The sequence below is a fragment of the Paraburkholderia lycopersici genome (assembly GCF_900096975.1).
Classification (GTDB): Bacteria; Pseudomonadota; Gammaproteobacteria; order Burkholderiales; family Burkholderiaceae; genus Paraburkholderia; species Paraburkholderia lycopersici.
Genome location: NZ_FMYQ01000029.1, coordinates 1 through 57,361, shown reverse-complemented (window position 1 = coordinate 57,361; position 57,361 = coordinate 1). Strand labels below are relative to the sequence as shown.

The following is a 57,361-nucleotide window of genomic DNA, read 5'->3' as shown; positions in this document are numbered from 1 at the left end:
TCCGGTGTGCTCACCCGAGATACGAGAGCGAGCAGGATACATGGCTGTGCAGGTACGCGGTCATCTTCCGACTCCTTGTACAGCGCGAGCGCCGAGGTAAGCGCATGCCGGTATTCTGGCGTCGGTCCAGCGACGCCGAGTGCGCAAATCTGCTCTTGGCGTACGCCAACTACATGGGACACCAGCACAGCAAACTCGTACTCTTTGCTCACTACTTTCCTCCGTTGATTTTGTAAACGCGCTCAGCGAGCGCAATCGCGTCTTCTGGTGACATTGGCAGCGGCCCCTCCGGTGCTACGCGTTCTACCCAGTAACGCAGGGCGATAAGAAGCTTCGCATCCGCGAAGTTGAGGTCGAGTGTTTCGAGAACCCGCTCCAGCGATTCCGCTGGTTTGCAACACGAATAGACGGCATTAAGTGCAGCGCGTAAGCGCGTTGACTGCATCAGCTCCCTGTTGCGGGCGTCGCGTATCAGGTCATCGTATTGCACACGGTGCTCCAGCATCGGTTGTCGTCACCAGATGCTAGCATAAGACGGATAAAAGATTCGGACTACAGACTTTGTTGCAGCGTGCAACTAAGGTGGGAGACGCACATGAAAGTGCAAGACTTACTAGCCTTATTAGCGCAGGTAGACCCGCAAGCGGAAGTGCTTTTCTTAGGTCAGTACGCTGACGCCGACGAGGCAGACGCTGTGCGTCTTGTTGACATCCGTCGAGAGGCCTGGACGCATGAGCGCGGGAGGTATGGCAACAATGAGCCCTACGAGGCTTATTACTCCGGTAAGCCGTGCGAACGTGACAGCAGTTATCGCGACGTTGTTACCAAGAGCGTTAGGGTCGTCATGCTGTCAGCGGGGCCTACCAACCTTCTCGAGACCAGCGTATGAAGGTGCGACGCCAACACCGCTTCAAGCGCCACTTCGTATCGCCTGCGGCGATGCACTTGATTGAGCAGATTGCGCGCGCTGTCGTTACTGGTAACGCTCCTGACATTGCTCGCAAGCTTCAGCGCCTTAGCAACCGTCACATCGGTGAAGTCGTGAAGGCGGCATTGCGCCCACGAGAGTAGGCTGTTTTACAGGCGTCTCTATATGAACTAGACCAACAACAAGCAACACCACATGACACCAGCAGCGCTTGCAATCAATGGATGGCGGGGTAGTTTGTGGGAGCGCTGGCGTCAAAAACCCGGAGCGATTTTGACGTCAAAACTTGCTTTGGAACGGCAATGACGCGGTACTCGAGTTACTCATAAAGATGCTAACGGAACAGCCCTCGACGTTAAATTCTTTGTTTATGTATGCAATTCGTAGGTTTTATCTATTTGTATGCCAAAGACTCCTAAAGCCTTGTACATGCTGCCACCGGCAACCATGGCAGCCATCGAAAGCCTCGGGGCTGACTTGGCAGTTGCTCGCTTGCGCCGCAAGGAATCACTCAAGACTTGGGCCGGACGCATGGGTATCTCTGTCCCGACGCTGCTTCGCATGGAATCAGGGGACCCGGGCGTAAGCATGGGCATTTATGCCACGGCGCTTTGGCTTATTCAGCGCGACGGCGCGCTTCGAGAGTTGGCTTCGCCCGAGAACGACCGAGGCGCGCTTGAGCGCGACGTGCGAGCGGCAATGGACCTAGGCAAAGCGCGGGCAAATGCATCAGCGGAAGCACGACTAAAGCGCGGACAGAAGCGCGGCACTGAAACCGAAGACTAGGACGGCGCTGACTAAACTGCGCGACTAGACCAAGGCCGAAATACACCGAGCCGAGTCTCATGCCGCGCAAACCCGCCCAACCTGGCGCGAAGCGCCAAATGGCATGTCCGAAATTGGGTCGTCGCTTGCCGACGTTGGTGGCAACTTGACCACGCTCGCCCAAGTGCGCCCTTTTCTGCAAAGCTACAGCGCGGAGTGACACACCGATTTTGACGTCAAAATTGTCGAGCCCGCTGCACCGGCGGCGGACTTTGGTCGCACGTTCGGTGTCGATTTCGACGTCAAAATTCATGACGAGCGGGGCAGGCGCGGTGCTTAATGCCGTTAAGCAATTTTGACGTCAAAAGTGATGCGACTCGGTGTGCTGCTCGTGAAACATTGCCCGCGATTTGCCTTGAAAATAGGCGCTACGCCTTACGTGGCGTGCGATTGGCATGTTCCGGAATCGCTCGCGAAATCGCGTGAAACAATCAGTGCTCAGATGCTGTCGTTACGCATCGTTAAGTTATGACGCTCAGTCGCGTGCGATTTTGACGTCAAAATTTGTGCGACCGTGGGGATAAACTGGCGAAATACACGAGGTGTCACAATCACACGACGCCTCCTTTGCCAACATCTCTCGTCGCTTCCATCCGCTCCGCTGTGTCCAGCAGCTCTGCAGAACCCGTCTTTGTCGGCAGCGTGCCCATCCTCGACATTGACCGCAAGCGCGCAGCGCATGGCCGCGGACCGACCGCTCTTTAATGAAGAATCAGACGACCCTTGGGGGCGTCGAGAGGACCAGCACTGCCGCTTGGCGATGCTCGACGAAAGCGTCTATACGAATCTCAGAGGTAACAGGGTAACGTCAGTAACAACAATGGGAGCTCGTCGTTGCTACGTCTCGTGGGTGGCATGGCACCCAAGCTGACGAGACGACTTGCCTTATTTAAAACCGTAGCCCTACAGGTGGAGTCGGAGGAGAGGGCTCAATACCCCGCGGCCGATTTTTGCGCCAAGCGGGTAGCTCATGGGCGAAACCTGGGAGTAAGCAGCCAGAGGGTGAGCGGCGGGACGCGCATGTCTCGAATAGTCTGGCTGTGCTGCGGCGGAACCGCCTGACCGCAGTGCCCCTTGCGACGGGTCGGCTCCGCAGTCCGATACCAAGTGGGGTAAAGCTCGCTTCTCGGCTTCCGCCGGGTAAGGGGGGAGCTTTGCCCCAAACTCAAGGTACTCACCACAGTCCGTTAGAGAAAAGCTTCCCTACGGAAATACGGAGCTTCTTTTGAAAACCGTATGTGCAGGCGTCTTGTGCTCGTTGCGCTCTACGGAAACTGGGCGACGGGCCACACTGTCCGGTGCGCGAATAAACGCTGTCGCTAAACGACGGACCAGAACATCAACGAGACCTCTCACATGTTTTCTCTGGAGCTTTCTTCTGATTTTGCCGATGACATCGGCGCCCATGCCGTTCAACGGCTACTGGAGGTTTGTCGCCATGAAGGAGGCGGGACACGACCCATAGCTGATTTTCTCGTCAGCCTACACAACAGTTCCTATGCCACTGTCGACGCGTATCAGCTATGCCGTCGACTCGACGATGAACATTTCCTGGACGTCGTCACTGTACTTCGCTGGTTTCGTGACGCGCCCTACAGATGCGATTTGCAGGATATTTTCGTCGACGGGCCGCGAATCATGGCGGACTTGATGGAGCGCTTCGACTTGAACAGGCATCGGGGCTAGTAGAGGAAAGTCAATTGCCTTGGTATTGTCGCCTCGCTGGTTGCACGTGGCACGGGTCACGATTGCGCAATTCTCTGGTGAGGCGCAGTGCGCTTGATGTGAGCCGCCGAACAGGTGGTTTAGAAATGTGCAATATGCAAGATGAGCGATTGTGCTTCCCGTTGCCGCCGGACAGGCGGTGTACGACGGTGTTGAAGAAATAGCCCGCCTTCCGGCGGGCTATTCTTGCCCGTTGTTTTCGCGAGCCCTGATTTTCAGGAAGGAAACCGGCGGCGGAAAGCCGCCGGTCGTCCGAATGAAAAATCAAGGGCAGGGCGCGAAGGCCCTTCGCTCATAAGAGCATTTCCCTCGCCTTCACTGATGGTTCGTCCGAGGTACCATCCCCGGCATCCATCCCATGGTGCACCTGTCATCCCCGCCTTGGTGCCACCCTAAGCGGGGTATCCAGACAGGACCATGGTCGGTGGGCGTCTTGTCATCAACGCCCGTTCCTCTTGAACCCGGTGCCACCCGGGCTCTCGTTCATCACTGAGTCTCGTCACGACTCTTCCGACTCGACCACTGTGATAACAGTGGCCGGCCGCTCAACCGCACGCTCCAGTTTTCATCCCGGGACTGCTCCGCCATTGCTGGCGGCCCGGCCTTCATTGCGAGCAGTTGTCTCATAGGCGTTGGTTTCCGGGGGAGCCACTTTCCCCGGACCGCCGCCCATTTCGTGTTCGTTAAATTTGTCGAGCTTGTCGAGCAGACCACCAGTCCCTCGCGAACCGTTTTGCTTTCGGGCGCATCTCCCGATTTCGCACCCCCGAACCCATTAAGCGGGGTGCTACTCATCGCAACGTTCTCGGTTCACTTCCAGGAATTCCAGGCACTGCAGGCCCTAGCTGGTTCTTACTCTCCCCATGCCCTCGCGGGCACTTACACGCTTTTGCTCTCAGCGAGGCGAAGCACTTCCAGGCGCGACCCTGGTCATCCTTCGCTCCCGTGCCAGACTCCTCCACCGATTCTCGCTCGGTTTCATGTCCGGCCCAGCAGGCTTCGACCCATCAGCAATGCTGACCGGCCTCGCGCTGCCCTGCCTGTCTACGTGGGGGCCTTTCGTCGTGCATCTGCGCCTTTCCAGGGGCAACAGGTAGCACGCCGACGGCGGGCTTCGACATCGTGAATCACGATGCCATACCGCATTCGACAAATCAGGCGCTTGCACCGGATGATGAGTCCGGTGGTCACAGGCTATCGCCCCAGTTGCACTAATGCGCAGTCTGGCCGTTTCCGAATCGCACGGGTTTCCAGGTCTCTCCCCATGAAGTAGAGGCGGAGGATTACTCCCAACCCAAAGGTTGGGGATTACTCTCCGCCCCCCTTCCGGCACGTGACGGGCGCCCTTTTTAGACGCATCACGCGCTGCGGCATCGGTGGCAAACCGATGAACGCCGGAAGAAATGACGAGAATGTGAGCAAGGTCGGTTGGCGGCCGACGTTTGCTCACTGCTGACGATGAACGTTTTGCAATGGCTGGCGTTGGCGGCGCCGCTGACCCTGTGCGAAGTGTTGGCACATCTCGCAAGAAATCCTGCACCGTATAGCGCCTGAAAACCGATGGCCCTCGTCGGCAGCGGATGCGCTACGGAGCGATAGACAGCACGTAATTGCCTGTCGACAACCGAGTCTCTGCTGTCTGGACAGGCGGGAATTTGCTGTCTGACGGACAGCAAATTGCGATTCTCGCGAATCGCGAAAATTCTTTCGACCGTGCTCGGCGACGCCGAGTTCGTTCGAAAAAATTTTTATGGGTTCATTGTCTGGTTCCGTACGCCATGTCTCCAGACGGTACGTAGCGCAGAAAGGTGTCTATACGGGACATGTCTGAGCACAAAACCCTTAATGGAGCCTCAATGTCCCGAATAACACCCCCCCTGGAACTGCCTGTACCACGAAACGCGACCGCCTTGATGCAGCAGCTTCAGCTACTAGTCGGAAAAAACAAGCACCGTTTTTGGTGTGGTGGAGTCATAGACAGCCACAAACTTCCTGCTTTCGTGGAAAAGATGGCGTCGCGTTATCCCATTACACGAAACAAGCGGCAACGCGACTATGACATGCAACGGGGTCGCGCTGTAACCCACTTCATTGCCTTTGCGTCGGACGGAAAGGTTCATTGGTGGCTCCTCTCACGTCCTGGAGCGGGCGGCCTGGCGGACCCATCATCCCCAGACGCGCGAGTCGCACGAGACGCCATGTCCGCTGACGGTCATATCACTTTCGGTGACTACGTCCTCATGTATGCGACGAAAACGGTTCTTCACAAGGTCGACGACAAGAAGACCGGCAAGCCGAAGACGATTCTTTCCGATAGCTCAACGTGGACCTGGAAGATGCGGTCCCAGGTCGTCCGCGAGATTCGAGCGAGCATCACGCAGTGCTGCAAGCATATCGAGTACGGCGCGGAGGGGAACGACATCCGTCCGGGATGGGGGCTGCGCGGTCTGCTCTGGGCGACACGCCAGCGACCGCAATTCGCGGGTGTGCGTAACGAGACAATTGAGCTTCACCGAGAGGCACTTGATAGCTGGGCGCCACAGCAGACGCTCTGGCGGAGCAGGCACCCCGACCTCGTCGCTCGTTTCGGCGAACGAGCGGGCGCCCTGCTGTCAATGAAAGAGCTACGTGAGGTGCTTCCCAAGTTTGGTCGAATCGTCGTCTATGGACCAGGCTCTCAAGTGCTGCGAGACCTTGGTGCCGACGAAGGGCTGCGCGGGCATTGAAGAAATGAGCAGAAAAACAGTGCGAATCAAGAAGGGCAGGGGAAACACACGGGCTATTGTGCGCCATGTTTACAGCAAAATCCACGGGCGAACACCTCCCGTAAACATCGCGAGCATCAGGATAGATGCTGACCCAGACGACTTCCAAGCGTCGATTCGGATGACTCGGCCTACGAAGGCCACTGCTTGGGTGGACCCCGCTCTACGGAAGCTGTATCAAGATGACCTCGATTGCATACGGGCGTGGTTGATTCAGAACGGGGACCCGAAGGCCGCGGCGCGACGTCAGGCCCGCTTTGAAAGCATCGCGCGTCAAGCGCGGAAGCGGGTTGAAGACGCGTCAGCCGCCGATGGTAACGTGTTGGTGCGACTGCCGGGATTGTTGAAAGAGGCCGGAGTTTTCCTCTCCGACCGGCATAAGGAGTATGCGGAGAGGGAAAGAGACTTTTGGGCTGACCACCGCTCTCTCTTTCGCTGCATCGTCGAAGCATACGAAGCCTTTCATGAGAGCGCGAAGGTCGTTGGTCTGGTCAAGGGAAGCAGGGCGCGGGGTTAAACGGCGATACGACCAACGGCCTTGGTCACGCTAAATAATCCGGCTACGCTGCCGAAAACCAGTTATGCCCGGCTTGCCGCCGTCGCCGACTAGCTCTCTTGAATTGCTAGTCTGCGCAATTGATAGACTGTTTTATCGTCGCGGTGGCCCGGTCTCGAACACGACGTTACGCAACGGACTCCGCGAATGGCGACGGCACCGAAGTACCTGCAAGGCCAAGACCTTGAATCGACCGTACGAAAACTCATCGACGGTCACGAAGAACTGTACTGGGCCGTGGCTTGGGGCTCAATGAGCCCCTTGGCAAAGCATTTGCTGAGCAACGCTGCCAAGGTGAAGCGGTTCGCGATAGGCACGCACTTCCACCAAACCGACCCCGACCTCCTGCAGGCACTGCGCGATGTCCCGGGGGCGCGCGTGGTTCCGAACAGCAGTGCCGGGACCTTCCATCCCAAGATTTACCTTTTCCGAACTGCGAGCAAGTTCTCGCTTGTCTTGGGCAGCCCAAATTTCACGCGAGCCGGCTTCGGGATAAATCACGAGGCAGCGCTGTATGTCGAGGGCGACACGTCAGACGCCCTGTACCGGGACATCCTCCATGCCATTGAGTCTGCCTGGACCGAATCAAACTACATTAGTGAAGACTTCCTGAGGGCTTATCGCCTGAAGCATCGAGCTACCCAAGCCGCACGAGCCGACTTGGAGAAGGACCTTCCAATCAACATGCCGACGGGAGATTCTGAATACCGCAATCTCCTGGATGACGAATGGTCCGAATTCATCGAGCGTGTGAAGTCGGACCCCCACCATGACGTCGAAGGGCGCGTCGGCATAATGGACCATGCACGGGTCTGGTTTTCGCAGATACCGCGTTTCGCGGATATGACCGAGGGCCAGAGAAAGGCAATTGCTGGCACATATGCGCGCAACGAGAGTAAGCCAGCAGAAGTGCCGGACCTGGACTGGGCATGGTTTGGCTCGATGGTCGGAGCGGGCGTGTTTAAGAGTCTGGTGAAGTCTCGCCCGGAAGGCTTCAGCGCTGCGTTAGATTTCATTCCGCGCACTGGAAGTATCAGTGAGAATGATTTTGAAAGATTCAAAGGTAGGTTTCTGGAGTCGTTTGAAGATGCGGAGCGCGGGGGCGGCCTGGCAACGGCCAGCCGGCTACTGGCGTTGAAGCGCCCTGACTATTTTGTGTGCGTCGATAGCGCAAATAAGGACAAGCTGTCCGAGGCCATCGGGGTCAGGAAGGCGTACCTGACCATCGACACATACTGGACTCACGTGATTCGACCGCTGTTGTGCAGCCCATGGTGGAACGCAGAGCGCCCCGTTGATGACCTCGACGGGCGTATCTGGGACTCAAGAATGGCGTTCATTGACGCGTTCTGCTACGAGCGATAGCAGGCGTTGCGGGCTTCTGACATGCTAGACGCCGACCGCGGTGAGCTCTTTCTCCGTGAATGCCGAACCTTGGGCGCGCTTTGCGCCCAGTACGGTTTTCGCCGAGACGCCAAGGTGCCGCCCGAGTTACTGGCAGCTTTCGACACCTACCGTGGGCCCAAATCCAAGCCGCGCTATTTTTTTACGAAGTGGGTGGGGCTGAGAATCAACGCGGTCAAGCGGGGCTTCATTGTCGACTCTTCAGTCACACCGACAACGCTGCGCGAAATTACCGGGACGCATTGTCCCGTTTCCCACGCTGAGTTTGTTTTCAAGGGGCAGTCTCCGGCCAACCCTTCGCTCGACCGCTTATTGAACGATGGCACCTATGCACTGGCCAACCTGGCGGCACTGACGCAGCGTGTCAACAGGGCCAAGAGCGACAAGAGCTTCGAGGAGATTGTCGAGATTGCACAATGGGACGAAACCGTCGATGGACTCCTGCCCAAGGAGTGGGCGCGCCTGGCTTCTCTTGTGTACGGTGGTTGGTGCGCTGCGACCGGCGAACAGCAACTGGTCTTTCCGCTCGCGGTGGTTCCGCCACGACACCTGTTTACGCCCACCGCTCAGATGGTTCAACTCATGCTGATGCGGTGGTGCGGCGACGACGGATATGACCAGACACGGCATCAACTTTTGGCGCATTTCCGAGCTTGCGCCGCATCCTTGCATGCGAAGCAGTCGTTTGACCGGATGGTCAAGCTGATTTTTCCCGCCATCCAGTCCGAGCAGCATATCGCCGATATCTGGCTTCAACCCACGTTGTTTGAGGCCTTTCTTGAGTGGTACCGGGATAGCCACGAACAGGTCGAGGCCATACTGGGAGCAACACATCGGCGTCTGCACGCCAGTATAGACGAGAGCAAAATCGTCGCGGCGTGGGACCTCGAAGTCTGAGCGCTGTGGCGCTTCGCAGTGGCGGCAGCGCGGCGCCACAGCGCGCGATTCCTCTGATTGCGATTCCTCAGTAACAAGGGTAACTGGGTAACGGTATCTGACACGTCCCTTAAGTTCTTCCTTCACCCGCCGTATACACAGTGCTGGGGGCGACCTGCCCCCAGCATGCTCTTTCAAAATCCGGAAACCGAAACCAACACTTCAGCAAAGGAGGTGTGGTGCCAACGGGGTGTTGCAACCCCTCAGCTGTCCTGGCTGATGCCTCGTGCCGCCTTTCGGCGGCCGACCGATGACTACTTCATCCATCAACCAATGGGACGCATGCGCGTTCCAAACTGCAAAGAGGACATGTATGACCACCATCATCAACGCTAACGGCACCCCCCTGCAATCCGGCAACATCGCTGCTCGAGGTGGCTATGTGCCACTCGGAACGCTGGGAGCAAAATGCGTCGTGCTGAGCGAGCTCACGAAGACCGTCGTCAAGCTGTCACCTTCTGAAATGAAGGAGATGGAACTGAAGACGCTTTGTGGTGCGGACTGGTGCGAAGAGCGCTATGCGCGCCTCCATCCCAAAAAAGAGGTTGTCTTGTTTGACCACCGCGCGCTCGCGACCGACATCATTCGCGACTGTCAGTCCAAGGGGCCATACGTCGAGTCCTACGAACGTAGGGCTGGTGTCTGGCTCATGAACGACGGTCAGTTGGTGGTGAATGGGCGCGAGTTGTGGCGCCCGGATGGGACCCGATTGGAGCACGGCATTCACGAGAACAGGATTTATTCTGCGAGCGGGGATGTCGGCTTTGACGCGTCTACTCCGGAGGCGACGGACGACGAGGTCGAACTGATTCGGCGGGCTTTCTCGGGTATTGATTGGCAACAGCCAATCGCGCCTGAATTACAGCTTGGCTGGCTTGGTGTTGCCTTTGTCGCTCCTGCTCTTCGACGCCGAAGCAACCTGTTTCTCGGCGGCCGTCATGGCGTCGGGAAGTCGACTGCGCTTGAGTTGACGAAATGGTTGCTTGGCCCGGTTGCGCACGCGTGTACAGGTCCGCAGACAATGGCCGCTTTTTATCAAGCACTTGGAGGTACCGGCCGCGCAGTGATTCTCGACGAGTTTGAGGCTGACCCTTCGCGGCGTCATACCAAGGACACGCTTGAGATTGCACGCATGTCCTACAGCCTTCAGGAGGGAGACGAAGGAATTGTTCGCGGAACGCCTGGCGGCACGACACGGAGCTATCGCTTTTACAGCCCGTTTCTGGCAGCCGGTATTTGCCCGGGCAAGATGGAGCCAGCCGACCTTTCACGCTGGGTCATTCTGGAAGCGAAGTCCCGCAAGGCCGACGCAATCCAGTTGACTGAAGATGAGGCCCGCCGATTGGGGCCACGTCTCGCTCGTCGCTTCGTCAGTCGCTGGAGTGTATTCCAGGCATCGGAGAAGGTTGTGCGCGAGCGCATCCTTGCCGCAGGTGGCGATGGCCGCCTTGCGGATACAGTCGGTACGCTGCTTGCGTCATACTGGGCATTCGTTTCTTCGCAGCCGGCGACGGCCGAAGATGCGGACGTGCTGGTCGAGATGCTCGACATCGAGTCGAGTATCGGGGCGCATGCTGTGGCTGACGAGACCCGTTGCCTGGAGGCGCTGCTTACTCGCGTTCTGCCTTTCAAGTGCATGGAGGCAGACGCGCTGGTTACCCGCAACCTTTCAATTTCGGAAGCAATCCAGCGGGTCTGTGAGGACCCGACGGGCAATCCGGAAATCGTCGCTCAGCTGGCCCGCATCGGCCTGCGCGTGGCGACGGTAAAGGGTGCGTGGAAAGTGTTCGTCGCCAACAGTCCTGAACACCAAGGCCTTCGCAGGGTGTATATGGGCACAAAATGGGCGACCGGCGGGTGGTCGATGGTTCTGCGTCGACTGCCCGGTGGAGAAGAAAGCACGCAGCGTTTGGGGGCAGGGTTCCCTGCCTCCAAGGTGACGGTTTTCGATGTGCCGCAGGACCTCCTGCCGGCACAGAATGATTTTGAATTTGGGCAGCTCTTGGCTGCGTGATGGTCAGAACGGCGAGTTTTCCGACAGACTCGCCGTTTTTTTCTTCGGCGCAGCTGAATTTGTCCGACGGCGGGAAAATCCAACCCACAAACTGTGCGATAAATACGAAGCCGGCCGGATTCGGTATCGAGGAGCCATTGTGGAACAACAAGCGCTGTTTTCAGCGCTTTCATCAACGGTACAACCGCTACGCCGAACCAGATTGAATTTATCAACCTGATTGTGCAGGAACTGACCCAGAACGGCGTCATGGAGGCGGACAGGTTGTTTGAGTCGCCGTTTACAGACCTGAATGTTCACGGGCCGTTCGGTGTTTTTCCTCAGGCGACAGTGACGCAGATAGTGCAGGTGCTGAGCGAGATTCGGGAGCGGGCGGTGGCCTGAAGTCGGCGATTGGGGTCGCGATGGCAGAAAAAGGCGGAATGCGAGACCGGAAGCCGCCTATTGTTCACTTCACGATGGTTTCATCCGGTTGGTTAGGCGGGCGGGCGAGTACTAGTCTGTGTACCATTCGGTTTCCAGCGAGGAGAAAAGCAGGACAGGCAGAATCGCAAATGGTTCGTGCTGCGCAATGCCGGGAAGCGCCCGCAATGCGTGGGGCATGAGCAACACACAATGGATGTGAGCACAAATGTTTGGCATCGATGTCGACAGGCGTCTTTTCTACGAGGGGTCTCCTTCATTGTATGGCTTTGGTGTTTGGCCGTCGCCATTCGCCTCTGTCGCGACGCTCATTTCTCAGGAGGGCGACTGGGACGCTATCCCGAGCGGGACTCCCGATTTGGCGTGGGCGAAGCTCATCTTTCGGGAGGATGCCTTTGACCCGGTAACACGCGTCCGTCGCGGCAGACTCTATCAGCGCTTTGACACACAACCCGCCGCGTGGCATGTGCAACGGCATCCGGCTGCTCCCCTCGAAACTGGCGGCGTCGATTTGTCGGGACTTTTCGTCAAGAATCTCTACACCTATGCTCCGTGGTTCGGCCCAGGCGATGTCGCCAGGGGGCACAGCCCTGCTCTCTTTGCCCTCGGCGTTCGCGAAAGCTACACGTTGTGGACTCTTTTGAGCGTGGAGCGGCTATCGACGGGCGAGAACCTGGTGACGTTGCGTGCTCGTTCAAGTCTTGGCGCGATGCCTGACCTCGACGATGCTGCGATACCCGCAGCCGGCGTCGACGATATCCACCGGCAGCTTGACCGCGTATCTGATGCCGAACATCGACAAGGGCCGGAGGCCATCATCGACGCGTGCCGATATGCGGCGCCGGCGGCAATAGGGTTGTGGTTGGCCGACCGGGACGGTGACGCGCAGTTCAGGGCTGTGGATTTGAATGAGCACATCAAGCACCTCGAACGAGGCGCAAAACCGATGGCGCTACTCATCAATGCGGCGAAGATTATCGCCCGGCTGCATGCACGCCTAAAGCCCAATGAGGAATTTTCCCGTGGAGCCCGCCGCCTGACGGAGGCCGATGCAGAAGCTGCATTAGCCTCGATGGGATTGATATTGCGGGAGCTCGGTTGGGCGAGGGCATAACGAAGAGTGGGCCAAGGCGGCCGTCGACGCAGGTCGCGTGCGGGTAGGCGCGACCCTGCTAGCAATCTACAGGACGCTCGCGCTTGTCGGCTTTAGTTTTCAACAATAAGTGTATGAGGAAGTGAGATGCGTTGGGTCACGGCGACGAACCTGCAACAGTGGGCAGATACGCTTCAGGCTAGAACCAGTTTCCCCGCGCTGGTTGCCGACTTAATCAGGGCAACTGCGGCAAACATCTCAGATATCCGTTTTCCAAACGGGGACAAGGGGCAGGTGCGAGGCTTCGATGGCGTGCTGGACGCGACGGGGATGCCAACATATGTCCCGGATGGAAGGTCAATCTGGGAGTTCGGCGTCACGGAAGGTGCGGCCGGAAAGGCCGCCAGTGACTACGAGAAGCGAACAAGGCAGGTAGACGAGGCTGCGCGCAAAGAGACGACATTCGTTTTCGTTTCTCCAAGGACGTGGGATAACCCCACGGTGAAGTTGCCAGACTGGGTACAGGCGAAGCGCGAGCAGGGGGCCTGGAAGGACGTCAAGTACATCGATGGGGCGATGCTGGAAGACTGGCTGAGCACATGTCCCGCAGTTGCTGCCCGCTGGGCGAGATACGAGCTGAGACTGATGCCTTCGGCAGGGGCGCGCAGCATCGATGAATTCTGGGAGGAATTCTCGAACAGATTTTCCCCTGCGCTTGTCGAGGAAGTTCTGCTTGCCGGTCGAGAGTCGCAAGGCGAAGAGCTTTTGCGCGGACTCAATGAAGGTACCGCCAGGCTTGCTTATGCGGCTGATTCTCCCGATGAGGTGCTGGCTTTTGCCGTCGCAGCGATTCGTCGGGCTGAGCCGTCAGTACGCTTTTTTCTCGAAGCGCGAACTTTAATCGTGGATACCGAGGACGCGGCGCGTGCACTTGTCGGCAAATCGGGGCTTATCTTTCTGCCCCGCGGGCAGGCGAGGGGGATTGCGGGCCTGCTTTCCCAATACGGTCCCACCGTCGTAAGTGCAGGCGCGGACGAAAAGCGGTCGAATCATGTCCTGCTCAATCGACCGCATAGCTCAGCTCTCGGCAAGGCGTTCGTCGCCATGGGGTTCACCGAGGAGGAGGGGTACGACATCGCGAGACGCTGCGGCCGCAGTCTGGCCGTCCTGGCACGCCAGAGGCCAAGCGGGACCGCTGAACGGCCGGAATGGATGGACAGCGCGGAGCCGTTGTTGCCGGCGTTGCTGGCGGGCGCCTGGGTTTCATCAGGCAATGCGGACCAGGCGGTTCTCTGCACGCTTGCCAAGTGTGCCGAATATGAGGTGGTCGAAGCTCCGCTGCGGAAGCTCGCGAAGCTGAAAGACCCGCCAGTGGACCATGTAGGCGACGTATGGACCATGCGGTCATCTGTGGACGCCTTTGTACACCTCGGTCATCTCATCGGGCCAGAACACCTGCGTCAGTTCTCAGCTGCGGCGACAAGAGTTTTCTCCTACATCCCGCCGGCACCAAAGGAGGATGAGCTGTTCCGGCCGCTGGCTGAGAGACAGGACGCCCACAGCAACTGGCTTCGTGAAGGGATGATGACCATGCTCCTGCACATGGCGGTTCTGCATGAGCAGGCTGATTTCACCGTGCAGGGCACGACACCTCAAGAATTTGTGAATGGTATCGTCCGAGGCCTGCCCGGTCTGTCAGGTGACTATCGGCTACTCGCGAGTCTGCAAGATAATCTCGCCCTGCTCGCGGAGGCCGCCCCCATCCCTTTTCTTGAGGCCCTCGAGCGTCTGCTTGAGGGCGACGCCGCGGCAATCAAGCCAATCTTCGAAGAACAGAAAGGCTTTCTCACTCCCCGGACTTACTACGTCGGGCTGCTATGGGCATTGGAGACACTGGCTTGGGACCCAGCACTTCTGCTTCGTTCTGCAATGTGCCTCGCGCGTCTGACAGCGATTGACCCGGGCGGGTCGCTTTCCAATCGCCCCATTAACAGCTTGCGCGCCATCTTTCTGTCATGGTCGCCCAATACCGGTGCCCATGCGAAACAGAGAACAGCGGTTCTTGCTCATATCGTCAGGGCGGTCCCTGCCATCGCCTGGCCGTTACTTACAAAGCTTTTGCCTCGGTCGCACGACACATCAAGTCCAACCGCTACGCCGAAATTCCGTGAATTCGGTGCCGCCGAGAGGGAAGCGCTGACATTTGGCGTGGTCTGGGAGAGTCAAGCAGCAGTTGTCCGTCTTGCTCTGGAGCACGTTGGGCAGGAACCAGGTCGATGGGAAACCCTCATTGGTGCAATGAGCGAATTTCCCCCGGAAACGCTGGACAGCATGCTCAGCGCGCTGGACTCCGTGCTAGCCGAGGTTACCAGCGACATCCGCTTTCCGATATGGGACGCCTTGCGCAAGGAGGCGAATCGGCACCGCGCCTTTGCCGACACAGACTGGGCCCTGAGACCTGAGGCGCTGGCCCGAGTCGATGCTGTTATCGAAAAGTTCAAGCCGGATGACCAGTTGCTTCAGAGTGCGTGGCTCTTTGACGACTGGATGCCGACGGTACCCGGTGTGGCTGCCGATGCAGAAGACCCAATGGCGCCTGTCGATGCAGCTCGCTCCGATGCCCTTCGGGCGATTGTTGCGAGCAGCGGCGTCCAGGGACTGGTTGACCTGGCGAAGCGCGTAAAGCAGCCACACAGCCTGGCCATGTCAGTACAGACGCTGCAGTTGCCTAGAGAACAACTGGCGAAGCTGCTGCGGTCGACGGTGGAGACCGGCGATGGACTTGATATCGTAAGCACGACAATCATCGCCGAAGGATTTATGCGCTTCGGCGACAGTTTTGCCGGCGATGTCCAAGATACGGTTGCCGCACTCGACGTAGAGCCAAGGCGCACGGCGCGCCTCTTGACCGGGCTGGACGAGAACATGCACACCTGGCGCGTGGTCAGTTCGTTTGGGCGAGACGTCAACGAGGCGTACTGGGCGCAGAAGCACTCATACTCGATAAAGGGAAGCACCGAAGAACTTCTGTTTGCCATCGAAAGTTACGCGTCCCGCGGTCGCCCGATAGCGGCTATTGAAGCCGCCGTTCGTCGCCTGAAAGAGGTTACGTCCGATGTGCTTTTGCGCCTGCTCGATTCTGCGATACCAGAAATTAACGCATCTCAAGGGCGGGGAGGGACCATGACCGCCTATTACCTGGAACAGGTATTTGACGAGCTGGAGACAAGAGGCGATGTCGCTCCCGAGGAGCTTGCCAAGCGGGAGTTCGCCTATCTACCGTTCTTCGGTCGGAGAAAGAAACCCCTCACCTTGCATCGACTGATGGCGGAGCGGGCAGGGCTGTTCATGGAAGCAATTTGTGCAGTTTTTAAGGCGGCAAATGCGGAAGCGAGAGAGGTCTCGGAGAACGAAAGGCGCTTGGCAGTAGCGGCATATGACCTGCTCGAAGGCCTTCGGTTAGTTCCCGGTCAAGCGGGCAACGATATTGATGAAAAGGTCCTTCTGCAATGGTGCTACGAGGTGCGCGATTTGGCTAAGACTGTGGACCGCGTGGACGTTACAGACGGGCGGATTGGACACTTGCTGGCGCATGCACCGGCAAGTTCCGTCGACGGTGCGTGGCCACACCAAGCCGTACGGTCTGCCATCGAGAGCATCGCGTCAGACAAGTTAGAGAATGGATTGGCGATTGAGCGCTTTAACATGAGGGGCGTATACGGCAAAGGCATTGGCGAGGGCGGGGACCAGGAGCGGGAATTGGCTAAGCAGGCTCGCAATTGGGCTGACACCACGCAGGATTTCCCCCGTACGTCCGCCATGCTGATGCGTATCGCCGAAGGTTGGATGCGCGATGCAGAGCGTGCCGATGTCGATGCTGCGAAGCAGTCTCTGCGCAGTTAGACACCAGGAGCGCTCGGAGCAAGAAAGGTAAGGCCAACGCCGACTGATTTCGGTCGGCGTTGCGGTCACGTGCTTGTAGCCCGCAGGGTAACGCGGGTAACGGGCGTAACTGTGGGCTAACCCGGCATGGAAGGCTCGAAGGCGACCTCATCGAACCTGTGTGCCGTGGAGGGGAACAGCGCGAGGCACTTTCGCAATTTTGGCAATGGCGAACCTCGCCAGGTGTGGGCGCAGGGCAGCCCGTTGCTCACAACGGTCCGCCGTAGCCGTGTGCCTGATGTTTCTTATCGTTTCTTTTTCGGTACAACATATACGACGCCGTCCCTGACAACCGTGTGTCGGTCTCTGGCTTGATTGCCCTTGGACACATCACGGCTTCGCGCGACCTCGCTCTGCGCCCGCAGGCGTAAAGTGTTTACGGCATCTTGCGACGGGCCAAGCAGCGTCGGCGCAAACAGCCGGCCAATCTTGGGGGTCATCATATGGCGTCTTCCGGTCAATGTTTCGTGAGTATAGCCTGCCTAATAAAACTTTCCGTTTGTTGCCGTACGAGAGCATGGAAATTCGACAGGGCTGCGTCTTCGCCCGTGTCCTGCATCTTCAGGTGCCCGCCGTCGCCATTAACCAGCGCGCACATGACCGCATAGGGCGTTCGTGACGGGTCGTTGTCCGACCACAGCGGGAACGCAATTGCTGTGCCGATGCGACCATCCGTCCCAGGACTCTTGGTGTTTCCGTAGAGGAGGTGTCCGGGCGCCGGCGTCGAGAGCTGCTGGGAAAGCGGTTGCCGGTCGAAAACCGTCATCTCGCCGAGCTTCAGCGCACGACCGGGAAGGCCAAGGCCATATCTGAATTGGAGTATGAGTGCCGTGTCCTCAATAATTTCCCCTGCGGCGCCCACTAGGGTCAACTCGCATGACGAGCGGTTGTAGGCGTAAAGCGCAAGGCTGATTTCGTCGGTTCGCTGCTCGGCCTTGAGCTCGTCGGACGCAATAGACTCGCAGGCGGCGAGCAATTCCATGAACATGTCGCCAAACGCTTCCGTGGCATCCTGGAAAGCATCCCCAATCAAGGCTTCTTGATAACGCGCGGCATGTCTCGATGCGGGCTCAGGTGCGCTGGCTGGGACACGCCAGTAAAAGCGATACTGTGAACCAGGCTTCGGAGCCCTCACATGTGCCAGCAATGCCGGCGCCGTTCGGATGTGGTGGAAGTTGTCCGAGGGAAGGTCACGCCACGGAGATTTACTGTCGCTTCGGACCTGGAAGACGGAGCCGGCCGGGATTGCCGACGCGGCAGGAAAACGAAGTTGCAGGGTCAGGTGTCGGACGACGATGTCCTGCGGAACGTCGAACTTCATTTCTTCGATGAGCGACGGCACCTCTTCCAGGTACATCTGGAAATACTGGTGTGCGTTGAGTGCAAACGCATTGGTTATCCAGGTTCGCAGATGGAAATCCACGCCGGTCGCTCCACACTTGAGCGAATCTGGAACAAGGGCGAGGCGGGTGGACGTTTCATGCGTGCTCGTGGTTTCCTCAATTTTCGACAAGCTCGGCGTCCCACTCGAATGAACGGCAACTTCGAACGGCTCAACCTCGCCGTTGTCACATTTCGCGCGAAACACGCCGGGCAGTTCCCGCAGCGCCTCGCCTAACGCTGTCAGGCCCGAAAATTCACGCACGACCACACTATCACCGAATTTGGTAATTTCGGCAGAGGAGAGCATGAAGTCGCAGCCAGCCTTCGCAGTCGACCCAGCCATCGACAAATCTCTCGACTTGTACTGGTCGCTAGAAGCAAGACTTGCAACGTGACGCCGGTCGAAAGTGCCGCCTGGTTTGGCCTCGTAGACATAAATCTCGACACGCTGGTCCTCATCCACCTCCATCACGTTAAAAGCGTGAGACGCCCCGGCGCCCTGTGAGGAAGTCCCCGCTGCGACGACGCCAATTTCGTGGAAGTCCTGATTGGGTTTTCGAATGGATAGCCGGGAAAAATGCGAGTGGTGCTTGTGACCGTGCAATACGAGAGGCACTCCCGCCTTCGTAAGTTCCGCCAGCAGAGTGCCGGCATTTTGCATGATTAGCTGTGGCTCTGATTTGGCGTAATACGGAATCGGCAGCGGATGATGATGGACCGCGGCTACCCAGAATATGTCATTCGCGTGAGCCTTCGGGTCTGTCATGTCGGGAGCCTGGCTGACGGCGCGAATCGCGTGAATGGCGTCCTTGCGCAGCTTTCCCTGCGCACTCCAGACTGGTACAGACGCAGAGTCGAATGGTATGACGCCGAGTTTGATTGCCGGGAACGCCTGAGGTGTTGAGCGATAAAGGTCACCGTAGGTGCGCTTGAAGTCTCGGGTCAAGCATAGCCTCAGCACCAAACCCGCTGCGCCGACGCACGCGAACGGCGCCCAATACCACGGCGAATGGAAACTGCGCCACGCGAGAATCGCACCTGTCAGAAGCAACGCCAACGCTATCCACGTCAGCCACTGAAGAGGAAGTACACCACTAAAGCGGGTATCGTGGTTGCCAGGTACAAGCAGCATTTCCACTTCATTGCCTGTTCGCTCACGTAGCGTGTTGCGAAATGAGGTAAGTTCATTGAAAACTTTAGGGACTTGCCAGCGCCAGGGCGAATTGACAAGGTCTCCGGTGACAATGACGATATCCGGGTGGGCAGCCACGGCCTTTTCAAGAGCGTCGTTCCATTTATCCTCCTGGAATCCCCGGCCGAAATGCAGGTCCGACAGGTGCAGGATTGTTCTTTTGGATTTCATTTGAAAGTTGGCCTCGGCTAAGCCAGAAATATTAGCAGGCTTGAGGGAGATTTTTCTGCGGACCTGCTTTGCCGGAATGCGGGCTGTCCATAAGGGTGCGAGGCGCAATTGGGCACATCATCTCTTGCCGGTTATTTGTCTTCTCCTCCGGATATGCGCATCCTGAGCCGCCAGCACGGCTGCCGGTTCACGCGAATACGGTCTGGTGCAACGCTAGGCGGCCTTTTCTTTGCATCCAATGAGGTAGCCGGGTAACAAAGTGAATAGCAGCCGAGGCAGGCGACGCCAGTCATGACCGATGGTGCCGCCTCCTGTGGCTAGTCAGCACGCCTGAATGCAATTACGTTCGACTGCGGCATATCACCGGTATCGCGCCCGGGACCTCCATCAGTATTTGACGCGACTTCTACGCCAAAGTCTCCGGCAATCGCCGCGAGCGTAAGTCCGGTGCCCGCGCGCAGGCGCCGGCGGCCGCGATGTACCACCGTCAAATCGGATTGCCGAGCCTTCACGCCAAACGCCGCGTCCAGGCGGTCGGCGAGCTGCTTCGTGCACAGGTGCGCATAGCGCAGCAGCATGCGGGTGTCGCGGTGCCCCGAGAACGCCTGCAGGTCCACCAGCGAAAACAGCCCGGTCTCGGCCACGCGCGAAATGCCCTCGTGCCGCAGGTCGTGGAGGTGCAGGTCCGCAAGGCCCGCGCGTTCCGTCATCCGCGCCCAGGCGTGGTCGAGCGCATCGGTGCCGAGCGGAAACACGCGCGCCTGGTCGCGCGGCAGCATCGCGAGGATGGCAATGAGGTCGGCCCGCAGGGGCAGTTTCCTTGCCCGGCCGTTCTTGGTTTCCGGCAGGTATGCGGTCTGCCCGTCGAGGTCGACGTAGTCCCACGTCAGATTGAGCGCCTCGCCGCGGCGCGCGGCGGTCATCACCTGGAACGACACGAACGCCTCGTACAGCGGGATGTGGTCATGGCCGGCTTCCGCCTGCGCGCGGCAGGCGACGAGCGCAGCCTTCAGGTGGGCCTTCTTCCGGTAGGTGGTGGACAGCCGGGCCGCGGTGTCGCGCGCGGGCGCCATCAAGGCTTCGGTGTGCAGGTCGATGGAGCGCAGCCCGTCCTCCTCGCGCGCCGCGGCGAAGAGTCGCGCCTCCTCGCCGGGCTTCAGGCGACGGTCGCGCTCGTTGAAGTAGCGGGGACGGCGCACGCCCGTCATCGGGTTTTCGTCGACGCGGTATTTCCAGACGGCAATGGCGACGTTGCAGATGGCCGACAGCACGTCGACGTCGCGGTCCACCGTTGCGGGCGCCACGATGTCGAGCCGGTCGCGGATATAGCCTTCGATGTCCGTGGTCTGCACCTGCGCGAAGGGCTTTTCCATCCACTCGAGGCCCGTCGCGGGCTGGCGCATCGCGCCGCGCGCCGTGGTGGCGCGGCCGGTCGCGGCGATTTCGGCGGTGCGCTGCTCGATGCGTTTCGCAAGCGTGCCGCTCACGTCCTCGAGCCAGCCGCGGCACTTGTACTGCTCGACCTTCTCCCAGCCCTTGTGCTTCGGACCTTCCTCGGCCATGTAGCGCCGGATGAGGTCGACGAACGTGACCTGGTGCGCCTTCGTGTAGTCGCGGAAGAGCCCCCGCCTGCGCTCCTGGCGCAGCGTCTCGACCATGTCCTCGGCCTCGGCAACCGAGCGGGCGGTGTGGTTCTGGTCGGGGTAGCCCTTCTGGCGGATGCGGATTTCGATGGTGTCCTCGAACTGGCCCAGGGTCGGCTTCAGTTTCTGTGCGACGAGGCTGGCGTGATACGCCTTCGCGTCGGCGAGGCGATGGAACGGAAATTCGCGGTAGTGCGCGTCGTTGTTCCTGACGCTGACGAAAAAGCGGCTGCGGTTGGTGATGCTGGCCATGTGGGGCGGTCTCCGAGGAAAGGAAGACCGTGTAGGCCGGCAGTTTTAGATTTCGCGGGACCGGGGCGCAACGCATTCCGTCAGGGGGAAATTGCCGCAAGATTGCCGCAAAGCGGCCCGCCAAAACAAAAACCGCCCGGCGATGCGGGCGGTTTGTCCTTGATTTACAAGGGGAATTCTGGTCGGGGTGAGAGGATTCGAACCTCCGGCCTCTACGTCCCGAACGTAGCGCTCTACCAGGCTAAGCTACACCCCGAATTTACTGCTGGACTCTTCAACCCACTTGTCTTGCTCATTTGCCTTGATTAAGACTGGCGCGTCGTCGAGTAAGAACATAATTCTAGCAGGCTATCTTTGTAAATGGAAGAGGGGAACGCTGAAATTGCATCGGCGGCGGCCTGCGCCTCGGCTCGCGCGCATTGCAGCGTATGCTCGAGCGCGCCCGAGCGCGTGATTGCCGCGAAAATGTCGTCGAAGCGCGTCGTGCCGCCATGCTCGATCGCCTCGCGCGCGAGCGCGGCTTCCTCTGCGGTGCCGTGCTCGATCAGCCAGATGAGCGGCAGAGTGGGTTTGCCTTCGCGCAGGTCGTCGCCGGCGTTCTTGCCCATGGATTCCGGCGTGCCCGTGTAGTCGAGCCAGTCGTCCATGATCTGGAACGCCGTGCCGATGCGCCGCCCGTACTCTGCCGCCGCTTCCTCGATTCGGGCATCCGCCCCCGAAAGCACCGCGCCGAGCTGTGCGGCCGCTTCGAAAAGCTTGGCGGTCTTGTAGCGGATCACCTGCATGTAGCGGTCGGTGTCCACGTCGGCGTCGTGCATGTTCAGGAGCTGCAGGACTTCGCCTTCGGAGATGATGGTCGTGGCGGCAGAGAGGATCTCCATCACACGCATCTTGCCGACGCCCACCATCATCTCGAACGAGCGCGAATAGAGGTAATCGCCCACCAGCACGCTGGCGGCGTTGCCGAAAAGCGCATTCGCCGTCTGGCGGCCGCGCCGCAGATCGGACTCGTCGACGACGTCGTCGTGCAGCAGCGTGGCCGTATGAATGAACTCGACGACGGCCGCGAGCACATGCCGGTCCGTGCCGCGGTCGCCGAGCGCGCCGGCCACGAGCAGCAGGAGTGCCGGACGCAGCCGCTTGCCGCCCGCGCCGATGATGTACTCGGAGATCTGGTTGATCAGCATCACCTCGGACGCCAGGCTTTGCCGGATGGCACGATTTACCTGCTCCATGTCGCTGGCGATAGGGGCAAGCAGGGTGGCTGCGCTGGGGGTGGGGGTGGCGGTGGACGACATGATGGCAAATGTGGGTAGTGCCGCGGATTATAAGGCGAATCGGCTGAGTCCCGGACGCTGCCTTGCCGTCCGGCGGATGGTGCCCTCTATTTCCGCGTTGCCCGCGAGGGCGCACGGGCGCTGGCGCTATGCCGTATGGATGGCTGTCGGGCCCGTCTGACGCTGGATGCGGCCATCGCGCTACGCGCTTGCATTGCTTTTGACCGCGCAGCTAACTCTATGTATAATCGACAGTTTCCAGACGCGCAGTGTGTCTGGGAAAAGATTAACTCAGAGTGAGGTTTTCAATGTACGCGGTCATAAAAACCGGCGGCAAGCAGTACAAGGTTGCCGTTGGCGAAAAACTTAAAGTAGAACAGATACCGGCTGACATTGACGCAGAAATCACGCTCGACCAGGTTCTCGCAGTGGGCGAAGGCGAATCGATTAAGTTCGGTACGCCGCTGGTCAGTGGGGCTTCCGTCAAGGCCACCGTTGTGTCGCACGGTCGTCACGCCAAAGTGACCATCTTCAAGATGCGTCGCCGGAAGCACTACCAGAAGCATGGCGGCCACCGCCAGAACTACACCGAACTGCGCATCGACGCGATCAACGCGTAAGCGCACGCAGGTAAAGGAGCAAACACATGGCACACAAAAAGGCAGGCGGCTCTTCCCGTAACGGCCGCGATTCCGAGTCGAAACGACTTGGCGTGAAGGTGTATGGCGGCCAGGCGATCCTCGCCGGCGGCATCATCGTTCGCCAGCGCGGCACGCGCATGCACCCGGGCAACAACGTTGGCATCGGCAAGGACCACACGCTCTACGCGCTGGTTGATGGCCACGTCACATTCTCGACCAAGGGCGCAGCCAACAAGCACATGGTCAACGTCGTCCCGGCAGCGGCCTAAGCTTTAGACCGCTCGCAATCGACGCAAGGAAGGCCCCGCGAAGTTTGCGGGGCCTTTTGTTTATCCAGGGCTTTTCAGGGTTGCGGGCGTCGTTGGCCGTTCGGCCAGGTTGGCCAGTTTCGGCTGCGGCGGGCAAAATACCGACATTCACGGGACGGAGTAACGCATGAAGTTCATTGACGAAGCGAAGATCGAAGTCATCGCCGGCGATGGGGGTGATGGCAGCGCGTCGATGCGACGCGAGAAGTTCGTCCCGTTCGGCGGGCCGGACGGCGGTGACGGCGGGCGTGGCGGCAGCGTCTACGCGGTCGCGGACCGCAACATCAACACCCTCATCGACTACCGCTACACGAAGAAGCATCAGGCGCGCAATGGCGAGAACGGCCGCGGCTCGGACTGCTATGGCAAGGGCGGCGACGATATCACGCTGCGCATGCCGGTTGGCACGGTCATTACCGACCTCGACACGGGCGAGCTGATCGCCGACCTTACCGAGCACGAGCAGTGCGTGATGGTCGCAAAGGGTGGCGCAGGCGGTCTCGGCAATCTGCATTTCAAGTCGTCCACAAACCGTGCGCCGCGCCAGAAGACCGATGGCAAGCCCGGCGAGCGCCGCATGCTTAAGCTGGAACTCAAGGTGCTGGCCGACGTCGGGCTGCTCGGCATGCCGAATGCAGGCAAATCGACTTTCATCGCTTCCGTTTCGAATGCAAAGCCGAAGATCGCCGACTACCCGTTTACGACGCTCGCGCCGAATCTTGGCGTCGTGCGCGTGGGACCGAGCAAGAGCTTCGTGATCGCCGATATTCCGGGCCTGATCGAAGGCGCAGCCGAGGGCGCCGGCCTCGGCCACCAGTTCCTGCGTCACCTGCAGCGCACGAACTTGCTGCTGCATCTGGTCGACCTCGCACCCTTCGACGAAAGTGTTGACCCGGTTGCGGAGGCGAAGGCGATCGTCGGCGAGTTGCGCAAGTATGACGAGACGCTCTATGAGAAGCCGCGCTGGCTCGTGCTGAACAAGCTCGACATGGTGCCGGAAGAAGAACGCGCCGCGCGCATTGCCGACTTCGTAAAGCGCTTCGAGTGGGACGGTCCCGTCTTCGAGATTTCAGCGCTCACGGGGCAGGGCTGCGAGAACCTCTGTTACGCGGTGTACGACTACGTCTCGGCGCACTCGGACGCGCGCCGCGCGGCCGAAGCCGAAGACCTCGCCTCCGACGTGCGCTTCCGCGACGAGCAGGGCGGCGGCGCCGCGCAATCGCAGGAATAATTTGCCGCATTGGCCGGCGCGCGAGCCGTGTCGGCTCTCCAGGAAACTTCACGCGTCATCAGTCATTGGATTTGGGAGACCGCGCAGCATGCGTTCCGTCATCGCCGATTCGCGGCGTCTGGTAGTGAAAGTCGGTTCGAGCCTCGTCACCAACGACGGCCGCGGGCTCGATCATGCGGCAATCGGCCGCTGGGCCGCGCAGATCGCGGCGCTGCGTGCGCAAGGTAAAGAGGTCGTGCTGGTGAGTTCGGGTGCGATCGCCGAAGGCATGCAGCGGCTTGGCTGGACGAAGCGCCCGCGCGAGATCGACGAGCTTCAGGCGGCCGCGGCGGTCGGGCAGATGGGGCTCGCGCAGGTGTATGAAAGCCGCTTCGCCGAGCATGGCATTCGCACCGCGCAAATTCTCCTCACGCACGCCGATCTGGCTGACCGCGAACGCTATCTCAATGCGCGCTCCGCGCTGCTCACGCTGCTGCGCCTCGGTGTCGTGCCGATCATCAACGAGAACGACACCGTTGTCACCGACGAAATCAAGTTCGGCGACAACGACACGCTTGGCGCGCTCGTCGCGAACCTGATCGAAGGCGATGCGCTCATCATCCTCACCGACCAGAGCGGGCTCTATACCGCCGACCCGCGCAAGGATCCCGGCGCAACGCTCGTGCGCGAAGCCGACGCCGGCAAACCGGAACTCGAGGCGATGGCTGGCGGCGCGGGCTCGAGCATCGGCCGGGGCGGCATGCTTACCAAGATCCTCGCGGCCAAGCGCGCCGCGCACAGCGGCGCGAACACGGTGATCGCGAGCGGCCGCGAGGCGGACGTGCTCGTGCGGCTTGCCGCAGGCGAGGAGATCGGCACGCAGCTCATCGCGCGTACGGCGCGCATGGCGGCGCGCAAGCAGTGGATGGCGGATCACCTGCAGGTGCGCGGCCACGTCGTGATCGACGACGGCGCCGTGCAGAAGCTCACCGCGGACGGCAAGAGCCTGCTGCCGATTGGCGTGGTCGGCGTGCAGGGCGCGTTCGCGCGTGGCGAGGTGATCGCGTGCGTGAATGGCGAAGGCGTGGAAGTGGCGCGCGGCCTCACGAACTACAGCAGCGCCGAAACGAAGCTGATCCATCGGCATCCGAGCGGCGAGATCGAGGGCATTCTCGGCTATATGCTCGAGCCGGAACTGATTCACCGCGACAATCTCGTGCTCATTTGATCGTTGCGAATTACGAAGCTAAAAAAGCCGCTGCGACCCGAAGGCCGCAGCGGCTTTTTTCATGCACAGGCGAAGGGCGTGGCGGTTTTAACGCACCAGCGACGACTGCGTGCGGCCGTAGCGCAGGTTCTCGACGATCGTCGGCACCTTCGCGACCGGCATCTTGTTCGCGCAGAAGTAGTCCTGATAAAGCCTCGAGTGGTACGCGTTGAGCGTGCCGTTCTCGATGCGCGACCAGTTGTTCGCGACGGTCTGGTCCCAGCCGTTGTGATCGGCGTCGAGGCTCGCGTAGAGACGCCATTCGTAGGTGTCGCAGCGAATGCCTTCGTAGTTCACGTTGCGCGCACCCGTCGGGCTCGTGATGACGACGGTGTAACGCACGACGCCGTCAGTGCCGACCATGAGCGAAGCAGGATCGATGGCGAACTTCAGCGGCGAATTGTTCGAGACGTCGAACGGGAGCAGGGTCGCCCCCACCTGTGGCAACGGCGGCAAGCCTTCGAGCTTGTTCTCCTGCCAGACACCTTTGCGGTCCAGCAGATAGACGAACGCGCTGTCGTCCTTGTTGGTGGGGCCGGAACTGGAGCATCCCGCCAGTCCCGCCAAAAACAGCACGCCGCCTGCGGTGCAAACCGCAGCAAGAGCAAATCGTTTCAAATTGGTTTTCCTCGAAGCACCGGCGCTGGTCACGAACGTGCAGCGCCACGAATGCGAACCGCGAGGCCTGGCGCGCGTGGCGCCGGCCTCACCGGTTCGGGCGTTCTTTGCGTTGGCTCAAGCCCCTTGGTCCTGCTCGTCCTGCGCAGGCTCGATGATACTCTGCGGGCAAGCGCAGTCGTCGTTCGTTGCGGCCCGCCCCGGGTGAGGCTCGGCCAGCACCGCGTCGGCGTGCGCCGACGTCACGATGCGTGGATAGCGCACCTCGTGCGGCTGCACGCCAAAGCGCTCCTGGCGCGGCGTGGGCCGGCGCAGGAAGCGCGAGAGCTCGGTTAGCGCGAGTTGATAGACGTCGCGCTTGAACTCGATGACCGCTTCGAGCGGCACCCAGTATTCGTTCCAGCGCCACGCATCGAACTCGGGATGCTCTGTTGCACGCAGGCAGATATCGCAGTCGCGCCCGACCATGCGCAGCAGAAACCAGATCTGTTTCTGACCGCGATAATGGCCGCGCACTTCGCGCTTGATGAACTTGTCCGGCACCTCATAACGCAACCAGTCGCGTGTGCGACCGACGATTTTGACGTGCTCCGGATGCAGACCGGTTTCTTCGTGCAACTCCCGATACATTGCCTGCATGGGGGTCTCACCATACTTGATGCCCCCTTGCGGAAACTGCCAGGAATGTTCGCGAACCCGTTTGCCCCAAAACACCTCGTTTCGCGCGTTCAAGAGGATGATGCCGACGTTCGGGCGAAACCCCTCACGATCCAGCATACAACCACCTTCGAATCCTTTAAAATTGCTTTGATTATAAACAGATAACGGTCCTCACGCACCCGGCGGCCGGAAAGTTGAACCGAATGGCCGCGGCCGCGCAAACGGCGTTCGGGGCGCGATCGGCTTCGAATCCGGCGAACGTCATCGGCGCGGCGCACGGCGCGTTGTCATAATGGCGGGTTCGTGAACTCCTCCGTTGGTCACCTCTTCGGGCGGTCTGCACCGGGCCGCCGCTTTTGGATAATTTGAATGAAAGCCTCCCGTTTCTTTATCGGCACCCTGAAGGAAGCGCCCTCCGACGCGGAAATCGTCAGCCACAAGTTGATGGTGCGCGCGGGCATGATCCGTCGCGTCGCCGGCGGCATCTACAACTATCTGCCGATCGGCCTGCGTTCGATTCGCAAGGTCGAGCAGATCGTGCGCGAGGAGATGAACCGCGCCGGCGCCATCGAATTGCTGATGCCGGCCGTGCAGCCGGCCGAATTGTGGCAGGAATCGGGGCGCTGGGAACAATACGGGCCGGAACTGCTGCGCTTCAAGGACCGCAAGCAGAGCGACTTCGTGATGGGCCCGACGCACGAGGAAGTCGTCACCGACATCGCGCGCGGCCAGATCAAGAGCTATCGCCAGTTGCCGGTGAACTTCTATCAGGTGCAGACGAAGTTCCGCGACGAAATCCGTCCCCGTTTCGGCGTGATGCGCGGGCGCGAATTCATCATGAAGGACGCGTATTCGTTCGATAAGGACGTCGAAGGTCTCAAGGTCTCGTACCGGAAGATGTACGACGCCTACACGCGCATCTTCACGCGTCTGGGGCTCGAATTCCGCGCGGTCGCGGCCGACAACGGCTCGATCGGCGGCAGCGGGTCGCACGAATTCCACGTGATCGCGGAAACGGGCGAGGACGACATCGCCTACTGCCCGACCTCGGACTTCGCGGCCAACGTCGAAGCGGCCGACGCGCTGCCGCTCATCGCGCAGCGCGGCGCACCCACGCAGGCGCTCACGAAGACGCCCACGCCGGGCGCGGCCAAGTGCGAGGCCGTGGCGGAACTGCTCGGCATCCCGCTCGAAAGCACGATCAAGTCGATCATCCTGGCAACGGACAAGGAAGGCGCCGAGCCCACGATCTGGCTGCTCATGCTGCGCGGCGACCACGATCTGAACGAGATCAAGGTCGGCAAGCTCGAGGGCCTTGGCGGTTTCCGGTTCGCGACGGAAAGCGAAATCGTCGAATGGTTCGGCACGCCGCCGGGTTACCTCGGGCCGCTCAACACGAAGAAGCCGGTCAAGGTGATCGCCGACTCGACGGTCGCGAACATGAGCGATTTCGTGGTGGGCTCGAACGAAGTCGACTTCCACACCACGGGCGTGAACTGGGGGCGCGACCTGCCGGAACCCGTCGTCGCCGACATCCGCAACGTGAAGAAGGGCGATCCCTCGCCGGACGGCAAGGGCGTGATCGACATTTGCCGCGGCATCGAAGTCGGCCACGTGTTCCAGCTCGGCACGAAGTACTCCGACGCGATGAACGCCACGTTCCTCGCCGAGAACGGCAAGCCCGCGCCGATGCAGATGGGCTGCTACGGCATCGGCATCACGCGTATTCTCGGCGCAGCGATCGAGCAGAACTTCGACGAGAAGGGCATCATCTGGCCTGAGTCGATCGCGCCGTTCCAGGTCGTCGTGTGCCCGATGGGCATGGACCGCAGCGAGCTCGTGCGCGAGCACGCCGAGCGCGTCTACAACGAACTGCTCGAAGCGGGCGTGGACGTGATCCTCGACGACCGCGGCGAGCGCCCGGGCGTGATGTTCGCCGACTGGGAGCTGATCGGCGTGCCGCATCGTCTCGTCATTGGCGAGCGCGGCCTGAAGGACGGCAAGATCGAGTACCAGGGTCGCCGCGACACCGAAGCGACGCTGCTCGCGGCCGAAGCGGCCGCGCAGACGGTGGCGCAGAAGGTTCGCGCGGCGATCGCGGTTTGACGCGCGATTGGCCGGTCGATTTCGGTAACCTCATTCGGTAACCTCGGTTAAAGGAGCGCTGCGAGCGTGGAGTACAGCTTTCTGTCCGCTACGATCCTGCTGCTCCTCATCACCGACCCGCTCGGCAACATCCCGCTTTTCATCACCTGCCTGCGCGGCGTTGCCCAGCAGCGCCGCGCGATCGTGATCCTGCGCGAGGTCGCGATCGCCTTCGTGATCCTGCTCATCTTCATGGTCGCCGGCAACGGCTTTCTGCGCATGATGGGGCTCACCGATACGTCGCTGCGCATCGGCGGCGGCATCGTGCTGTTTCTCATCGCGCTGCGAATGATCTTTCCGCATCCGGGCGGCCCGTTCGGCGGCGCCGACAAGGGCGGCGAGCCGCTCATCGTGCCGCTCGCCATTCCTGCGCTCGCGGGGCCTTCGGCGCTCGCCACCGTCATGCTGCTCACGTCGCAGGCGCCGGGCAAACTCTATGAATGGATCGCAGCGCTTGTCGTGACGATGTTGATCTGCGCAATCGTGCTGGTGATGGCCGAACGCATCCAGCAGTGGCTGGGCGAGCGCGTGGTGACGGCCTTCGAGCGGCTGATGGGCCTCGTGCTCGTGGCGATTTCGGTGGAGATGATACTCGCGGGGATCCGTACCTTCGTGCATCACCTTTGAGGCGCGCACGGCAGGTGCGTCGATGGCAAAAAAAGCAGCCCGCGGGCTGCTTTTTTCATGATGCGTGGCCGGTCGTGGAGGAAGCGAACGAAGCTTCAGGCGCCTTCGGTCAGCGCGCGGATGGTCGGCAGATTGCGCCAGTAACCCTTCGCGTCCATGCCGCAGCCGAACACATAGCGGTCCGGCACCGAAAAGCCGCAGTAGTCGGGATGCAGCGGCTTGGCCTTCTGCAGAATTTTCTCGCACAGCACGGCCGAGAGGAAACGCTTCGCGCCCATTTCCATGATGCGGTCGCGAATCGCGGCCATGGTTTCGCCTTCGTCGAGGATGTCGTCGAGCACGAGCACGACGCGGTCCTTCACCGACTCGCGCGGCGCCACGCGCCACTGCATCTCGGCGCTGCCCTTGATGGCGTTGCGGTAGCGCGTGAGGTGGATGTAGTCGAACTCGAGCGGGAAGTCGAGATGCGGCAGCAGCATGCCGGTGAACACGGCGGCGCCGCCCATCACCGACAGCACGAGCGGGAAGTCCTCGCTGATCTCGGCGCGGATGGATTCGGCCATCCGGCCGATCGACGCATTGACGTCGCCTTCCGAAACGATTTCTTCGGAGTGGCGGAAAATGTGCAGGGCTTCTTCGCGATTCATGACTCTGGCGGGAAGGTGGCTGTAGCTATTGAAGTGTGGAAAATAACGGCGGCGCGCGCTACAGCATAAACCCGCGCATTCCAGTCCAGCTCGCGCGCCCCGTCGGTTGCGGGCCGGGCGCGCCCGATGCGACGCGCTCGCGCCCCGCAAAATCGAAAGATCAGCGCATGCCCGGCAACATGCCCTTCATGCCGCGCATCATCTTCTGCAGGTTGCCACCCTTCAGTTTCTTCATCATGGTGCGCATCTGGTCGTACTGGTTGAGCATGCGATTCACTTCCTGAACCTGCACGCCCGCGCCAGCCGCAATGCGGCGCTTGCGCGTGGCCTTGATGAGATCGGGCTTGGCGCGCTCTTCGGGCGTCATCGAGTTGATGATGCCTTCCATGCGGCGCATCTGCTTCTCGGCCTGGCTCATGTCGGCGCCCGCCGCGGCCTGCTGGAACTGCGCAGGCAGCTTGTCCATGAGCGTGGAAAGGCCGCCCATCTTCTTCATCTGCGAGAGCTGCGCGCGGAAGTCGTTGAGGTCGAAGTCGCCGCCTTTCTTGACCTTGTCGGCGAGCTTTTGCGCGGCCTGGACGTCCACGCCGCGCTGCGCTTCCTCGACGAGCGCGAGTATGTCGCCCATGCCGAGGATCCGGTTCGCCATGCGGTCCGGGTGAAAGACTTCGAGGCCGTCGAGCTTTTCCGCGACGCCGACGAACTTGATCGGCTTGCCCGTGATGTGGCGCACGGAAAGCGCCGCGCCGCCGCGCGAGTCGCCGTCGAGCTTGGTGAGCACGACGCCGGTGAGCGGCAGGGCGTCGTTGAACGCCTTGGCGGTGTTGACCGCGTCCTGGCCGAGCATCGCGTCGACCACGAACAGCGTTTCCGCCGGCTTGAGCGCCGCGTGGAGCGCGGCGATCTCGTTCATCATCGCCTCGTCGATGCCGAGGCGGCCGGCCGTGTCGACGATCAGCACGTCGTGGTAGTGGCGCTTGGCCCAGTCCACCGCCGCGTTGGCGATGTCGACGGGCTTCTGGTCCGGCTGCGAGGGGAAGAAGTCGGCGCCGACCTGCTCCGTCACCGTCTTGAGCTGCGCGATGGCGGCAGGGCGGTAGACGTCGCAGGAAACGGTGAGGACCTTCTTCTTGTACTTCTCGCGCAGGAGCTTGGCGAGCTTGCCGACCGTGGTGGTCTTGCCGGCGCCCTGCAGGCCCGCCATCAGGATGACCGCGGGCGGCGTGACGGCGAGATCGAGTTCGGCGGCCTTGCCTTCGTAGTCGCCGCCGATCACGGCGGTCAGCTCGCGCTGCACCACGCCGACGAGCGCCTGGCCAGGCGAAAGACTGCCGATCACCTCCTCGCCGAGCGCTTTTTCCTTCACCTTGGCGATGAATTCGCGCACGACGGGCAGCGCCACGTCCGCTTCGAGCAGCGCGAGACGCACCTCGCGCAGCATTTCCTGCGTATTGGCTTCGGTCAGCCGGGCTTCGCCGCGCAGCGTCTTGACGACGCGCGCCATCCGTTGAGTGAGATTGTCGAGCATGGGGAGGCGGTGAGCAGTGCGGCCCGGCCCGCGCGCGCGAAACGGGAAAGCGCCGCGTTTCGTCGCGATCCCGCGCGGCCAGGGGGCCTATAGTAAACTTCGAACATGGATATTGTACTGTATGCCCTCACCGCGCTCCTGTACGGCGGTCTGTGCGCCGCCGACTGGCGCGCGCTGCGTCGCGCGGGCACCGAGCCGCTGCTCGGCAGCGTGCCGCCCGTTCCGGTGACGGTCGGCGCGGGCGGCGATGCCCTGCGCACGCGGACGTTCGGCCCGCTTTCCCGGGCGCTGCTCTTCGTCGCGCTCGCGGCGCACGGCGTGCTGCTGCACATGACGATCTTCCCCGCCAGCGAAATGGTGTTCGGCTTCGCGTTTGCGTTGTCGGCCATGTTCTGGCTCGGCGCAGGCATCTACTGGATCGAAAGCTTTTTTTTCGCGCTCGACGGCCTGCGTCTTTTGCTGCTGCCGCTGGCCACGGTCGCGTCGATCCTGCCGCTCGTGTTCGGCGGCGTGCGCGTGCTGCCTTATGCGGCCGCGCCGATGTTCAAGCTGCACTTCGTCATCGCGAACATCGCCTACGGGCTTTTCGCGATCGCCGCGTTGCATGCGGTGCTGATGCTCGCCGTCGAGCGGCGTCTGCACGCGCTGAAGGGCGCCGGCTTCCAGCGCAACGCGAACCATCGTGGCGGCGGCTGGCTCTCGAACTGGATCGAAACGCTGCCGCCGCTGCTCACGATGGAAAAGCTGCTGTTCCGTCTCATCGGCGCGGGTTTCGTGCTGCTCACCGCCACGCTCGCCTCGGGCATCGTGTTCAGCGAGCAACTGATCGACCGGCCGCTCTCGCTCGATCACAAGACAGTCTTCGCGCTCCTGTCGTGGCTGATGTTCGGCGCCCTGCTCACCGCGCGCAAGATTTCGGGCTGGCGCGGGCGCGCCGCGCTGCGCTGGGTGATCGCGTCGTTCGTCGCGCTGTTGTTCGCTTATGTGGGCAGCCGTTTCGTCTTCGAGGTGTTGCTGCACCGCCCTGTGGTTTGAGAAACGTATTCCGATGAGACAGATTCTTCTCCTCGTCCTGCTGTTCGTGGTCGGGCAGTGGTTCGTCAAGGCGCTGCGCCGGGCGCAGCCGCAGTCGCGTCCCGGCGTCCAGCCGGGGCAGGGCGCCGCGCGCGCGAACGCGAACAAGGGCGCGTTGCCCGAGCCCATGGTCCGCTGCGCGGAGTGCGGCGTGCATGCGCCGCGCAGCGAGTCGGTGACCGTGGGCGCGCGCTCGTTCTGCAGCGCCGAGCACGCGCGCGCCTACGACGCGCGCACGACAACCCAGGATCGTCCCGCACGATGAGCATCGCTGCATCGCCGCCACTGCCGCGCATGCCTGCATACGAGGTCGATGCGCAGGGCTGGGTGCCCGGCGCGCGCCGCCTGCCGTCGCCGAACTTCGAGGCACGCCCGCAAGGCGCCGTGCCGACGCTGATCGTCATCCACAACATCAGCCTGCCGCCCAATGTGTTCGGCGGCCCGGAGATCGCCGATCTCTTCCTCAACCGCCTCGACTGCGACGCGCATCCGTATTTCGATGCGCATCTGCGTGGCGTGCGCGTTTCGGCGCACTTCGTCATCCATCGCGATGGCGCGCTAGAGCAGTTCGTCTCGTGCGACGAGCGCGCCTGGCACGCGGGCGCGTCGAGTTTCTTCGGGCGCGAGCGCTGCAATGATTTCGCGGTCGGCATCGAGCTCGAAGGCAGCGACACGACGGCCTTCGAGGCGGCGCAGTACGCCACGCTCGCGGCGCTCGTGAAGGCGCTCGTCGCGCGTTATCCGATCGAGGCGCTGGCGGGCCACTCGGACATCGCGCCGGGGCGCAAGACCGATCCCGGTCCGCATTTCGACTGGGCGCGCTTGCAACGCGATACCCGGCTTGGCGCGGCCAGCTTCCCCTATATCCAGGGATGCGACGCGCAGGGCGCGACTTCATGAAGCGCTCGAACTGAAGCTGGCGCCTCGCAATCTGCACAAGAAATAAGCATGCCGCGCATGCGAACGCGGCGCGTTACCGCTCTCCTCGCAGACCATTCGAAGATGCATCCGGCGGCAACGCCCGCGCGGCTTGGCTTGTGGTCTTGTCAAGATGGGACCAGTGAAAAAAGCCATTGGATCGCCTCATATCTTCCACTATACTTTGTACCCGAAACAAGGCTTCACACCATATGTTGTGTTGTACTGCGGCGCCCCGCTCCACGAGCATGGCGCCGCGCGCGTTAGCGGCATAGGAAAAAGAAACTTTTGTACGGTGGCGTCGGCCGAGAGAACCGGCGCACCGGCTGTAATCGAGAGAGAAGGTACAGCCAATGATCGCGACATCCACGATGAAGACCGCAGCAGTTCGTGACTCATCTGCCTTGTCGCATCCGGCAGCCTCGCCAGGCTGGTCTTTTTTCTCCGCCCGATCGAGTGTGCACACGGGGGCACGCCGTCGGCGTCCGTCTTAATCCGCGAACTCTCTTCGCACCTTTCCAGGACCACAGGAGCTTTGCACATGCAAACGACCGATAACGTCTCGACCCGGTATGAAGGCGCGCCCGCCGCGCACACGCTGGGCGGCCAGCCGCAGGACGGCCAGTCGAGCGCGCAGCAGTTCGCCGACCACAAGGTGATTCGCCGCAACGGTAGCGTGGTGTCGTTCGAGCCTTCGAAGATCGCGATCGCGATGACGAAGGCCTTCCTCGCCGTGAACGGCGGCCAGGGCGCGGCTTCGGCGCGTGTGCGCGAGCTCGTCGAACAGCTCACGCAGAACGTCGTGCGCGCGCTCGTGCGCAGCCGTCCGACCGGCGGCACGTTCCATATCGAAGACATCCAGGATCAGGTCGAGCTCGCGCTCATGCGCGGCGGCGAGCACAACGTCGCGCGCGCCTACGTGCTGTATCGCGAGAAGCGCAACCAGGAGCGCGCGCACGCGCCGGAAACGGCGGCGTCCGCGGCGCCCGGCATCAACGTCACGGACAACGGCGTGACGCGCCCGCTCGACATGCACGCGCTGCGCGCGCTGATCGTCTCGTCGTGCGAGGGTCTCGGCGACGCGGTCAACGCCGACCCGATCGTCGCGGAAACGGTGAAGAATCTCTACGACGGCGTGCCGATGTCGCAGGTCTACGACTCGGCCATCCTCGCTGCGCGCACGATGATCGAAAAGGACCCGGCGTACAGCCAGGTCACGGCTCGCATCCTGCTGCACACGATCCGTCGCGAAATTCTCGAAGAGGAAGTCACGCAAGCCGACATGGCCGTGCGCTACGCCGATTACTTCCCGCAGTTCGTCAAGCGTGGCGTCGAAGCGGGCCTGCTCGACGACAAGCTCCAGCAGTTCGACCTGAAGCGTCTTGGCAACGCGCTCGACGCGAGCCGCGACCTGCAGTTCGGCTACCTTGGTCTGCAAACGCTTTACGACCGCTACTTCCTGCACGTGCACGGCACGCGCATCGAAATGCCGCAGGCATTCTTCATGCGCGTCGCGATGGGCCTCTCGCTCAACGAGATCGACCGCGAAGCGCGCGCGATCGAGTTCTACAACGTGCTCTCGTCGTTCGACTTCATGTCGTCGACGCCCACGCTGTTTAATTCGGGCACGCACCGCTCGCAGCTCTCGTCGTGCTATCTGACGACGGTCGCCGACGACCTCGACGGCATTTACGAGGCGCTCAAGGACAACGCGCTGCTCTCGAAGTTTGCCGGCGGCCTCGGCAACGACTGGACGCGCGTGCGCGCGCTCGGCTCGCACATCAAGGGCACCAACGGCAAGTCGCAGGGCGTCGTGCCGTTCCTGAAGGTCGTGAACGACACGGCCGTGGCCGTGAACCAGGGCGGCAAGCGCAAGGGCGCGGTGTGCGCGTACCTGGAGTCGTGGCACCTCGACATCGAAGAATTCCTCGAGCTGCGCAAGAACACCGGCGACGACCGCCGCCGCACCCACGACATGAACACGGCGAACTGGATTCCCGACCTGTTCATGAAGCGCGTGATGGAAGGCGGCGACTGGACGCTGTTCTCGCCCTCGACCTGCCCGGACCTGCACGACAAGTTCGGCGCCGACTTCGAGCAGGCTTACACGGCTTACGAAGAGAAGGTCGCGCGCGGCGAGATCAAGCTCTTCAAGAAGATTCCGGCGGCGCAACTGTGGCGCAAGATGCTCGGCATGCTGTTCGAAACTGGCCATCCGTGGATCACGTTCAAGGATCCCTGCAACATCCGCTCGCCGCAGCAGCACGTGGGCGTCGTCCACTCGTCGAACCTGTGCACGGAAATCACGCTGAACACCAGCGACAGCGAAATCGCCGTGTGCAACCTGGGTTCGGTGAACCTCGTCGCGCACATGGTCGAGCAGGCCGACGGTACGTTCGCGCTCGATCATGACAAGCTCAAGCGCACCATCAGCGTGGCCATGCGCATGCTCGACAACGTCATCGACATCAACTACTACGCGGTATCGAAGGCGCGCAACTCGAACCTGAAGCACCGTCCGGTGGGCATGGGCATCATGGGCTTCCAGGACTGCCTGCACGTGCTGCGCACGCCGTTTGCTTCGCAGGAAGCCGTGGAATTCGCCGACCGCTCGATGGAAGCCGTCTGCTACTACGCCTACTGGGCCTCGACGGAACTGGCTGCGGAGCGCGGCCGCTACTCGACCTACCGCGGCTCGCTGTGGGATCGCGGCATCCTCCCGCAGGACACGCTCAAGCTGCTCGCCGAGCAGCGCGGCGGCTACGTGGAAGTGGACACGAGCGAGTCGATGGACTGGGCCTCGCTGCGCGAGCGCATCGCGACGCACGGCATGCGCAACTCGAACTGCATCGCGATCGCGCCGACCGCGACGATCTCGAACATCATCGGCGTGTCGCCTTGCATCGAGCCGACGTTCCAGAACCTCTACGTGAAGTCGAACCTCTCGGGCGAATTCACGGTGGTGAACGACTACCTGGTGCGCGACCTGAAGGCGCGCGGCCTGTGGGACGAAGTCATGGTCGCCGACCTGAAGTACTTCGACGGCATGCTCTCGCGCATCGACCGCGTGCCGGCCGATCTACGCGCTGTGTACGCCACGGCGTTCGAAGTCGATCCGACGTGGCTCGTCGAAGCGGCTTCGCGTCGCCAGAAGTGGATCGACCAGGCGCAGTCGCTGAACATCTTCATGGCGGGCGCATCGGGCAAGAAGCTCGACGAAATCTACAAGCTCGCCTGGGTGCGCGGCCTCAAGACCACGTACTACCTGCGCACGATGGCGGCCACGCACGTCGAGAAGTCGACGGTCGCGCACGGCGCGCTCAACGCGGTGCCCACGGGCGGTGAGGGAGGCGGCAACGCCGGGGGCGCATTTGGCGGCGCATCGGGCGGTGCCTTCGGCGCAGCGGCTGGCGGCGCGGGTTCGACCACCCTGCAGTCGGCGCCGGCAGCAGCAGTCGAAGCCGCGCCGGAAGCGGAGGGTCCGGTCTGCATGATGCGTCCGGGCGACCCCGGCTTCGAAGAGTGCGAGGCTTGCCAGTAACTGCGAGGAAAGCTCGCAGTGCACGATGCGCGCGGTGCAACGCCGCATGCGTCGTGCGACGACTGAAGCATCAGTAGTAAACAGTAGCCAAGAGATGCAACGATGAAGCGCGGCGTGCGCAATGCACGCCGCCTCGCTCCCGGCGACGTGCGACGCGCACGCCTCGACTCGCAAGCGAGTCGGTTCGCGAAGGCTCAGGAATCCCTGGCGTCTCGCGCAACGTGCTCGGGACACGCTGCAAATACGCAGCGATGCGCAGACGAAGAGGAGCACGCGAGAGCAGCATGACGCCAGCGACAGCCGCTTTCGCAGGAGTGAAAGAGCACTGCGGAGACAACGCTTTCGCAGACGCTCGCGATAGCGCGAAGACCTTCGATCGCATCGCACGCACGACGCTCGCGCAGCACATGCATGAATCGATCGACGCATAGCGATGACAAAGTGTTGTATCGAGGTCTCAACGCGAATCGAAAACAGGATTTTTCGTGTGCGAGCCCTTTTATCGCTCACGAAAAGATGGTACAAACCGATCTAAATTGATGGTGACATTTATGCTCAACTGGGATGACGAGATCACGGCCGTAACTCCGTCGAGCGGTGCGCAGCAAAACGCAATGCGCAACCCCGCGGGTCAGGCTGTCCAGGCTGCCGAGGTGCAGTTCGGTCTGCGTTCCGCTCCTCAGGCTTCAACAGCGACCAACATCTTCGCCAGCGACTTCGCCGTCGCACCGCCGCCGCAAGCGCCGGTCTCGACCGAAGCGCGCGTGAATGTCGCCGACAAGCGCATCATCAACGGCCAGACCGACGTGAACCAGTTGGTCCCGTTCAAGTACAAGTGGGCCTGGGAGAAATACCTGTCGGGTTGCGCGAACCACTGGATGCCGCAGGAAATCAACATGTCCCGCGACATCGCCCTGTGGAAGGATCCGAACGGCCTGACCGAGGACGAGCGCCGCGTCGTCAAGCGCAACCTCGGCTTCTTCGTGACCGCTGATTCCCTCGCCGCCAACAACATCGTGCTCGGCACCTACCGGCACATCACGGCGCCCGAATGCCGCCAGTTCCTGCTGCGCCAGGCGTTCGAAGAGGCGATCCACACGCACGCCTATCAGTACATCGTCGAGTCGCTGGGTCTGGACGAAGGCGAGATCTTCAACGCGTACCACGAGGTCAAGTCGATCCGCGACAAGGACGAGTTCCTGATCCCGTTCATCCATACGCTGACCGATCCGTCGTTCAAGACCGGCACGCTCGAAGCCGACCAGAAGCTGCTCAAGTCGCTGATCGTGTTCGCCTGCATCATGGAAGGCCTGTTCTTCTATGTGGGCTTCACGCAAATTCTGGCGCTCGGCCGCCAGAACAAGATGACCGGCGCCGCCGAGCAGTACCAGTACATCCTGCGCGACGAGTCGATGCACTGCAATTTCGGCATCGACCTCATCAACCAGATCAAGCTTGAAAACCCGCACCTGTGGACTCCGGCGTTCCGTGCGGAGATCACCGAGCTGTTCAGGCATGCGGTCGACCTCGAGTACCGCTACGCGGAAGACACCATGCCGCGCGGCGTGCTGGGTCTGAACGCATCGATGTTCAAGAGCTATCTGCGCTTCATCTGCAACCGCCGTTGCCAGCAGATCGGTCTCGATCAGCTGTTCCCGAACGAAGAGAACCCGTTCCCGTGGATGAGCGAAATGATCGACTTGAAGAAGGAACGCAACTTCTTCGAGACGCGCGTAATCGAATATCAGACGGGCGGTGCGCTGTCCTGGGAATAACCCGGGCGCACTGCGGTGCAAGTCTTTTGGGGTTGCCGGAGGCGACGCGCGTGTCGCCTCGATCGGCATGATGATTAGGAGCAGGAACGCCTGATGCAAAGCGTGCCCGGAGCCCGGTTGGCTCACCGACATGACAGGCACTTTGCGAACCCTTCAGAGGGATGGGCAAACTTCCCCCCGGAAAAAGGCGTGGGCCACGCGCGTTGTGTGGCCGGCGTCTTCAACGAACGTTGCCCGGTGTCGGTAGCCGACGCCGGAATGACTCGGCGCGCTGTGCCTCGTGGCACGGCGCGCCTTACCGCATTCATTAGCGTAAGCGCGCGGGATCAGCGTACGCCGATGAATAGCCCGCTTCGCAGTGTGCGCCGTGAGAAGCGCTCGCGGGAAGCGGGTTTTGACGAAGGGTGTGGTTTGAACTGACTCTCATCTGAAACCTGAAGGAGAAAAAAATGGCTACTGCCAAGAAAAAACCCGCGGTGAAGAAGGCCGCAGTGAAGAAGGTTGCAGCGAAGAAGGCGGCTCCGGCGAAGAAGGCCGCAGCGAAGAAGGTTGCGGTCAAGAAGGTTGCAGCCAAGAAAGTCGCCGTGAAGAAGGTTGCCGCGAAGAAGGCAGCACCGGCGAAGAAGGCTGCGGCGAAGAAGGTAGCTGCGAAGAAGGTTGCAGCCAAGAAAGTCGCCGTGAAGAAGGTTGCAGCGAAGAAGGCAGCACCGGCGAAGAAGGCTGCGGCGAAGAAGGTTGCAGCCAAGAAAGTCGCCGTGAAGAAGGTTGCAGCGAAGAAGGCGGCTCCGGCGAAGAAGGCTGCGGCGAAGAAGGTAGCTGCGAAGAAGGTTGCAGCCAAGAAGGTTGCAGCCAAGAAGGCGCCCGCGAAGAAGGCCGCTGCCAAGAAGGCCGCGCCTGCCAAGAAGGCTGCCGCGAAGAAGGCCGCCAAGAAGGCGCCTGCCAAGAAGGCTGCCCCTGCTGTGCCTGCTGTGCCTGCTGCCCCTGCTGCGCAACCGTCCGCGCCCGCAGGTACGGTCAAGACTGCCCTGAACCCGGCCGCAGCATGGCCGTTCCCGACCGGCAGCCGTCCGTAAGCAGTACGACGCGAAGCGCGCAGGCTATGGCATTCGCGCGCTTCGTCTGGTCGAGCCGGGCGGCATGGTGCGCAAGGTTCGATCACGATCCCGTCGCCGGGTTGCCCGCGGCGGGATTTTTTTGTCTGGACTTCGTAAGAACGGAATTCTTGCGTCGCCGATGCCGCGCTCGGACGTGAAAAAAGGCGCATGCACAGGGGAGCACATGCGCCTGAGGTTCCGCATCCGGCGCGAGGCGCCGCCGCGGTACAGGGGAAAGCTTTTAGTGCGTGACGCGCGTCACGCCGCCGCTCGAAAGCAGCCGCACGCGGTCGCCGGCGTTGAAGACTTCGCCGGTCGCGGTTTGCGTGATAGCGCGGTAGTCGCCATTGTCGAGGCGCACGGTGATCTCGAGGCCGTCGCGCATGGCCACGCCGTTCTCGACTGCGTTGCCGGCCACGGCGCCCGCAATGCCGCCGATGATGCCGGTGACGATCGAGCCCTTGCCGCCGCCGATCGAACTGCCGGCCACGGCGCCGAGCGCACCGCCGCCGATCGCGCCAAGGCCGCTAGGCTGGCCGTTGTTCGAGCTGATCTTCACCGCGCGCACGCTTTCGACCGTGCCCATGCGGACCGTTTGCTCGCGCTGTGCCTGCGAGGCCGTGTATACGTCGGCAGAACTGCTGTTATAGGCGCAGCCTGACATCGCGAGCGAACCCGCGATCACGGCTGCGACGATCAAACGACTTGTTATTTTCATTCCCGTAGCTCCAATGGGCGCTGCCCGTGCGTTGCGCCCGCGTTCAGTTCGGCAGTTCGTAGCCGAAAGCCTCCTTGAATCGTTCGTTGATCTGTGCCCGCGTGGGTGCATAGTTTTGCGGACCGAGGTGTTCGATCTTGAGCGCGCCCATCAGGCTGGCGAGACGCCCTGTGGTCGCCCAGTCGAGGTTATTCTCGATGCCGTAGAGCAGGCCGCCGCGGAACGCGTCGCCGCACCCGGTGGGGTCGAGCACCTGGGCGGCCTTGACGGGCGGAATCTCCTCGATCTTGCCGGCGTGGTAGATCTGCGAGCCGTGCTCGCCGCGCGTGACGATCAGCGCGTCGACATGGCTGGCGATCTCGTCGAACGACCAGCCCGTACGATGACTGACAAGGTTGGCTTCGTAGTCGTTGACCGCCACATACGTTGCAAGTTCAATGGCACGTCGCAAAGACGCTCCGTCGAAAAGCGGCAGGCCTTGGCCCGGATCAAAGATAAATGGGATGCCCGCCTTCGCGAATTGCTCGACGTGCTGAACCATGCCGTCAAAGCCGTCCGGCGCGACGATGCCGAGCTTCACGCCGGGCGCTTCGTCGGCGCGGTTCAGATGCGATTGCATCATCGCGCCGGGGTGGAACGCGGTGATCTGGTTGTTCTCGAGGTCGGTCGTGATCATCGCCTGTGCGGACCACGTGTCGGGCAGCACGCGCACGTGCGCCTTGGAGAGACCGAGCGTGTCGAGGCGGTCGATGTAGGGTTGCGCGTCGGCGCCGCCGAGCGTCGCCATGATGCGCGCGTCGCCGCCGAGCAGGTGCAGTGCGTGCGCGATGTTGCCGGCACAGCCGCCGAACTCGCGGCGCATCGTCGGCACGAGAAAGCTCACGTTCAGGATGTGCACCTGCTCGGGCAGGATGTGCTCCCGAAAGCGACCTTCGAAGGTCATGATGTTGTCGTAGGCGAGCGAGCCGCAAATCAGCGTAGCCAAGGCGGGAATTCCTGTAGGGCGAGGTAGGGGAAAGGGCGGCGCGTCGGCCCGGAAGCGCGGGCTTCAGGTGCGTGCGCCGCCGCCGGATTACTTCAGCGCGGCGAGCGCGGCGTCGTAGTTCGGTTCGTTCTTGATTTCGCTCACGCGCTCGGCGTACACGACGTTGTCGTTCGCGTCGAGCACGACGACGGCGCGTGCGGTCAGACCGGTGAGCGGGCCGCTCGTCACGTCTACGCCGTAGGCCTGAGCGAAGTCATGGCCGCGGAACGTCGAAGCCGTGACGACATTTTCGATGCCTTCGGTGGTGCAGAAGCGCGCCGCGGCGAACGGCAGGTCGCCCGAGATCACGACGACGGCCGTGTTGTCGAGCTTGGCTGCGGCCTCGTTGAACTTGCGCGTGGAGGTCGCGCAGACCGGCGTGTCGAGGCTCGGCACGATGTTCAGCACTTTGCGCTTGCCGGCGAAATCGGCGAGCGAGACAGGCTTCAGGTCCTTGCCGACGAGCGAGAACGCCGGGGCTTTCTGGCCGACGCTCGGGAAGGTGCCGGCGACGTCGATCGGGTTACCGCCTAGCGTGACTTGACTCATGATGTGCTCTCCGGAAATGCATGTTGTGGTGAGTGGCGCCCGTTTCAGCCGGACGCCGGGAAGCGCGTGGGGCACGCTGGTGCCCGTATGCGCAGACGCGAAATCAGGGGTAGAAAATTTCGATGCGGAAGTTCGACGCCACCACGTCGCCCGTGTCGAGCCGCACGATCATCGTCTGCGTGGTGCGTGCGGGCAGACCGGCTTCGATGGACGTGCCGGGCGTGACGTAGTCCTGCGGCCACAGCACGCGCCGCACGACGATGTTGTTCTGGCGGTCGAGCAGCGAGAGCTCGATGGCGGGATAGGCGAGCGCGACGTTGAAGCGGTTGCGCAACGGCACCTTCAGTTCGAGACGATGCGGCTCGTTGTCGACCTGGCGCAGATCGGACGGCTCGACGAGCAGGCCGTCGATGTCGCGCGGCGGCATCACGCGGCAGCCGAGTTGCTCGCAGGCCTGCTGATAGAGCGGCTGCGAGTCGGGCCAGTAGACCATCACCGTTTCGCGTTGCCACCAGGCGAGTTGCACGACGAGCAGCGCGAACAGCAGGATCGCGACGAGCGTGCCGAGAATGCGCCAGCCGAGGCGGCGCGATCCGCGCGGGCGGGCAGGCGCTTCGCGCGTGACGGCGAACGGCGCGGCGCCGTCGTCGGGCGAGAGCGCGCTGAAGGCGGGCTCCGGCGCCGGTTCATGCGCGCGGCGGCCGAGCGAGGGTTCCGGGTCGTCGACCGGAGCCGCGCCCGATGCTTCGTTGGCCGAAAAAGTGGGCTCGCTGGGAGCAGTCGTGCCGAGGTTCGGCTCGCTACGCGTCCAGCGCGAAGCGGGCGGAAAGGGTTCGGCGGCTTCCGGTGCCTGGTGCGGCTGCGCGGTGGCCGTTGCGGCCGCAGCAGGGTCGGGCGCTTCCTGCTGCGCGGGCCCGAGCGTGGGTTCGTCGTCGAGGGCGGTCCTCGATTCGGCGCCGGGTGTCATCCCCGGCGTGGCGCGAGGGGCGACGCCGGGGGTGACACCCGGCAACTTGTCGGCCTCGTACTTCAGGCGCGGATCCAGCTGGGTATTCGCGGGCGGCGCCCACGGGTCCCAGGTGCGATTCGCGAAATTGGGCATGGCGTTGAGCTGCGGCGGCGGCTCGTGCGATGGCGTGGCCGCGGGCTGCGTCTCGGGATTGGTGGGCTGCGAGGCCGCCTGTCCCGCCAGTTGAGAAGCCGGCTCCGGCGCAGGCGCTGCAGTCAGGCTGGCCGCGATCTCGGCCGCAACCGTCACGGCGACCGAGAAGTCGCCGCCCTCGGGCACCTCGTACAGGCTACCCGACGCATCGAACGCCTCCTGGCAATGTCCGCAACGCACGAGGCCGCGGCGCACGGCAAGCTGCGTAGGCTGGATGCGGAATACGGTTTCACAGAAGGGACAGCGCGTTGCCAGCAGCATTGTGGGCCGATGATCTGGGTAGACCGGTGGGTTGGCGATACCCGCATTCTACTGGCAATCCACCGCACGCTACGACTTCGGTCGTCCCGCTCGGGGCGGGATCCGGTGCGACCCGCTCGAGCAATCCTGACGAGGCGTTACGCGCGTCGCGTGCCCGCGAGGCAGACCCAGCCTTCGTGTTCGCGCCACACCGAGATATCGATCCAGCGTGCGTACACCTGCGCGACTTCCTCGGCCTGGCGCGCGAGGATGCCCGACAGCGCGATGCGCCCGCCCGGCTTCACGCGAGAGGAAAGCATCGATGCCATCAACTTGAGCGGATTCGAAAGAATGTTGGCGACGACAATGTCGAACTCGCCAGCGGGGCAATCGTCGGGCAGGCCATAGGTGACTTCCGCGTGATTGCGCTCGCTGTTATGGCGCGCCGACTCGACCGCCTGGGGGTCGATGTCGATGCCGATCACCGGATTCGCGCCGCACTTCTTCGCGAGGATCGCGAGAATGCCCGATCCGCAGCCGTAGTCGAGCAGCGAATTGCCCGGCTTGACGTGCTGCTCGATCCATTCCATGCACAGGCGCGTAGTGGGATGGCTGCCCGTTCCGAATGCGAGGCCCGGGTCCAGTTCGAGCACGAGCGCGTCGGGATCAGGCGCGTCGTGCCACGAGGGCACGACCCAGATGCGCTCGCCGATCTGGATCGGGTCGAACTGCGACTGCGTCAAGCGCACCCAGTCCTGTTCCTCGACTTCGCGCAGCGAGTACTTCGGCGTTTCGGGCAAGGACAGTTCGTTCGAAGCGGCCGCGAGCAGCACCGCGGGATCCTGATCGGCGCCGATCAGCGCAATCACGCGCGAATGCTGCCAGGCGGTGCGCTCGGGCGTGAGGCCCGGCTCGCCGAAGAGCGGCTGCTCGTCGGGCGTGTCGGCGTCGGCGTCTTCCACCGACACCGAAAGGGCGCCGAGCTCGATCAGCGCGTCCGACAGCGCTTCCGCGCGGTTGCGATCCAGCTCGACGATCAGTTCCCGGTAGCTCATGAATTACGCTTCGTCCTTCTTCACAGCCTGGCGTTCGGCCAGGCGGCTTTCGAGGTAGTGAATGCTCGTGCCGCCCTCGACGAACTTCGCGTCGAGCATCAGCTCGCGGTGCAGCGGAATGTTGGTCAGGATGCCTTCGACCACCATTTCCGACAGCGCGATGCGCATGCGCTGAATGGCCTGTTCGCGCGTGGCGCCGTAGGTAATCAGCTTGCCGATCATCGAATCATAGTTCGGCGGCACGAAATAGCCATTGTAGGCATGCGAGTCGACGCGCACGCCGGGGCCGCCCGGCATGTGCCACGACGTGAGACGGCCCGGCGACGGCGTGAACTTGAACGGATCTTCGGCGTTGATGCGGCACTCGATCGCGTGGCCCTTCAACTGGATGTCGCGCTGGCGGAACGAGAGCTTCTCGCCGGCGGCGATGCGGATCTGTTCCTGCACGATGTCGATGCCCGTGATCAATTCGGTGACCGGGTGCTCGACCTGCACGCGCGTGTTCATCTCGATGAAGTAGAACTCGCCGTTTTCGTAGAGGAACTCGAACGTGCCCGCGCCGAGGTAGCCCATCTTCTTGCAGGCGTCGGCGCAGCGGTCGCCGATGCGATCGAGCAGGCGCCGCGCGATGCCTGGCGCCGGCGCTTCCTCGATCACCTTCTGATGGCGGCGCTGCATCGAGCAGTCGCGCTCGCCGAGCCACACGGCGTTCCTGAACGAGTCCGCGAGCACCTGGATTTCGATGTGGCGCGGGTTCTCGAGATACTTCTCCATGTACACCTGCGGGTTGCCGAACGCACGGCCGGCTTCCTCGCGGGTCATGTTGACCGCGTTCACGAGCGCCGCTTCCGTGTGCACGACGCGCATGCCGCGCCCGCCGCCACCGCCCGACGCCTTGATGATGACGGGGTAGCCGATCGCGCGCGCGATCTTCACGATTTCCTTCGGATCGTCGGGCAGCGCGCCCTCCGAGCCCGGCACGCAAGGCACGCCGGTCTTGATCATCGTCTGTTTCGCGGTGACCTTGTCGCCCATCATCCGGATCGTTTCCGGACGCGGACCGATGAACGTGAAGCCCGACTGCTCGACGCGCTCGGCGAAGTCGGCGTTCTCCGAGAGGAAGCCGTAGCCTGGGTGGATCGCTTCGGCGTCGGTGACTTCGGCGGCGCTGATGAGCGCCGGCATGTTGAGGTAGCTCAGATTCGAAGGCGCCGGGCCGATGCAGACGGCCTCGTCGGCGAGCTTCACGTACTTGGCTTCCTTGTCGGCTTCCGAATAGACGACGACCGTCTTGACGCCGAGTTCGCGGCACGCGCGCTGGATACGGAGCGCGATTTCGCCACGATTGGCAATGAGGATTTTTTCAAACATGGTGGGTATTCGACTCATCAATGGGCGCCGCAAGTCGTACATGCGGACTGCCGCAGAGCATCGGTCGCGCCTGCGTCGCCATCATGGGCGCCATACGCGACAAACGCGGCGCGACCGCAAAAGAAGGCCGCGCCGCGCGCAGAAAAGCTTAGGCGATCACGAAGAGCGGCTGGCCGTATTCGACTGCCTGACCGTTCTCGACGAGAATTTCCTTGACCACGCCGGCCGTGTCCGACTCGATTTCGTTGAGCAGCTTCATCGCCTCGATGATGCACAGCGTCTGGCCTTCCTTGACCGTGTCGCCGACCTGGACGAACGGATCGGCGCCCGGCGACGGCGCGCGGTAGAACGTGCCGACCATCGGCGAGGTCACGACGTGACCTTGCGGTGCGGCCGGCGCCGCCGGAGCCGCAGCGGTTTCGCCGACGTGGGCCGGCGCGGCGAGCGGGGCGCCCATGGCCGGAGCCGCGTACTGTGCGGCGCTCGGCTGCACGTAAACGGGCGGCGCGTTCTTCACGATGCGCACCTTGCCTTCACCCTCGGTCACTTCGAGCTCCGAAATGCCCGATTCGGAGACGAGGTCGATCAGAGTCTTCAGCTTACGTAGATCCATGGTGCAGCCCCTTTTGCTTTGAATACGTGAGGTGCCGGGGCGCGCGCGTCCCGGCTCGGGTTGGGTGTTGTCTAGGCGTTGACGGTCATCCGGCGCGGGAATCAGGCCGCGGACCGGGCAGCGAGCCGGTCGAGCGCGTATTCGAGCGCGTAGAGATAACCTTTCCAGCCGAGGCCGCAGATCACACCTTCGGCCTGGTCGGAAAAATACGAATGGTGCCGGAAGGGCTCGCGGCGATGCACGTTCGAAAGATGAATCTCGACGAACGGAATGCCGACGCCTGCCAGCGCATCCCGGATCGCGACGCTCGTATGCGTGTACGCGGCCGGGTTGATCAGGATGAAGTCGGTTTGCTCGGTGCGGGCCGCCTGAATGCGGTCGACCAGCGCGCCTTCGTGATTGCTCTGGAACGTCGCGAGTTCGACGCCGGCGTCCGCGGCACGGTCGGAGAGCGCCTGATCGATCTGCGGGAGCGTCACGCGCCCATAGACCTCGGGTTCCCGGGTGCCGAGAAGATTGAGGTTGGGGCCGTGCAGAACCAGCAGTCGCGTCATGGTCGCTTCTTTTTCCGAGGAATTGCGCGAACTTTAGCGCCGATTAGAGAAATTTGTCTAGTTTTCCGCAGAGAGGATATGGCCCCGACTACGTCTCCCCGCAGGGCTTTGAGCTGATCTCCAGTCAAAAGACATATTTCTCACGGGAAAAAGTGCCGTACTGCGCCTAATCTCGCGTCAAATGTTCCGCTATGTCAAAGCGCGTCGAGCGTGCGCCGCAGTTCGTCGGGCTTGATTTGGCCTAATTTTGTCGCACGAACGGCGCCGTTCGCGTCGATTACGACGGTGTAAGGCAAGCCACCCGCGTTGTTGCCGAACGCGCGCGCGACATCGGCGCCGCCGAAGCCGGCGATGTAGATCGGGTAATCGACGGGCACCTTCTTCAGGAACGTCTTGATGTTCGCGGCGGAGTCGACGCCGACGCCGACGAACTGGATGCCCTTCTTCGCGTACTGGCGCTGAAGCGCGGAGAGCTCCGGCATTTCCTCGACGCACGGGCCGCACCACGACGCCCAGAAGTTGACCACGATCGGCCGGCCCTTGTAGATGGCGAGCGACTGAGGCTTGCCGTCCGGGTTCGTGACCGCGGCCGACCATAGCTGGCCAACCGCGTTCTGCTTGCCGTTCACCGAAGCTGCGTCGGCTATGCCCGCGTTGCCGCTGTTTGCCCAATGTCCCGCGAGGACGCCGCCGCCGACGGCGATCGCCGCCACTGCCATGCCGACCAGAATCCGCTTCGTATTCATCGCTGCCGCTTTCAGGTTGTGGAAGAAGTGGCGCCGCTCGCGTCGATCAGCGCCTGCAGTGCCTGCGCGTTGGCGCGCGGCAGCCTTCCGCGCGCGTCGGCGCGTACGGCGCCACGCAGGTCGTCGGTATTGTAGAGCGCAACGTGGATGCCCACCGGCTCTTCGGTGCGCGACGGACGCCACATGAAGCTCAGCGTCTCGACGAACCCGCGCGCCGCGAAATGCCGCGTTTCCGATACGTCGTACTGCACGTTCGCGTTCAGGAGCCAGATCGCGACATCCTTCGCGTTGTCGCAGAAGATCTGCAGATGGATGTCGGAGTGCTCGCCCGCCGTGCCGTTGAGCACCGCGCCGGTCAGGAACGGATTGAAGGCTTCGAGCCGCTGCATCCATTCGAGCGCGATTTCCCGCAAGCGTCGCAGCACCGCCGGCTGGCTGTCGCTCTGAAAGAGGGCCTGATACTCGCGGATCTCTTCCTCGATCTGGTCGTTATCGGGCAGCCACGTGCCCTCGATGCGTGTTTCCCCCACCACCTGCCGGGCTGCCTTGCGTTTGGCGGTAGCGTAATCGAGGCCGTCCTCGGCGATCATCCTCGCCGCCGCGATGGCAATTTCCTCGCGCACGCGCTGGGGATCGAAATGGGATCTGCGAACCATTCATTAATGATACTAGAGTTCGCCCTGGGCTCCCGTCGGCGGCCGCGGACGGGCAGTGGCGGCGAGGCGCCGCAACGGGGCAGGGGAGCGGGGACATGCCGCGGGCCGCGTCGGGCACGGGCCTTTGAGCCAATACGGCTCGGGGCCTCGGGTACAATACCGGTCTTTGCTCCGGCGGCGCAGAACTGCTGCCGTTCCCGGCTTCCCCATCGCGTTCAACACGTTCACGACGCCCGCGCGGCGCGACAGGCTTATGCACATCCATATCCTCGGCATCTGCGGCACGTTCATGGGCGGACTCGCCGTGCTCGCGCGCAGCGCGGGTCACACGGTGACCGGCTGCGACGCCGGCGTGTATCCGCCGATGAGCACCCAGCTCGAAGCGCAGGGCATCCGCCTCATCGAGGGTTACGACGCGAGCCAGACCGAACTCAATCCCGATCTCTACGTGATCGGCAACGTGGTCGCTCGCGGCAATCCGTTGATGGAGGAGATCCTCAATCGCGGCCTGCCGTACACATCCGGTCCGCAGTGGCTCGGCGAGCACGTGCTGCGCGACAAGTGGGTGCTGGCCGTGGCGGGCACGCACGGCAAGACCACCACGAGTTCGATGCTCACGTGGCTGCTCGAAGACGCGGACATGAATCCCGGCTTCCTGATCGGCGGCGTGCCGCTCAATTTCGGCGTCTCCGCGCGGCTCACCGATTCGAGCTTCTTCGTGATCGAAGCAGACGAATACGACACGGCGTTCTTCGACAAGCGCTCGAAGTTCGTCCATTACCGTACGCGCACGGCGCTGCTCAACAACCTCGAATTCGATCACGCCGACATCTTCGCCGACCTCGCGGCGATCGAAACGCAGTTCCATCATCTCGTTCGCACGATTCCGGGCGTTGGCCGCATCGTCACGAACGGCCGCTCGGACGCGCTCGAGCGCGTACTCACGCGCGGCGTGTGGAGCGACGTGGAGCGCTTCGGCGTGGACGGCGGCTGGCAGGCGCTGCCCGCCGAAGAAGGCGTGGCCGTGGACGAGCGCTTTGCCGTCTATCACAGCGGCGAGCGCGTGGGCGTGGTGGACTGGCAGATTCAGGGCGAGCACAACCGCCTGAACGCGCTCGCGGCCATTGCCGCGGCGCGCAGCGTGGGCGTGCCGCCCGCGCAGGCCGCCGCCTCGCTCTCCACGTTCCGCAACGTGAAGCGCCGCATGGAAGTGCGGGGAAGCGTGGACGGCGTGACCGTCTACGACGACTTCGCGCACCATCCCACGGCGATCGAAACGACGATCGCGGGCCTGCGCACGCGCGTCGGCAAGGAAAACACGCGCATTCTCGCCGTGCTCGAACCGCGCTCGAACACCATGAAGCTCGGCGTGATGAAGGCGCAACTGCCCGCGAGTCTCGCCGACGCCGACCTCGTGTTCGGCTACGGCGCACCGGGCGGCAAGGACGCGCTCGGCTGGGATCTCGCCGGCGCACTCGCGCCGCTTGGCGAAAAGGCCCGCGCGTTCCACGATCTCGATGCGCTCGTGAAAGCGGTCGCCTCTGCCGCGCGGCCGGGCGACCAGGTGCTCGTGATGAGCAACGGCGGCTTCGGCGGCGTGCATCAGAAGCTGCTCGACGCACTGTCGGCACGGAGCGCAGCGTGATCGTCGTCTATCTGCACGGATTTCGCTCGTCGCCCCAATCTTTCAAGGCGCGCCTGCTGGCGGCGCGTCTCGCCGAACTGGGGCGCAGCGGCGAGTGGCTTTGCCCGACGCTGCCGGTTTCGCCATATGAGGCTATCGCGCTCGCCGAGCGTGAAATCGCCGAAAGGCTGAAGCCCGGCGAGCGCGTGACGCTCGTCGGCAGCTCGCTTGGCGGCTACTTCGCCACGCATCTCGCGGAAAAGCACGGCTGGCGTGCCGCGCTGCTGAATCCCGCCGTGGTGCCCGAGCGCGATCTGTCGAAGTATCTCGGCGAGCAGCCGCTCTGGCACGGCGGCGGCAGTATCGTCGTCGAACCGCGCCATCTCGACGAATTGCGTGCGCTGGCCGTCGCGACGGTGACGCAGCCCGCGCGCTACTATCTGATCGCCGCGACCGGCGACGAAGTGCTCGATTACCGCGAAATGCTCGCGCACTATCCGGGTGTGCCCACGCACCTGATCGAGGGCAGCGATCATGGCATCAGCGAGTTCGCCGATTACGTCGACGAAGTGATCCGTTTTTGCGACGCCGCCTGATGCGGGCGAACGCCTATATGTATACAGCACCGCTCGCGCGCAGCGCCGGCGGTGAAAGCAAGTCTGAACGAGAGTATTGAGTGAACGTTTTCTTTGAGGAATCGGGCAGTTTCAAGGCCGGCAGCGTGCTGTCGCGCCAGGGCGATGCGTTTCAGGTCGAGTTGCCGGGCGGCAGGCGCGCGAAGGTGCGCGCAAAAGACGTGCTGATCGAGTTCGAGAAGCCGGCCGCGGGCGAGCTGCTGGAGCAGGCCGACGCCGCCGCCCAGCAGATCGATCTCGATTTCCTGTGGGAGTGCGCGCCTGCCGACGAGTTCGCGTATACGGCGCTCGCGAGCGAGTACTACGGCGAAACCTATGGCCCCGTCGAGCGCGCCGCACTGGTGCTGCGCCTGCATGGTTCGCCGGTCTACTTCCGCCGCAAGGGGCGCGGCCAGTATCAGCGGGCGCCGGAAGAGCAGCTCAAGATGGCGCTCGCCTCGCTCGAGCGCAAGCGCCAGCAGGCGCTCGTGCAGGCCGGCTACGAAGAGGAACTGAAGGCGGGCAAGCTGCCCGAAGCGTTCAAGGGCAAGGCGCTCGGCCTGCTTGCAAAGCCCGACAAGAATTCGATCGAGTACAAGGCGCTCGAAGCGGCCGCGGCCGCGCGCGGCATTTCGATGCCGCGCCTCATGCTCGAATGCGGCGGCATCGCGTCGCCGCGCGCGCTGCACGAAGCGCGCTTCCTCGCGGACTTCTTCCCGCACGGCACCGGCTTCCCGGCCGTGGAAGTGGGCTCGCTGCCCGAGGACCTGCCCGACGCCGCCGAACACGTGCAGGCTTTCTCGATCGACGATGTCACCACGACCGAAATCGACGATGCGTTCTCGATCGAGCATCTGGCCGACGGCCGCGTGCGCATCGGCATTCATATCGCGGCGCCGGCGCTCGGCATCAAGCGCGGCGACACGGCCGACACGATCGCGCGCACGCGTCTGTCGACGGTCTACATGCCCGGCGACAAGATCACGATGCTGCCCGACGATTTCGTCGACGCCTTCACGCTGAAGGAAGGCGGGCTGCGTCCAGCGCTTTCGCTCTATTGCATCGTCAATCGCGAGACGCAGGAAATCGTCGCAACCGAAACGCGCGCCGAGCGCGTGTTCGTGAAGAACAACCTGCGCCACAACACGCTCGACGAAGTCGTCACCGAGGAAACGCTCGCGGCGGGCACGGGCGACTATCCGCACAAGGACGACATTGCCGTGCTGTGGCCGTTCGCGCAGGCGTTGTTCGAAAAACGCCAGCAGGCGCGTGCGGGCTATGGCCTGCGCCGCGAAGTCCAGCGCAACACCGACTTCAACTTCTACGTGGAAGGCGAGCACGTCACCATCACGCCGCGCCGCCGCGGCTCGCCGCTCGACATGATCGTCGCGGAGCTGGCCATTCTCGCGAATTCCACGTGGGGAGCATTCCTGCACGATCACGGCGTGCCGGGCATCTACCGCTCGCAGCGCGCGTTCGGCGCGCCGAGCGGCCCCAAGCGCACGCGCATGCAGACCAACGCCGCGCCGCACGAAGGCCTGGGCGTCGCGCAATACGCGTGGAGCACGTCGCCGCTGCGCCGCTACGTCGACCTCGTGAATCAGTGGCAGTTGCTCGCGTGCGTCGAGCACGGCGTGGCCGCCAAGCTCGTCGCGCCGTTCAAGCCGAAGGACGCCGATCTCTTCGCCGTCGTGCAGGGCTTCGACGAGACCTACACCGCCTACGCCGACCACCAGCGCCGCATGGAGTACTTCTGGTGCCTGCGCTGGCTGCAGCAGGAAATGCGCGGTGACGGCGGCCGTGAGCCGCGCCGCGAATTCCCGGCGACGGTCGTGAAGGACGATCTCGTGCGCTTCGAGGAAGTGCCGCTGCTCATGCACGTGCCCGCGCTCGGCGTGCATGCGCGCGGCACGCGCCTGATGATGGAAGTGATGTCGATCGATGAGCTGACCATCGAAGCTTCGGTGCGCATGCTGCGCGTGCTCGACGCGCCGGTCGTGACGAGCGGCGAGCAGGCCGAAGAGGACGCGGGCGAAGACGACGAGCTGATCGAGGCCGGCGACGAGTCCGCGCAAAGCGAAGCGGAAGCGGTTGCGGAAGCGGACGAAGCCGCGGGCGAGGCAAGCGACGCCCCCGCCGCAGAAGAACAATCGAGCGAGCAGCACGCAACGGAGCCGCGAGAATGAGCGTCAGCGACTCGTCCGCCGGCCGGCAGTTCGACCCGCAGGCAGACCGTTATGCCGTGATCGGCAACCCGGTGGCGCACAGCAAGTCGCCGTACATCCATGCGCAGTTCGCGCTGCAAACGGGCGAGCGCGTCGAATACGAGCGCCTCCTCGCGCCGCTCGACGGCTTCGTCGAACACGTGCAGGCGTTCCGGGCGGCGGGCGGACGCGGTCTGAACGTGACCGTGCCGTTCAAACTCGACGCGCATGCGCTCGCGCACAAGCTTTCGCCACGTGCGGCGGCGGCGGGCGCCGTGAACACCTTGCGCTTCGACGTCGACGGCATCTTCGGCGACAACACCGACGGCTTCGGCCTCGTGCGTGACATCGAGGTGAACCTCGGCGTTTCGCTCGAAGGTGCGCGCGTGCTGCTGCTAGGCGCGGGCGGCGCGGCGCGCGGCGTCGTGCTGCCGATGCTCGAGCGCCGTCCGCGCGAGATCACCATCGCGAACCGCACGGCGCCCAAGGCGCATGCGCTCGTCGAGCAGTTCGAAGGCCCGGCGAACGCGTTCGGCTGTCTGCTCAACGGCGGCGGTCCGCACGCCGTCGATCCCAGGCCCTACGACGTGATCGTGAACGCGACGGCGGGCAGCCTCGACGCCGCCTTGCCCGAGTGCGACGAGCGCGCGTTCGGCGCAGGCACGCTCGCCTACGACATGATGTACGGCGCGCAGTCCACCGTGTTCATGCGCCACGCGCAAACGCTCGGCGCGCGCGCGGCCGACGGTCTCGGCATGCTGGTCGAGCAGGCCGCCGAATCGTTCTTCGTGTGGCGCGGCGTGCGGCCCGAGGGCGCGCCGGTGCTGGCGGCGTTGCGGGCGCAATTGGCCGCGCAGCCCGCGTAGCGCCCACGCCTCTCGCAAACAGGGGACGACGTCATGCGCAGGCAGGCGATCGGTGCGCGAGGAACCGCAGCAGCGGCCGGCGGCGCGCTGCGCAAGCAGCGGGAAAGGCGCCCCGGCGTGCTGCGCTGGCTCACCTACGTCGTTTCCGTGTTCGCGATCGCGTGGATTGCCACGCAGCTCTTCTATGTCGCCCAAATCGCGCTGTGGAATTTCGTCGATCCGCAATCGACGGCCTTCATGCGCTCCGACGCGGCGCGTCTTTCCGCCGACCGCTCCGATCTCTCGATCCAGCACGAATGGGTGCCGTACGACCAGATCTCGCGCAACCTGAAGCGCGCGATCATCGCGTCCGAGGACGCGAACTTCGTCAACAACAAAGGCTACGAAACCGACGCCATCCTGCAGGCGTGGGAGAAGAACAAGAAGCGCGGCCACATCGTGCGCGGCGGTTCGACCATCACGCAGCAGCTCGCGCGCAACCTGTTCCTCTCGCGCGAGCAGAGCTACATCCGCAAGGGCCAGGAGTTCGTCATCACGTGGATGCTGGAGACGCTGCTCGACAAGGAGCGCATCTTCGAGATCTATCTGAATTCGGTGGAGTGGGGCAACGGCGTGTACGGCGCGCAGGCCGCCGCGCGCTATTACTACCGCACGGCGGCGGCGAAGCTCACGCCGTGGCAGTCGGCGCGGCTCGCGGTGATGCTGCCGCGCCCCAGGTACTTCGACGCGCATCGCAACTCGGCGTACCTCGCGCAGCGTACCGCGGTCATCGCGCGGCGCATGGGGGCGGCCGAGTTGCCGCACTGACGCCGCTGCGACGCCAATGAAAAACGCGCTGCTTCGGCAGCGCGTTTTGCTTTCGATTACCGGCGATATTCCGCTTACTGGCGCGCAAGCCGCGCGTTATCCGGCATCGGCATGTTGAAGTTGGTGCGAAAAGGATTGATGTCGAGACCGCCGCGCCGCGTGTAGCGCGCGTAGACGGCGAGCCGGTCGGGCTTGCACTCGCGCAGGATGTCCATGAAGATGCGCTCGGCGCATTGCTCGTGAAAGCCCGTGTGATTGCGGTACGAAATGATGTAACGCAGCAGTCCCGCCTGATCGATCTGCGGCCCGACGTAGTGGATCTGCACGCTGCCCCAGTCGGGCTGGCCCGTGACGGGGCAGTTCGACTTCAGCAGGTTCGAGACCAGTGTTTCTTCCACGGGGGCTTCGTCGAAAGCGGCCTTCAGCAGCGTCGGTTCCGGCTGATAGATCTCCGTGTCGAGATCGAGCCGGTCGAGCGAAAGCCCGTCGAATTCCTCGAACGGGATCTTGCCGAAGGCGCCCGGCTGTTCGAGCCGCAGGGAAACCGACGCGCCGCATGCGGCCGTCACGTCGCGCTTGATGGTGTCGCGCACGACCTCGGCGGATTCGAACGGCGTTTGCGCGAACGATCCCAGATAGAGCTTGAACGACTTCGATTCGATGATGTTCGGCGAGTCGGCGGGAATGAAGAACGTGGCGATCGCGATCTGCGGCTTGCCGCGCGCGTTGAGCCATGACAGCTCGTAGGCGTTCCAGATATCGCTGCCGAAGAACGGCAGTTGCGCGCCGATGCCGATCTGTTCGCGCGCGCCGGCGCGCGGGATCGGGAACAGCAGCGAGGCGTCGTACTGTTCGGTGTAGGCGGCGGGCTTGCCGAGCGGAGATTGGTCGGGAGTCATGATGCGTTGGCTTCGGTTGCGAGATTGGTCACGCCGGCTCGCCACGTGCCCGGTGGCCGTGACCGAGCGCGCGGATTCGCAGTGGCGGATCTGGTCGTCGAAGAAGAAATCGGGTTCGAACTCGCGCAGGAACGGGCCTTTGTCGAGTCCGCCGAGGAACATCGCTTCGTCGATTTCGATGTTCCACGCCATCAGCGTGCGGATCGCCCGCTCGTGCGCGGGTGCGGAACGCGCCGTGACGAGCGCGGTGCGGATGCGCATCTGCGCGTTGGCGCCGGCGAGCTTCTGCAGGCGGTTGAGCGCCGCAAGCAGCGGCTGGAGCGGACCGTGCGCGAGCGGCAGTTCGCGGTTGTCGCGCTCGTGGCTCACGAAGGCGCCGAGGCCATGGCTCTGGAAGATCTGCTCGGCTTCGTCGGAAAACAGCACCGCATCGCCGTCGAACGCGATGCGAATCTCGTGCGCGTTGCGTTGCGCCATTGTCGCCGATTCGGGGAAAACGCGCGCGGCGGGGAAGCCCGCGTCGAGCGCGCTGCGCACGTCGGGCGGATTGGCCGAAAGGAACAGCGACGCGTTGAGCGGCTTGAGGTAATGCCAGGGCTCGCTGCCGCGCGTGAACACGCCGCGCTGGATGTCGAGCCCATGCTCGCGGCACGAACTGAACGCGCGCAGGCCGCTGATGGGATCGCTGCGCGACAGGATCACGACTTCCACGTGATGCGCGCCGTTGTTGAGCGCGAGCAGCTTCTGGATGAGCGCGAACGCCACGCCGGGCCGCGCGGGCACGTTCAGGCGCTCGCGCTGGAGCGCCTCGTAGGCTTGCAGGTCGCCGGTCTCGAACACGCGGTTTTCCTCCTCGAAATCGAAGAGCGCGCGCGAGGAAATGGCGACGACGAGCTTGTCGGAGAGCGAAACGGACACGCTGGCCGCCTGTTATGCGAGGAACAACCGGTACGCCGGATTCTGCGTCTCTTCCCAGTGTGGGTACCCGAGCGTGGCGAGGAAGCGTCGGAACCCGGCGTCCTCGGCCGCGGGCACCTGGATGCCCACGAGAATCGAGCTGTAGTCCGCCCCCTGGTT

At 62.7% G+C, this 57,361-nt stretch carries 47 protein-coding genes, 1 tRNA gene and 2 pseudogenes; 28 read left to right on the top strand and 22 right to left on the bottom strand.

Going from position 1 to position 57,361, the window contains the following annotated elements:
• Positions 1–211 precede the first annotated feature (211 nt).
• Complete coding sequence (locus tag BLU17_RS25650; protein WP_092003203.1) at positions 212–490, bottom strand: hypothetical protein; 279 nt, start codon at positions 488–490, stop codon at positions 212–214.
• Positions 491–595: 105 nt separating this feature from the next.
• Here BLU17_RS25650 and BLU17_RS25645 point away from each other — a divergent pair, with 105 nt between their 5' ends.
• The 10 genes from BLU17_RS25645 to BLU17_RS25595 all read left to right on the top strand — a co-directional run bounded on the left by BLU17_RS25645 (position 596) and on the right by BLU17_RS25595 (position 16,572).
• Positions 596–889 (top strand): hypothetical protein, encoded by a 294-nt coding sequence (locus tag BLU17_RS25645; RefSeq protein ID WP_092003200.1) that lies wholly within the window; start codon positions 596–598, stop codon positions 887–889.
• A gap of 486 nt (positions 890–1,375) precedes the next feature.
• Positions 1,376–1,714: an XRE family transcriptional regulator gene (locus BLU17_RS25640; RefSeq protein ID WP_245747014.1), complete on the top strand. Its 339-nt coding sequence runs from the start codon at positions 1,376–1,378 to the stop codon at positions 1,712–1,714.
• A 1,395-nt stretch (positions 1,715–3,109) separates the two neighbouring features.
• Entirely contained in the window at positions 3,110–3,439 is a 330-nt protein-coding gene (locus BLU17_RS25635; protein ID WP_092003197.1) for a DUF7673 family protein, read from the top strand.
• 2,237 nt (positions 3,440–5,676) lie between these two features.
• Positions 5,677–6,204, top strand: coding sequence for a hypothetical protein (locus BLU17_RS25630; protein ID WP_092003194.1), 528 nt, complete (start codon positions 5,677–5,679; stop codon positions 6,202–6,204).
• Between the two features lie 742 nt (positions 6,205–6,946).
• Positions 6,947–8,164: a phospholipase D family protein gene (locus tag BLU17_RS25620; RefSeq protein WP_092003188.1), complete on the top strand. Its 1,218-nt coding sequence runs from the start codon at positions 6,947–6,949 to the stop codon at positions 8,162–8,164.
• A 21-nt stretch (positions 8,165–8,185) separates the two neighbouring features.
• Positions 8,186–9,100 carry a hypothetical protein gene (locus tag BLU17_RS25615; RefSeq protein WP_092003186.1) on the top strand — a complete coding sequence of 305 codons (915 nt, stop codon included), beginning with the start codon at positions 8,186–8,188 and terminating at the stop codon, positions 9,098–9,100.
• 352 nt (positions 9,101–9,452) lie between these two features.
• Complete coding sequence (locus BLU17_RS25610; RefSeq protein ID WP_092003183.1) at positions 9,453–11,153, top strand: hypothetical protein; 1,701 nt, start codon at positions 9,453–9,455, stop codon at positions 11,151–11,153.
• Between the two features lie 102 nt (positions 11,154–11,255).
• A complete protein-coding gene (locus tag BLU17_RS34290; protein ID WP_218137044.1) occupies positions 11,256–11,537 on the top strand; it encodes a type I restriction-modification enzyme R subunit C-terminal domain-containing protein in 282 nt (93 codons plus the stop codon).
• A 247-nt stretch (positions 11,538–11,784) separates the two neighbouring features.
• Positions 11,785–12,690: a hypothetical protein gene (locus BLU17_RS25600; RefSeq protein ID WP_092003179.1), complete on the top strand. Its 906-nt coding sequence runs from the start codon at positions 11,785–11,787 to the stop codon at positions 12,688–12,690.
• Positions 12,691–12,816: 126 nt separating this feature from the next.
• Positions 12,817–16,572, top strand: coding sequence for a hypothetical protein (locus BLU17_RS25595; RefSeq protein WP_092003176.1), 3,756 nt, complete (start codon positions 12,817–12,819; stop codon positions 16,570–16,572).
• Between the two features lie 496 nt (positions 16,573–17,068).
• Here the strand turns inward: BLU17_RS25595 and BLU17_RS25590 are convergent, their stop codons facing one another.
• The 4 genes from BLU17_RS25590 to BLU17_RS25575 form a co-directional block, all read right to left on the bottom strand.
• The gene (locus BLU17_RS25590) at positions 17,069–19,357 is read right to left on the bottom strand and encodes a metallophosphoesterase family protein (protein ID WP_092003173.1); all 2,289 of its coding nucleotides are present in this window, start codon (positions 19,355–19,357) and stop codon (positions 17,069–17,071) included.
• A gap of 317 nt (positions 19,358–19,674) precedes the next feature.
• Positions 19,675–21,252, bottom strand: coding sequence for a site-specific integrase (locus tag BLU17_RS25585; protein WP_092003169.1), 1,578 nt, complete (start codon positions 21,250–21,252; stop codon positions 19,675–19,677).
• A gap of 179 nt (positions 21,253–21,431) precedes the next feature.
• Positions 21,432–21,508, bottom strand: a tRNA-Pro gene (locus BLU17_RS25580).
• Between the two features lie 49 nt (positions 21,509–21,557).
• Complete coding sequence (locus tag BLU17_RS25575) at positions 21,558–22,550, bottom strand: polyprenyl synthetase family protein (RefSeq protein WP_092003166.1); 993 nt, start codon at positions 22,548–22,550, stop codon at positions 21,558–21,560.
• A gap of 287 nt (positions 22,551–22,837) precedes the next feature.
• On the opposite strand from BLU17_RS25575, the gene rplU reads away from it, so the two are divergent.
• From rplU to proB, 4 genes are all read left to right on the top strand, one after another.
• Positions 22,838–23,149 carry a 50S ribosomal protein L21 gene (gene rplU, locus BLU17_RS25570; RefSeq protein ID WP_006025184.1) on the top strand — a complete coding sequence of 104 codons (312 nt, stop codon included), beginning with the start codon at positions 22,838–22,840 and terminating at the stop codon, positions 23,147–23,149.
• A gap of 26 nt (positions 23,150–23,175) precedes the next feature.
• A complete protein-coding gene (gene rpmA, locus BLU17_RS25565; RefSeq protein WP_092003163.1) occupies positions 23,176–23,439 on the top strand; it encodes a 50S ribosomal protein L27 in 264 nt (87 codons plus the stop codon).
• Positions 23,440–23,605: 166 nt separating this feature from the next.
• Complete coding sequence (cgtA, locus tag BLU17_RS25560) at positions 23,606–24,709, top strand: Obg family GTPase CgtA (protein ID WP_092003161.1); 1,104 nt, start codon at positions 23,606–23,608, stop codon at positions 24,707–24,709.
• Positions 24,710–24,797: 88 nt separating this feature from the next.
• Positions 24,798–25,916 carry a glutamate 5-kinase gene (proB, locus tag BLU17_RS25555; protein WP_092003159.1) on the top strand — a complete coding sequence of 373 codons (1,119 nt, stop codon included), beginning with the start codon at positions 24,798–24,800 and terminating at the stop codon, positions 25,914–25,916.
• Positions 25,917–26,003: 87 nt separating this feature from the next.
• On the opposite strand, the gene BLU17_RS25550 is transcribed toward proB, so the two are convergent.
• Together BLU17_RS25550 and BLU17_RS25545 are read right to left on the bottom strand one after the other, a co-directional pair.
• A complete protein-coding gene (locus BLU17_RS25550; RefSeq protein WP_092003157.1) occupies positions 26,004–26,573 on the bottom strand; it encodes a CNP1-like family protein in 570 nt (189 codons plus the stop codon).
• A 117-nt stretch (positions 26,574–26,690) separates the two neighbouring features.
• On the bottom strand, positions 26,691–27,350 hold the full coding sequence (locus tag BLU17_RS25545) for an RNA pyrophosphohydrolase (protein WP_092003155.1): 660 nt from the start codon (positions 27,348–27,350) through the stop codon (positions 26,691–26,693).
• Between the two features lie 252 nt (positions 27,351–27,602).
• Here BLU17_RS25545 and BLU17_RS25540 point away from each other — a divergent pair, with 252 nt between their 5' ends.
• Together BLU17_RS25540 and BLU17_RS25535 are read left to right on the top strand one after the other, a co-directional pair.
• On the top strand, positions 27,603–29,339 hold the full coding sequence (locus tag BLU17_RS25540; protein ID WP_092003152.1) for a proline--tRNA ligase: 1,737 nt from the start codon (positions 27,603–27,605) through the stop codon (positions 29,337–29,339).
• A gap of 66 nt (positions 29,340–29,405) precedes the next feature.
• Entirely contained in the window at positions 29,406–30,005 is a 600-nt protein-coding gene (locus tag BLU17_RS25535) for a MarC family protein (protein ID WP_092003149.1), read from the top strand.
• A 95-nt stretch (positions 30,006–30,100) separates the two neighbouring features.
• On the opposite strand, the gene BLU17_RS25530 is transcribed toward BLU17_RS25535, so the two are convergent.
• Together BLU17_RS25530 and ffh are read right to left on the bottom strand one after the other, a co-directional pair.
• On the bottom strand, positions 30,101–30,652 hold the full coding sequence (locus BLU17_RS25530) for a hypoxanthine-guanine phosphoribosyltransferase (RefSeq protein WP_092003147.1): 552 nt from the start codon (positions 30,650–30,652) through the stop codon (positions 30,101–30,103).
• A gap of 160 nt (positions 30,653–30,812) precedes the next feature.
• Positions 30,813–32,180, bottom strand: coding sequence for a signal recognition particle protein (gene ffh / locus BLU17_RS25525; protein WP_092003144.1), 1,368 nt, complete (start codon positions 32,178–32,180; stop codon positions 30,813–30,815).
• A gap of 105 nt (positions 32,181–32,285) precedes the next feature.
• Between ffh and BLU17_RS25520 the strand changes: the two genes are divergently transcribed.
• The 7 genes from BLU17_RS25520 (at position 32,286) to BLU17_RS25490 (ending at position 40,561) form a co-directional block, all read left to right on the top strand.
• A complete protein-coding gene (locus tag BLU17_RS25520; protein ID WP_092003140.1) occupies positions 32,286–33,215 on the top strand; it encodes a cytochrome C assembly family protein in 930 nt (309 codons plus the stop codon).
• A 13-nt stretch (positions 33,216–33,228) separates the two neighbouring features.
• The gene (locus BLU17_RS25515) at positions 33,229–33,519 is read left to right on the top strand and encodes a PP0621 family protein (protein WP_092003138.1); all 291 of its coding nucleotides are present in this window, start codon (positions 33,229–33,231) and stop codon (positions 33,517–33,519) included.
• The gene (gene ampD / locus BLU17_RS25510) at positions 33,516–34,154 is read left to right on the top strand and encodes a 1,6-anhydro-N-acetylmuramyl-L-alanine amidase AmpD (RefSeq protein ID WP_245747013.1); all 639 of its coding nucleotides are present in this window, start codon (positions 33,516–33,518) and stop codon (positions 34,152–34,154) included. The genes BLU17_RS25515 and ampD overlap by 4 nt, the downstream gene beginning before the upstream one ends.
• 559 nt (positions 34,155–34,713) lie before the next feature.
• Complete coding sequence (locus BLU17_RS25505) at positions 34,714–37,713, top strand: ribonucleoside-diphosphate reductase subunit alpha (RefSeq protein WP_092003135.1); 3,000 nt, start codon at positions 34,714–34,716, stop codon at positions 37,711–37,713.
• A 551-nt stretch (positions 37,714–38,264) separates the two neighbouring features.
• Positions 38,265–39,488: a ribonucleotide-diphosphate reductase subunit beta gene (locus BLU17_RS25500; RefSeq protein WP_092003351.1), complete on the top strand. Its 1,224-nt coding sequence runs from the start codon at positions 38,265–38,267 to the stop codon at positions 39,486–39,488.
• A 93-nt stretch (positions 39,489–39,581) separates the two neighbouring features.
• Positions 39,582–39,908, top strand: a complete 327-nt coding sequence (locus BLU17_RS33965) for a hypothetical protein (RefSeq protein ID WP_092003132.1) — start codon at positions 39,582–39,584, stop codon at positions 39,906–39,908.
• Positions 39,909–39,937: 29 nt separating this feature from the next.
• The gene (locus BLU17_RS25490) at positions 39,938–40,561 is read left to right on the top strand and encodes a histone H1-like DNA-binding protein (protein WP_092003128.1); all 624 of its coding nucleotides are present in this window, start codon (positions 39,938–39,940) and stop codon (positions 40,559–40,561) included.
• 262 nt (positions 40,562–40,823) lie between these two features.
• On the opposite strand, the gene BLU17_RS25485 is transcribed toward BLU17_RS25490, so the two are convergent.
• From BLU17_RS25485 to BLU17_RS25440, 10 genes are all read right to left on the bottom strand, one after another.
• Positions 40,824–41,300, bottom strand: coding sequence for an outer membrane lipoprotein (locus tag BLU17_RS25485; RefSeq protein WP_092003125.1), 477 nt, complete (start codon positions 41,298–41,300; stop codon positions 40,824–40,826).
• A 43-nt stretch (positions 41,301–41,343) separates the two neighbouring features.
• Positions 41,344–42,285: a carbohydrate kinase family protein gene (locus BLU17_RS25480; protein ID WP_092003122.1), complete on the bottom strand. Its 942-nt coding sequence runs from the start codon at positions 42,283–42,285 to the stop codon at positions 41,344–41,346.
• A gap of 87 nt (positions 42,286–42,372) precedes the next feature.
• Positions 42,373–42,873, bottom strand: coding sequence for a thiol peroxidase (tpx, locus tag BLU17_RS25475; protein ID WP_092003121.1), 501 nt, complete (start codon positions 42,871–42,873; stop codon positions 42,373–42,375).
• 103 nt (positions 42,874–42,976) lie between these two features.
• Positions 42,977–44,296 carry a DUF3426 domain-containing protein gene (locus tag BLU17_RS25470; protein WP_092003118.1) on the bottom strand — a complete coding sequence of 440 codons (1,320 nt, stop codon included), beginning with the start codon at positions 44,294–44,296 and terminating at the stop codon, positions 42,977–42,979.
• Between the two features lie 137 nt (positions 44,297–44,433).
• Positions 44,434–45,330: a 50S ribosomal protein L11 methyltransferase gene (prmA, locus tag BLU17_RS25465; protein ID WP_092003114.1), complete on the bottom strand. Its 897-nt coding sequence runs from the start codon at positions 45,328–45,330 to the stop codon at positions 44,434–44,436.
• A 3-nt stretch (positions 45,331–45,333) separates the two neighbouring features.
• Complete coding sequence (gene accC, locus BLU17_RS25460; protein ID WP_092003111.1) at positions 45,334–46,701, bottom strand: acetyl-CoA carboxylase biotin carboxylase subunit; 1,368 nt, start codon at positions 46,699–46,701, stop codon at positions 45,334–45,336.
• A 148-nt stretch (positions 46,702–46,849) separates the two neighbouring features.
• Positions 46,850–47,314: an acetyl-CoA carboxylase biotin carboxyl carrier protein gene (gene accB, locus BLU17_RS25455; RefSeq protein ID WP_092003108.1), complete on the bottom strand. Its 465-nt coding sequence runs from the start codon at positions 47,312–47,314 to the stop codon at positions 46,850–46,852.
• Positions 47,315–47,415: 101 nt separating this feature from the next.
• Positions 47,416–47,868, bottom strand: a complete 453-nt coding sequence (aroQ, locus tag BLU17_RS25450) for a type II 3-dehydroquinate dehydratase (protein ID WP_092003105.1) — start codon at positions 47,866–47,868, stop codon at positions 47,416–47,418.
• 194 nt (positions 47,869–48,062) lie between these two features.
• Positions 48,063–48,614: a TlpA family protein disulfide reductase gene (locus BLU17_RS25445; protein WP_092003102.1), complete on the bottom strand. Its 552-nt coding sequence runs from the start codon at positions 48,612–48,614 to the stop codon at positions 48,063–48,065.
• Between the two features lie 11 nt (positions 48,615–48,625).
• Positions 48,626–49,270, bottom strand: coding sequence for a UDP-N-acetylmuramate--alanine ligase (locus BLU17_RS25440; protein ID WP_092003099.1), 645 nt, complete (start codon positions 49,268–49,270; stop codon positions 48,626–48,628).
• A gap of 253 nt (positions 49,271–49,523) precedes the next feature.
• Between BLU17_RS25440 and mpl the strand changes: the two genes are divergently transcribed.
• The 5 genes from mpl to mtgA all read left to right on the top strand — a co-directional run bounded on the left by mpl (position 49,524) and on the right by mtgA (position 55,385).
• Positions 49,524–50,915 (top strand): UDP-N-acetylmuramate:L-alanyl-gamma-D-glutamyl-meso-diaminopimelate ligase, encoded by a 1,392-nt coding sequence (gene mpl / locus BLU17_RS25435; RefSeq protein ID WP_092003096.1) that lies wholly within the window; start codon positions 49,524–49,526, stop codon positions 50,913–50,915.
• Positions 50,915–51,490 carry a YqiA/YcfP family alpha/beta fold hydrolase gene (locus tag BLU17_RS25430; protein WP_092003348.1) on the top strand — a complete coding sequence of 192 codons (576 nt, stop codon included), beginning with the start codon at positions 50,915–50,917 and terminating at the stop codon, positions 51,488–51,490. Before mpl ends, BLU17_RS25430 begins: the two co-directional genes overlap by 1 nt.
• Positions 51,491–51,570: 80 nt before the next feature.
• A complete protein-coding gene (locus BLU17_RS25425) occupies positions 51,571–53,694 on the top strand; it encodes a ribonuclease catalytic domain-containing protein (RefSeq protein ID WP_092003094.1) in 2,124 nt (707 codons plus the stop codon).
• Complete coding sequence (gene aroE / locus BLU17_RS25420; RefSeq protein WP_092003091.1) at positions 53,691–54,578, top strand: shikimate dehydrogenase; 888 nt, start codon at positions 53,691–53,693, stop codon at positions 54,576–54,578. The genes BLU17_RS25425 and aroE overlap by 4 nt, the downstream gene beginning before the upstream one ends.
• A 33-nt stretch (positions 54,579–54,611) precedes the next feature.
• Positions 54,612–55,385 (top strand): monofunctional biosynthetic peptidoglycan transglycosylase, encoded by a 774-nt coding sequence (mtgA, locus tag BLU17_RS25415; RefSeq protein ID WP_092003088.1) that lies wholly within the window; start codon positions 54,612–54,614, stop codon positions 55,383–55,385.
• Between the two features lie 74 nt (positions 55,386–55,459).
• Here the strand turns inward: mtgA and queF are convergent, their stop codons facing one another.
• The 3 genes and pseudogenes from queF to BLU17_RS25400 form a co-directional block, all read right to left on the bottom strand.
• On the bottom strand, positions 55,460–56,284 hold the full coding sequence (gene queF / locus BLU17_RS25410; protein ID WP_092003344.1) for an NADPH-dependent 7-cyano-7-deazaguanine reductase QueF: 825 nt from the start codon (positions 56,282–56,284) through the stop codon (positions 55,460–55,462).
• Between the two features lie 36 nt (positions 56,285–56,320).
• A pseudogene (locus BLU17_RS25405) lies at positions 56,321–57,202 on the bottom strand (5'-nucleotidase); the annotation flags it as partial.
• A 12-nt stretch (positions 57,203–57,214) separates the two neighbouring features.
• Positions 57,215–57,361 (bottom strand): annotated as a pseudogene (locus BLU17_RS25400) (threonine dehydratase); the annotation flags it as partial.

What these genes read in the sequence shown, in the direction of transcription:
- BLU17_RS25645 (WP_092003200.1), top strand. Translation starts at nt 596, where the DNA reads ATGAAAGTGCAAGACTTACTAGCCTTATTAGCGCAGGTAGACCCGCAA.
- BLU17_RS25640 (WP_245747014.1), top strand. Translation starts at nt 1,376, where the DNA reads ATGGCAGCCATCGAAAGCCTCGGGGCTGACTTGGCAGTTGCTCGCTTG.
- BLU17_RS25635 (WP_092003197.1), top strand. Translation starts at nt 3,110, where the DNA reads ATGTTTTCTCTGGAGCTTTCTTCTGATTTTGCCGATGACATCGGCGCC.
- BLU17_RS25630 (WP_092003194.1), top strand. Translation starts at nt 5,677, where the DNA reads ATGTCCGCTGACGGTCATATCACTTTCGGTGACTACGTCCTCATGTAT.
- BLU17_RS25620 (WP_092003188.1), top strand. Translation starts at nt 6,947, where the DNA reads ATGGCGACGGCACCGAAGTACCTGCAAGGCCAAGACCTTGAATCGACC.
- BLU17_RS25615 (WP_092003186.1), top strand. Translation starts at nt 8,186, where the DNA reads ATGCTAGACGCCGACCGCGGTGAGCTCTTTCTCCGTGAATGCCGAACC.
- BLU17_RS25610 (WP_092003183.1), top strand. Translation starts at nt 9,453, where the DNA reads ATGACCACCATCATCAACGCTAACGGCACCCCCCTGCAATCCGGCAAC.
- BLU17_RS25600 (WP_092003179.1), top strand. Translation starts at nt 11,785, where the DNA reads ATGTTTGGCATCGATGTCGACAGGCGTCTTTTCTACGAGGGGTCTCCT.
- BLU17_RS25595 (WP_092003176.1), top strand. Translation starts at nt 12,817, where the DNA reads ATGCGTTGGGTCACGGCGACGAACCTGCAACAGTGGGCAGATACGCTT.
- BLU17_RS25590 (WP_092003173.1), bottom strand. Translation starts at nt 19,357, where the DNA reads ATGAAATCCAAAAGAACAATCCTGCACCTGTCGGACCTGCATTTCGGC.
- BLU17_RS25585 (WP_092003169.1), bottom strand. Translation starts at nt 21,252, where the DNA reads ATGGCCAGCATCACCAACCGCAGCCGCTTTTTCGTCAGCGTCAGGAAC.
- BLU17_RS25575 (WP_092003166.1), bottom strand. Translation starts at nt 22,550, where the DNA reads ATGTCGTCCACCGCCACCCCCACCCCCAGCGCAGCCACCCTGCTTGCC.
- rplU (WP_006025184.1), top strand. Translation starts at nt 22,838, where the DNA reads ATGTACGCGGTCATAAAAACCGGCGGCAAGCAGTACAAGGTTGCCGTT.
- rpmA (WP_092003163.1), top strand. Translation starts at nt 23,176, where the DNA reads ATGGCACACAAAAAGGCAGGCGGCTCTTCCCGTAACGGCCGCGATTCC.
- cgtA (WP_092003161.1), top strand. Translation starts at nt 23,606, where the DNA reads ATGAAGTTCATTGACGAAGCGAAGATCGAAGTCATCGCCGGCGATGGG.
- proB (WP_092003159.1), top strand. Translation starts at nt 24,798, where the DNA reads ATGCGTTCCGTCATCGCCGATTCGCGGCGTCTGGTAGTGAAAGTCGGT.
- BLU17_RS25545 (WP_092003155.1), bottom strand. Translation starts at nt 27,350, where the DNA reads ATGCTGGATCGTGAGGGGTTTCGCCCGAACGTCGGCATCATCCTCTTG.
- BLU17_RS25540 (WP_092003152.1), top strand. Translation starts at nt 27,603, where the DNA reads ATGAAAGCCTCCCGTTTCTTTATCGGCACCCTGAAGGAAGCGCCCTCC.
- BLU17_RS25530 (WP_092003147.1), bottom strand. Translation starts at nt 30,652, where the DNA reads ATGAATCGCGAAGAAGCCCTGCACATTTTCCGCCACTCCGAAGAAATC.
- ffh (WP_092003144.1), bottom strand. Translation starts at nt 32,180, where the DNA reads ATGCTCGACAATCTCACTCAACGGATGGCGCGCGTCGTCAAGACGCTG.
- BLU17_RS25520 (WP_092003140.1), top strand. Translation starts at nt 32,286, where the DNA reads ATGGATATTGTACTGTATGCCCTCACCGCGCTCCTGTACGGCGGTCTG.
- BLU17_RS25515 (WP_092003138.1), top strand. Translation starts at nt 33,229, where the DNA reads ATGAGACAGATTCTTCTCCTCGTCCTGCTGTTCGTGGTCGGGCAGTGG.
- ampD (WP_245747013.1), top strand. Translation starts at nt 33,516, where the DNA reads ATGAGCATCGCTGCATCGCCGCCACTGCCGCGCATGCCTGCATACGAG.
- BLU17_RS25505 (WP_092003135.1), top strand. Translation starts at nt 34,714, where the DNA reads ATGCAAACGACCGATAACGTCTCGACCCGGTATGAAGGCGCGCCCGCC.
- BLU17_RS25500 (WP_092003351.1), top strand. Translation starts at nt 38,265, where the DNA reads ATGCTCAACTGGGATGACGAGATCACGGCCGTAACTCCGTCGAGCGGT.
- BLU17_RS33965 (WP_092003132.1), top strand. Translation starts at nt 39,582, where the DNA reads ATGCAAAGCGTGCCCGGAGCCCGGTTGGCTCACCGACATGACAGGCAC.
- BLU17_RS25490 (WP_092003128.1), top strand. Translation starts at nt 39,938, where the DNA reads ATGGCTACTGCCAAGAAAAAACCCGCGGTGAAGAAGGCCGCAGTGAAG.
- BLU17_RS25485 (WP_092003125.1), bottom strand. Translation starts at nt 41,300, where the DNA reads ATGAAAATAACAAGTCGTTTGATCGTCGCAGCCGTGATCGCGGGTTCG.
- tpx (WP_092003121.1), bottom strand. Translation starts at nt 42,873, where the DNA reads ATGAGTCAAGTCACGCTAGGCGGTAACCCGATCGACGTCGCCGGCACC.
- BLU17_RS25470 (WP_092003118.1), bottom strand. Translation starts at nt 44,296, where the DNA reads ATGCTGCTGGCAACGCGCTGTCCCTTCTGTGAAACCGTATTCCGCATC.
- prmA (WP_092003114.1), bottom strand. Translation starts at nt 45,330, where the DNA reads ATGAGCTACCGGGAACTGATCGTCGAGCTGGATCGCAACCGCGCGGAA.
- accC (WP_092003111.1), bottom strand. Translation starts at nt 46,701, where the DNA reads ATGTTTGAAAAAATCCTCATTGCCAATCGTGGCGAAATCGCGCTCCGT.
- accB (WP_092003108.1), bottom strand. Translation starts at nt 47,314, where the DNA reads ATGGATCTACGTAAGCTGAAGACTCTGATCGACCTCGTCTCCGAATCG.
- aroQ (WP_092003105.1), bottom strand. Translation starts at nt 47,868, where the DNA reads ATGACGCGACTGCTGGTTCTGCACGGCCCCAACCTCAATCTTCTCGGC.
- BLU17_RS25445 (WP_092003102.1), bottom strand. Translation starts at nt 48,614, where the DNA reads ATGAATACGAAGCGGATTCTGGTCGGCATGGCAGTGGCGGCGATCGCC.
- BLU17_RS25440 (WP_092003099.1), bottom strand. Translation starts at nt 49,270, where the DNA reads ATGGTTCGCAGATCCCATTTCGATCCCCAGCGCGTGCGCGAGGAAATT.
- mpl (WP_092003096.1), top strand. Translation starts at nt 49,524, where the DNA reads ATGCACATCCATATCCTCGGCATCTGCGGCACGTTCATGGGCGGACTC.
- aroE (WP_092003091.1), top strand. Translation starts at nt 53,691, where the DNA reads ATGAGCGTCAGCGACTCGTCCGCCGGCCGGCAGTTCGACCCGCAGGCA.
- mtgA (WP_092003088.1), top strand. Translation starts at nt 54,612, where the DNA reads ATGCGCAGGCAGGCGATCGGTGCGCGAGGAACCGCAGCAGCGGCCGGC.
- queF (WP_092003344.1), bottom strand. Translation starts at nt 56,284, where the DNA reads ATGACTCCCGACCAATCTCCGCTCGGCAAGCCCGCCGCCTACACCGAA.